Below are 57671 nucleotides of genomic sequence, written 5' to 3'. Positions count from 1 at the left end.
TGCGACTGGCCCGCCTTGGTGATCCAGACCTTCCGGCCGTGCACCACGTAGGAATCGCCGTCGCGGCGGGCGAAGGTGGAGATGCGCGTGGTGTCGGTGCCCGCGTCCGGTTCGGTCACGCCGAAGCAGACGTGCAGCGACCCGTCGACCGCGCCGGGCAGGATTTCCTGGCGCATTTCCTCGCTGCCGTGCTTGACGATCGTGTTCAGCCCGAAGATCGTCAGGTGCATCGTGCTGCACCCGTTCATCCCGGCCCCGGACGCGGCCACTTCCTCCAGCAGCAGCGCGGCTTCGAGGATGCCGAGCCCGCCGCCGCCGTACTGCTCCGGGATCGCCATGCCGAGCCAGCCCGCGGAGGCGAACGCGTCGTAGAACTCGCGCGGGAACTCGGCCCGTTCGTCGCGTTCGGCCCAGTACTCGTCGGGGAACCGGGCGGCCAGCTCGCGCACGGCGCGCCGGATGTCCTCCTGGTCTTGGCTCAGCTGGAAGTCCACAGTACTGCTCTCCATCGTGCGTATATGAGAACGCTAAGTTCGGATATACGTCCAACGTAAGGCGGCGCGCGGCTCGGGTCAAGCGCCGTTCCGGGAGGACGGCGCGATAGGGTTCGTATCTGCGAACGCAGGGGAGGCTGTCATGACCGAGTCGAGCGCCAAGGCGCACCGGACGGTCGGCCGCGTCACCAGCATCCTCGAGTGCGTCGCGCGGCAGCCCGGGATGCGGCTGCACGAGCTGTCGGTCGCTCTCGACGCGCCCAAATCCTCGGTGTTCGGCCTGGTCAAAGGCTTGGTGTCGACCGGCTACCTGGTCGAGGCCGACGGCGCCTACCGGCTCGGCCCGGCGCTGGGGAACCTGCTCACCGGCGGCCTGCCCGGCATCGCGACCGCGGCCCGGCCCGCCTTGGAGGAGCTGCGCCGCCGGTTCGGTGAGACCGTGATGCTCGGCGCCGAGGTCGGGGATTCGCTGATCTACGTGGACGCGGTCGAGTCCGAGCAGCCGATCCGCTACTCGGCACCGCTCCGCACGCGGCGACCGCTGTACCCGCCGAGCGCGGGCAAGATCGTCCTCGCGTACTGGTCAGCGCGCCGCCGCGAGGCGTACCTGAAGTCAGTGCTCCCAGATGCCGAGCGCGTGCGGGCCGCGATGGACGAACTCGACACCGTCCGCGCCGAGGGCGTCGCGCTCAACCGCGGCGAAACCCTGCCCGACGTGAGCGCGGCGGCGCGGCCGATCCTGGTCGACGGAGAGGTCGTCGCGGCGATCGCGGTCGCGGGCCCGACCACGCGGATTTCCGGCCGTCTGCCGGAGATCGGCGACGCGCTCGCCGGCATCACCGCGGCGGTCGTGAAGCGCTGGGAAGCCGCGCGCCAGGGCTGACTCACCGCGTGCGTGTTGGGCGCGGCTAGAACCGTGATCAACACGCACGACCCTCGATCCACCCCCTTGACCGCCGACCCTGCGGCCTCTTAGCATCCGGATATACGCATCATGCGTTCCCAAATACGCACGCAACGGCGCGCGCCGGCTGGCTTCCGCTCGCCTGTGCCCCAGTTCCGGAGAGCAGGACCATGCCCAGTGTTGTGGACGACAGCGTCGGAACGACCCGGAAAGCCCCGCGCGGAGTCGGGGTCGCGGTGGTCGTCGGCTCCGCGCTCGAGTGGTTCGATTTCTATCTCTACGCGTCGATGGCCGCGCTGGTGTTCGGCCACGTCTTCTTCCCGCCCGGCAACGACGCCGCCGCGACGATGGCCTCGGTCGCGACCTTCGCGGTCGGCTTCCTGGCCCGCCCGATCGGCGGCATCGTGTTCGGTGCGCTCGGCGACCGGATCGGGCGCAAGAAAGTGCTGTCGTGGACCTTCGTGCTGATGGGCGTTTCCTCGGCAGGCATTGGATTATTGCCGAGTTACGCGAGCGCCGGGCTTCTCGCGCCGGTTCTGCTCGTGGTGCTGCGGCTGCTGCAAGGACTCGGCGCCGGGGCGGAATTCGGCGGCGCGATCGCAGTCGCCTACGAGCACGCTGATCCGCGCAAACGCGGGCGGCAAGGTTCGTGGCCCGCGCTGGGCGTGAACGTCGGGTTGCTCGTCTCCTCGCTCGCCGTCGCCGGACTGACCACTTTGGACAAGGAGTTCCTGCACGGGTTCGGCTGGCGGATCCCGTTCCTGGCCAGCTTCCTGCTCGTCGGCGTCGGACTGTGGGTGCGCCGCCGGGTGCCGGAAACCCCGGAGTTCGAGAACCTGGTGCGCAGCAAGAAAAACCGGCCGCGCGGCTGGGCGAATCGGCCGCTGGTGAAGCTGTTCCGCAGCGACTGGCGCGCGCTCGCGGTGGTCATGGTGATCACCATCGGCTACAACGGCGTCAGCTACGTGTTCAAGACGTTCTCGCTCGCCTATTTGACGAATTTCCGCGGCGTACCGGCGAATATCGGCGCGCTGGGGATCAGCATCGCGAGCGCGACGGCGATCGTGACGGTGCCGATCGCCGGGTGGATCAGCGACCGGATCGGCGCGAAGAAGGTCGTGGTCGCCGGCGGGGTCGCGACGGGATTGCTGGCGTTCCCGTTCTTCTGGCTGCTCGACACCGGCACCAGCTGGTTCATCTGGCTCGGCCTCGTGCTGGCGACCGGCATCGTGGTCCCGGCGATGTTGTCGGCGCAAGGAGCGTTCCTGGCCAAGCAGTTCCCGGCCGAGGTCCGCTCGACCGGGCTGGGCACCGGCCGCGAGGTCGGGGGAGCGGTGTCCGGCGGGCTGGCACCGCTGGCCGCACTGGCGATCGTGGAAGCCTCCGCGACGCACGCGACCTGGGGTGTTTCGCTGCTGTTCATCGCGGGCGCGTTGTGCATCGGACTCGGCGCGCTCGCCGACCAGAGCCGCAGCAAACTCAACTGAGCCGCGGCCACCGGGTGCGGGTTTTGGGCAGTTCCGGACCGTAGACGGCTTCGGCGACTGAGCGTTTGAGGTTCGCGCAGTGGTGCAGCACGTGTGCCGGGAAACCGTTGCCGGAAGGGCGTTCCGGCGGTTTCTCGGCACCGGCTGCCACGAGTGTCCATCCGGAACCGAGTTCGATGAGGCTCTGGTGTTTCGTGGTGTAGTACTCCGGCGCAACGTCGACTGCCACGCCGGTCGCGCCCGCCGCGGCGGCGACCAGATGCAGATGGAAGCGGCTGGAGATCCAGGTCTGTCCGGGCGCGAGCGGGAGACCGCGATGCCACACGTCGCGGAACGGGTGGAATTCCGCACCGGGCAGTTCGTGTTCCAGCAACGCGAAAACCTCGCGGTCGACGCGAGGAATCCCTTCCATCACAGCGAGTTCGCCCGGCGGCAGCCGCCACTCGCGCACCAGGCCGAGTACCTGGGCGGCGAGCGAGGACGGTCGCTCGGTGCCGATGTCCGACTGCATGCACAGGACGAACTCGCGCGTCGTGGGCGTCGTCGGCGGTTGCGGCGCAAGGAAAGCGTCGTCGCAGGACCGCTCGACACCCGCGACGCCGTGCAGGAGTTCGGCGGACGGATCGTCGCGGACGTCCACGACGTCGAATCGCTCGGCAAGCGCGCGCAACAGTACGGCCGCGCCCGGCGGGAAGGGGACGAAACCCTGTCCGGTCATTGCCGAACGGGCTCCGGAACGCTGCGCGGCCGCGGCGGCCCCGGCGACCAGTCCCAGGTGCCGGGGCCACAGCGCGTTGACGTAACCGCCGCCGATCAGATGCACGACGTCGAGCTTGCCGAGCAGTTCGATCCCCGCGTCCCAGCGCGGCGCGCGACCGGGGTCGTGCACCGCGGACCGCACCCAGGACGCGACTTCCCACGGATCGTCCGACGGCGCTTCGCCGCACAGCCGCCACAAGGTGTCCGTGCAGCGCAAACGCGGATGCAGGTCGCCGAACAAATGCTGTGCGGGACCCGGCGAATGCGTGTCGAGCCAGACTTCGGCGTCCGGCTCGGTGCGGGCCAAGCGGCGGATCCAAGCCGCGGCGATCAGTTCGTCGCCGAAGTTCGGATAGCCGCTCGGCCCGACCAGGTAATGCCGGCGGGGGGACGGGGCAGGAGTCACGAAGCGACGCTGAGCTGCGTGTCCAACGCCTGGTCGCCCTGTGCCTTCTCGCTTCCGCTCGGCTCGGCCTGGATGCGGTCCTTGGCCACGCCGTCGCCCTCGAGCGCGGTCGAGATCGCCTGCGCGCGCTCCTCGGACAGCTTCTTGGCCTTGTCCGCGTCCGGGTAGCCGGCGTGGGTCTCGACCTTCAGTTTGACATCGTTGCCCTGCATGGCTTTCGCGATCGCGGCGAGGCCTTCCTTGGCCTTGGCGGTCAAGTCCGCCTTCTCCGGCTCGAACTTGATCGGCGAGGCCTGCGAGGCCTGCTGGATCGCGGCGGTGACCGCCTGCGCGGCCGGGCCGCCGGCGTTCTGCCCGGGGGCTCCGTTCTGGCCGGACGCGCCGTTCTGCCCGGCGTCGCCGGACTGGTTGGCTCCGCTGGGCTGTGCGGCTCCGCTGGACTGGGCGGTGTTCTGCCCGGACGCTCCGGATCCGGACGAGTCGTTCGATCCGCCCGACCCGCACGCGCTGACCAGCGCGACGACGGCTGCGGCCCCGACGACCGCCTTGACGAGTGCCCTCTGCATGAGAATTGCGCTCCTTCGGCTGGGTTCGCCGGGATCTGAACACGGGGCCAGGACAGCGGCAACCGGGACGCACCCGGCGAACGCGCCAAGCCACCGCGCGGTTTCGCCCCGTCAGCAGGGAAGGGGCGGCGGCTCGCGGCCTCGCCCGCGGAAACTGACATCCACCCGGGTGAGGGACCCGGCAAGTCCACAAAGGACAGTAAGATCGCGACGCGCGAGGCAGCTGTATAACGACCTATTCAGCGCGCCTTCGGGCGATTTGTCCGGCTGTGCCGACGGCGAACCGGAGACGCGCGTTCCGGTCCGATCAAGGGGCAAAAAGCCCCGGGGTGCGCCGCGGATTCCCGGGGTGCATCTCAGGGTGTTCCCCGATGCCGGGCAGTCACGGCCGCCAGCATGCTGATCGATGTGACCCTCATAACGCGGAAGGCCAAGGCGGCGGCGCCCGCGATCGCTGCCGGCGCGTTGGCTTTCTCGCTGGTGCCGATACTCCTGTTGCACCTGGTGGCGGCGGGCACGATCGACCCGGTCCGCGACGTCATCAGCGATTACGTCTTCCCGCCAGGGGGAGCGGTGCTGCTGGCGGCGGCCTCGCTCGGGCTGGCCGGTGCGTCGCTGCTGGTCCGGCACGCGTTGCTCAAACAGGGGTTGCCGAAGCGCAGCCCGGAATCGGTGCTGATCGCGTTGTGGGCGGCCGGATTGGTCGTCGCGACGTTCTTCCCGACCGATCCGACCGGCGTGGAGACGTCGTTTTCCGGTGCGGTGCACCGGTACGCCGGCGCGGCGATGTTCGTGTGCCTGCCGCTGGCGGGATGGTTGCTGGCACGCCGCCGGCCGGAAGCGACGGCGGTGCGCTGGCTTTCGCTGGCCTCCGGTGCTGCTTCGCTCGCCTTTCTGCTGGCCCACGCGCCATTGCTGGAGCAGTCCGTACCCGAATTTCTGGGGTTGTTCGAGCGCGTGTTGTACGCCCTGCTCTACGCGCAGCTTTTCGCGATCGCCGCGACGGCCCGGACCGAGGTGGCCTCATGACGATCCTCGCCATCGCGCTCGCCGTGCTCGGTGCGGTTTTCTTTTCCGCTGGCGCGCTTCTGCAGCACGGTGTCGTCACCGGGCTGCCCGGCCGGCCGCGGATCGGGGAGCTGGTCCGCGCGCCGCGCTGGCTCGGTGGGCTGGCCCTGCTCGGTTCGGGCGCGGGCGTGCACGCGGTCGCGCTGGGGATGGCTCCGCTGACCGTCGTGCAGCCGGTCGGGGTCATCGCCGTCGCGATCACCGCGATTCTCGACCGGCGGCGGCGGGATTTGCCCGCGGTCGCGGTCACCATGCTCGGCGTCGGGACGTTCGTGACCGTCGCCGCGGGCAGCACCACGAGCACCGAGGTCGGCGCCGACGCGCAAACGCGGGCGGCGTTGCTGGTGCTGGGGGGCGTGGCGCTGCTGACGCTGATCGGCGCGATCGTCTCGCGTCCGTCGGTCCGCGGACTGTGTTTCGGCGCGGCCGGCGGCGCCGCCTACGGCTTCGTTTCGGTGCTGATGCGCGCGGTTTCCCTCGAAATCCGCGAGGGGACCGTCGATTTCGGCACCGCGGTGTCCGTCGCCGCGATGGTGACGGCGTTGCTGGTCGGCGGCTGGCTCGTGCAGTTGTCCTACCGATGCGGTCCGCCACACCTCGCCGTCGCGTGCCTGACCGTCGTGGATCCGCTGGTCGCAGTGGGTCTCGGCGCCGGGGTGCTCGGCGAAGCCACCCACCTCGACGCCGCGGCGACCGCGGTCGCGCTCACCGCGGCGGTGCTGGCGGTCGGCGGCGTCGCCGTGCTGAGCCGCGGCAGTTCTTCTTCTGTCCATTCCACCAGATCGGAGCACCCAGTGAACGACGACCTGCCTTTGCGCATCGTGGTCGCCGCCGAGACCTATCCTCCGGACGTCAACGGCGCGGCGCAGTTCGCGTACCGGCTGTCCACCGGTCTCGCCGGCCGCGGCCACGAGGTCCACGTGATCAGCGTCGACCCGGAGGGCCCGGCGCGCACCGAAAGAGACGGCGACGTGGTGGTGCACCGGGTCCGGTCGCACCGCACCCCGTTCCACCGCACCTTCCGGATCGGCCTGCCCTGGGAGGTGAGCAAGGACGTGGCTGCGCTGCTGGAGGAGTTGCAGCCCGACCTCGTGCACGTCCAGGCGCATTTCGTGGTCGGAAGGTACGTGCTGAAGCACGCCGCCGCGATGGGCATTCCCGGGGTGGCGACGAACCACTTCATGCCGGAAAACCTGTTCGGGCACGTGCGAGTGCCGACGTGGCTGCGCGGCGCGGCTTCGCGGTGGGCGTGGCGTGACTTGACGCGCGTGTTCTCGACAGCCCGCGTGGTTACCGCGCCGACCCCGCGTGCGGTGGAACTGTTGCACGACAACGGTTTCCCGGAGCGGGCGATCCCGGTGTCGTGCGGCATCGACATCGACCGCTACCGGTTGCGCACGGTTTCGCGAACGTCCGACGATCCGACGGTGTTGTTCGTCGGACGGCTCGACGAAGAGAAGCGCGTCGACGAGCTGTTGCGCGCGGTCGCGCTCGTGCCTCGCCTGCGTGCGGAGATCATCGGCGACGGTTCTTGCCGCGCGGACTGGGAAAAGCTGGCTGGCGAACTCGGGATCGCCGACCGGGTGCGGTTCCGCGGTTTTGTGTCCGAAGAGGACTTGCTGGACGCTTACGCGGCCGCAGATCTGTTCTGCATGCCGGGCGTAGCCGAACTGCAGAGCCTGGCGACGATGGAGGCGATGGCGGCGGGGAAGCCGGTGGTGGTCGCGGACGCGATGGCGCTGCCGCACCTGTGCCGTCCGGGGTACAACGGCTGGCTGTTCGAACCGGGCAACGTGGGAGAGCTGGCCGAGCGGCTGCACGCGGTGGTCGCCGACCCGGCGACGCTGGCGCGGATGGGGGCGGCGAGCGGCAAGATGATCGCCGGGCACGCACTGGAGTCCACTTTGGATTCGTTCGAGGCGTGCTACGCGGAGGCGATGGGCCGGGTCGCGGCAGTGCCCGCGGCTGCCTGAGTCTTCTGGGGAACGGGGGGATGGCCGGGTTCGCCGGACTAAGGGGAGGGATCCGGCGAACCCGGCCGGGCTCAGGCCAGGGTGATGGCGTAGAGCTGGACGCGCGGGTCGTTCGGCAGGCTCACCGACTGGACAGTCTTGGCGCTGTCCACTGTGGAGGCGATGCCGAACAGCCGCACCGGCGGGCCGTCGACCCCGCTGCCCGCCTTGATCCGGTGCGGCATGTCGAGCACGACGGTCGTGCCGGACGGCGTCGAACCGGCCCAGTCGCCGAACGTCACCGGGAGATCCGCGCTGGATCCGTCGCTGTAGTGCACGGTCAGCGAAGTGGACACCGGACCGTTGTGCGACGAGCCGATCAGCTGCACCGCCTGGTGCTTCCCGGCGGGCAGAAGCAGCGATTGCCCGCGTGCTTCCACGAAGTTCGCCGCGGTGCCAGTGGGATCGGCCGCCGCGTAGGTGACTCCAGTGTGGACGAAGGTTCCGGCTCGCGGCATCAGGTCAGCGTCGTAACTCCAGCCGCTGCCGTCGAAGTTGCCCTCGGTGGACGCCGCGACGGTCGCGGTTCCGTCGTGATTGCGGTCGTGGCCGAGATCGACCGCGCACTGGGTCCCGGACGTCGTCGCGCACACCGTCGGTTCCCGGACCTCGATGCTCGCGGTGCGGGTGACGGTATTCGCGCCCGGCCCGGATGCCTTGAGCTGCACCGAATACGTGCCGACTGGCGTGTTCGCCGGAACGGTCACCGTGACCGGTGCGGTCTTCTGCGTCGGAAGCCGGAAGGACCACAGCAACTGCAACTGGTCGGTCTGCACTCGCCAGCCGGACGGCGCCGACGAGGTCACGAAGACCGGCTGTGCTCCGGGGTTCTGGCCGAGCACGTCCAGGTTCAAGTGGACAGTCTGCGCTGAAGATTGCTGAGGCAGCACTACCGAACTCGGCCGCAGCGTTGCGTCCACGTGCCGACGCAGATCCCCAGCGGATTTGTTGACCGACGGCGGTTCCGCGCCCGGCTGCGTGCCCCAGCGGGACGGCGTCGAGCCGACCTGATAGGCGAGGTTGCCGCCATGCGCGACCGCGGACCAGTCGAGCCAGGTCTGCCGGACGTCCCGCCCGTTGAGCGAAACGCTTTGCACGTAACGGTTCGCGTCGCTCGCGTCCGGCGCGGTGACGGTGAGCGTGCCTCCCTGCTTGCCCTCGTACTGTCCGATCCGGACGGTCGCCGATTCGAACTGCGGACTGGACACCGCGAGGAAGTTCGCGCCGCTCATCGTCGGGTAGAGGCCGAGCGAGGAGAAGACGTACCAGGCGGACATCGTGCCGAGGTCGTCGTTGCCGGTCATGCCGTCCGGTCCGGTGGTGAACAGCGTCATCGCCGCGCGGACGACGGTCGCGGTCTTCGCCGGCGCGCCGACCCAGTTGTACATGTACGGGGACAGCAGGTCAGGTTCGTTGTTGGGGTTGTAGGTGGCCTTGGCGTAGTAGTCGTACGGGCTGGCGATCCAGTCCTTGCGGGCGGTGCCCGCCGGGTCCTTGAGCAGGTTGTCGTAGGCGAAGAAGGAGTCGAGCCGCTTTTCGGTCGCCTGCTTGCCGCCCATCAGGTCGGCGAGCCCGGCCGGATCCTGCGGGACCAGCCATTGGTACTGGTAGGCGCCGCCTTCGTGGAACTGGTGGTCGGCGTCGACCGGGTTGTACGGCGTGAGCCAGGTGCCGTCGGTGGTGCGCGGCCGGAACTGCTTGTCCGCGGCGTTCCAGACGTTGCGGTACCACTGACCGCGGTCGGCGAACATGCGCGCGTCGGCCTGGTGGCCCAAACCCTTGGCCATCAACGCGAGCGCGGCGTCGGCGGCGGAGTACTCCATGGTCGCCGACGTCGGATGCTCGCAGTCGTTGTCGCCGCCCTTGGCCGCGCAGTCCTTGCCGAGGGTGAGGCCGCTCGGGATGTAGCCGCGGTCGTTGTAGTAGTTGACCCCGGAACGCCCGTTGTACGGCGAATCGGCGGGCGGCGTGGTGGTCGCGTTCTTCTTGAGCAGCGCATACGCCTCGTCCTCGTGCCCGGCCAGCAAGCCCTTCGACCAGGCTTCGACAAGGAACGGAGTCACCGGGTCGCCGGTCATGATGTTGGTTTCGCTGCCCGCCAGCGCCCATCTCGGCAGCCAGCCGCCGTCGCGGCCGATCGCCAGCACGGACAGCGCGACGTCGCGCGCCACCTGCGGCTCCAGCATTTCGAGCAGCTGGTTCTGCGGGCGATAAGTGTCCCAGAGGGAGAAGTTCTGGTACGGCGTGTAGCCGTTGGCGCGATGGACCTTGCCGTCGAAACCGGCGTAGTCGCCGCTGATGTCGCCAGCCAGGTTCGGGTGCAGTTGCGCGTGATACAGCGAGGTGTAGAACGCGGTCTGCCGTTCGGTGCTGCCGCCGCTGATCTTGATCGCGCCGAGCCGGCCCGCCCACTGCTTGCGCAATGCGGCGCGGGTGGCGTCGAAGTCGTAGCTGTCGCTGGTTTCCTTCGCGAGGTTGTCCCGCGCGCCGGCGAGACCGGTGTAGGAGAGCCCCACCTTCAGGACGACATCGTGGTCAGCGGTCGCGTCGAAGCTGACCCACGCGCCGTTGCCGCCGGTGCCCGCGGCGTCGCGGCTGCCCGCGGTGCGGGTGGTGCCGCGCCAGGTGCCGTAGGAGGCGAAAGGACGGTCGAAAGTGGCGGTGAAGTAGACGGTGTGCTCGTCGTGCCCGGCGCAGAAGCCGCCCGCGCGCACGCGACCCTCGAGGGTCCGGTCGCCGACGACGTGGATCTCGGAATCCTTCACCGACTGGTTCGCCTGGCCGGTGTTGAACAGCACGTTCGCCTGGCCGGTCGACGGGAAGGTGTAGCGCTGCCAGCCGGTGCGCGGGGTGGCGGTGAGCTCGGCGTTGACGCCGTACTTCTTCAGCCCGACGCGGTAGTAGCCGGGTTCGGCCTTCTCGTCGTCGTGGCTGTACTCGGATTTGTAGGCGTTCTTGTCCACGGAATCGACGGCGCCCGTGGTCGGCATGACCGGCAGCTCGCCCATCACGCCGCAGCCGACGCCGGAGAGGTGGGTTTGGCTGAAGCCGTAGATCGAGTTCTGCTGGTAGTCGTACCCGCCTTGGCCGCCGGTGTCGGGGCTGACCTGGACCATGCCGAAGGGCGCGCTGGCTCCGGGGAAGGTGTTGCCGAAGTTCTGCGTGCCGACGAACGGATTGACGAGCGACACCGGATCCGCCGTCGCCGCGCTGGCTGTGGCGGCCGTGCCGGACAGCAGCCCGGCGACCACGAAGCCCGCCGCCGCGACCGCGGTCACCCGTCTCTTCTGCGACCACATGGACGCGCTACCTCCAGGGCTGACAACGTTGTCATCATGCGAACCGGTGCGGAGACGACCGGCTGGTGAGCAGCTTGTCATCCCGGAGGGGGTTTGAGAAGGCCGACAACCGGACAGCTTCCGCTCCCCGCCGGAGGTCCGTGACGGCCACCCTCACGGCTTTTGCTCCCGCCGATGTTCGTGAGGGGCCCCTTCACGGCTTCCATTCCCTCCGGTGTTCGTGAGGGCCACCCTGACGGCTTTCGCTTCCGCCGGTGTTCGTGAGAGCCGCCCGGACAACTTCCGCTCCCCGCCGCCGTCCGTGAGGGGAACCCTCACGGAATCAGATTCCCGGAGGGTGGCCCTCACGGACGTTCGCCGGGCCTGGCCGCCGCGAACCCTGCCGGGCCTGCCCGCCGCGAACGCTCGCCGGTCCCGGCCGCCGCGAACCCTGCCGGGCCTGCCCGCCGCGAACGCTCGCCGGTCCCGGCTGCCGCGAACCCTGCCGGGCCTGCCCGCCGCGAACGCTCGCCGGTCCCGGCTGCCGCGAACCCTGCCGGGCCTGCCCGCCGCGAACGCTCGCCGGTCCCGGCTGCCGCGAACCCTGCCGGGCCTGCCCGCCGCGAACGCTCGCCGGTCCCGGCTGCCGCGAACCCTGCCGGGCCTGCCCGCCGCGAACGCTCGCCGGTCCCGGCTGCCGCGAACCCTGCCGGGCCTGCCCGCCGCGAACGCTCGCCGGTCCCGGCTGCCGCGAACCCTGCCGGGCCTGCCCGCCGCGAACGCTCGCCGGTCCCGGCTGCCGCGAACCCTGCCGGGCCTGCCCGCCGCGAACGCTCGCCGGTCCCGGCTGCCGCGAACCCTGCCGGGCCTGCCCGCCGCGAACGCTCGCCGGTCCCGGCTGCCGCGAACCCTGCCGGGCCTGCCCGCCGCGAACGCTCGCCGGTCCCGGCTGCCGCGAACCCTGCCGGGCCTGCCCGCCGCGAACGCTCGCCGGTCCCGGCTGCCGCGAACCCTGCCGGGCCTGCCCGCCGCGAACGTTCAGCGGGCCTGGCCGCCGCGAACCCCGCCGGGCCCAGCCGCCACGAAGGTTCCCCGGGTCGCCCGCCGCGTGAGAACTCCGTCAATCACCGCTCGATCCGGGCGACTCCGGCAGCCGCAACACCGCCCGCGCCCCGCCGCCCGGCAGGTTCCCGAACTCCAGCTCCGCCCCCAGCACCCGCGCCTGCGCGACGGCGATCGTCAACCCCAGCCCGTGCCCGCCGCCCCGGGAGTCCGCGCCGGTCCGGAACCGCGCGGGTCCCTCGCGAAGCAGCACCTCCGGATACCCGGGCCCGCGGTCGCTGACCACCACACACCGGCCCGTCACCTCGACTGTCACCGGCGGGGCCCCGTGCTTGGCCGCGTTCGACAGCAGGTTCGCCAGGATCCGCTCCAGCCGCCGGGGATCCGTCCGGACCCGGACCGCGGCCGGGGCCACCGCGTCCGGCACCCGCCGCCGGACGAACTCCGCCAGATCGAGTTCCGCCAGCTCCGCCCGCTCGGCGGCGGTGTCCAAGCGAGCCACCTCGAGCACGTCCTCCACCAGCGACCGCAGCGCGGCGACCCGGTCGCGCACCAGCTCCGCCGGACGCCCGGGCGGCAGCAGTTCGGCCGCGGTCACCAAGCCGGTCACCGGAGTCCGCAGCTCGTGCGCGATGTCCGCAGTGACCCGTTGCTCCGCGGCCAACCGTGCCTGCAACGCATCCGCCATCGCGTCCACCGCCTGCGCGAGATCGGCGGCTTCGTCGCGCGGGCGCGGGCCGATCGCGTCGCGCACCCGGGCCGGCGCGCCGTTCGCAACGTCCCGGGCAGCGTCGGCGGCTCGCCGCAGCCGACGCGCCATCCCGGCGCCGAGCACGACGCCCAGCAGCGCCCCGGCGACGGTCACCACCGCCGAACCCGCCAGCAGTTCCCGGTCCAAAGTGGCCAGTGCCTGCGTTTGCGCCGCGTAGCTGACCCGCACCGAGACGACGTGCCCGCCGGTTTCGGCGGCTGCCCACAGAACCGGTCCGTCCAAATAGGTCGCTCGGTTGCCGCCGCGCACCGCGTCGCGGAGGGGAGCGGGCAGGGTCGGATCGTCGAGCTGCCCGTCGACACCGGGATTGCGCAGCAGCAGCTGGATCCATTCGTCCTGCGCGCGCCGGGCCTGGTCGGCTTGCGTGCGCGCGAATTGCTGGTGCACCAACAAACTCAACGTCAGCGCGACGGCGGCCGACACGAGGGTCACCGCCGCGGTCAGCCGCCACCGAAGCGTGGCCGGGAAGAGTTTCACGGCTCGGAGCGGAGCTTGTATCCGAAGCCCCGCACGGTTTGCAGCCGCTCCTGGCCGATCTTCACGCGCAGCCGCTGCACGTGGACGTCGACCACGCGCGTGTCGCCGCCCCACGCGTAATCCCACACGCTCGCCAGCAGCGTGTCCCGGCTCAGCACAGTGCCGGGCGATTCGGCGAAACGCAGTAGCAGCCGCAGTTCGGTCGGGGTCAGGTCCACCGGCTGCCCGGCTCGGCGGACGTCCAGCCCGGCGCGGTCGATTTCGAGGTCGCCGAAGCGGACGAACGCGTCCTCCTCGGGCCCGGACCAGCCGCTTCGCCGCAGCACCGCCTGGATCCGCGCGATCAGCACCGAGGTGTCGAACGGTTTGGTGACGTAGTCGTCGGCACCGGCTTCGAGCCCGAGCACGACGTCGACCGAATCGTCGCGGGCGGAGACCATCAGCACCGGCACCCGGCTTTCCTCGCGGATGCGGCGGCACAGGCTGACGCCGTTGAGCCCGGGCAGCATCACGTCGAGCAACGCCACGTCCGGCGGCTGCGCGCGGAACTGTTCGAGCCCGGCGAGCCCGTCCGCGGCCGTCGACACCCGGAATCCGGCGCGTTCGAGGGCGAGCTGCGTCGCCTCCCGGATCACGTCGTCGTCCTCGACGAGCAGTACCTGCGTCATGTCCCCTCTCACTCCGGCGAGAAACGGTTGCCGGTCCAGCGGTAGCGGGCGACCCCGTTGTTCGGCCCGGTCGCCGACATGGTCGCCAGCTGTCCGTCGAGCACGGTCAGCATCGCGCCGGAGTTCTCCAGCTTGAACAGCTGTTTCCCGTTGACGGTGTAGACGTAGCCGCCGAGGTACGCGCTGACCGGCACGCCGGTCGCGCCGCTGCTGCCGGTGCCGGGAGCGCCGACCGCGCCGCACGGATACACGTTGACCACGACGTCGACCTCGCCGGTCAGCTCGTGATAGGCGGTGCTGACCGGATACGACCCGGCGATGGGTCCGTGCGGACACGGTCGCAGCGCTGCCTTCGTCCTCGCGCTGACCGTGGGGTCCGCGCGCAGCAGGGCGACCGCGTCCACGGTCGGGCCGTGCGGGTTGTTCGCCGGCGCCGGGGCGGCCGCTGCCGGCGGAGCGGGGCCGGCGACGCGCACACCGTCCACACCGGAGCAAGCGGTGAGCGACAGCACCGCAACCGCCGCGACCGCTGTCCTCCGCATGCCTTGCACAGTAGCCATTTTGCCGTCCGCGCGCCGCTCGGGAAGCGCTGTTACCAGACCGATGGGTTTCCTCCGGGCCACCGCAACGCGATTCCCGCCAGCCGGTGATCCGCCGTTCCTACCTTGGCCGGGGACTGGCACGAGAGAGGAGTCCGATGAGGACGGAAGCGGTGCGGGACCCGGCGGAGACCCGGGTGCCGAAGGGACGGCTGCTGGGCGTGGACGCGGTGCGCGCGCTGGCGATCGTCGGGGTGTTCATCGAGCATTTCTTCGCCAGCGGCTGGCTGCACGGCGGCCCGCCCGACCAGGCGCCCGGGTTCCTGACGTGGCTGAACGTGCAGACGTCGTCGCGGGCGATGAGCCTGTTCGTGCTGCTGTTCGGGCTGTCCGCGGCGTTGATGACCGGCGGCGCGGCCCCGTACGCCGGGAACGAACGGTGGCGCGCCCGCGGCAGGCTCGCGATCCGGGCGGTGGTGCTGTTCGTGCTCAGCCTGGCGATCGACGAGTACGGCATGTCGGTGATCGAGTACTACGCCGTGCTCCTGCTCCTCCTGCTGCCGCTGACCCGGCTGCGCGCGCGGACGCTGTTCGTTCTTTCCGGAATCGCCGTTCCGGCGGTGACGCTTTACGCGTTCTGGGTGTTCAATTCCCATTCCGATTGGCTGCGCTCCGGTGCCGAGACCGCGAGCGGCCTCGCGATCTTCGCCCACCCCGAGCAGTGGGGCGAGTTCTTCAAGGGAATGGTGCTGTTCGGCGGCGGTTTCCAGGTCGCGTACGGCCTGCCGCTGGCGTTGGCGGGAATGGCGATCGGCCGCCTCGACCTGCGCGCGCATCAGGTCCGGATCCGCTTGCTGTACACCGGTTTCGTGCTCGCCACCGCGTCGATCCTGGGTTCGTGGATCGCGACCAATCCGCTGGGCGGAGCCGACGCGATCGCGACGACCCCGCCGCCCGGAATGCCGTGGCAGGTGCTCCTGGCGATGCCGACCGACGGTTCGCTGTACGCCACCAGCCCGCTCGGCATCGTGCTCATGATCGGCGTCGCGATGGTGCTGTTCGGCGGCCTGCTGATCGCCTTGGACCGCCCGCTGGGCCGCCGCGCCCTGTGGCCGCTCGCCGCGGCCGGCGGGATGGCTTTCACCTGGTACGCGGCGCATTTCGCGGTGTTGAAGCTGGTGCCGAAGCCGTATTCTTTCGTGTTCCTGGCGACGGTGGTCGCGGTGATGCTAGCCGCCTCCGTGGCGTGGCGGCATTGGCGACGGCGGGGTCCGCTGGAGTGGCTGGTGCACCGGGCGACGTTGCTCGTGCCGTGAGTTTCAGCGTGCGCGGGGTCCGGCGGTTTCGCGGATCCCGCGCAGCACGGTGGCGAGGGTGATGACGGCGGCGAGCATGATGTAGAAAGCTGGGGAAAGCTTGTACCCGGTGGCGGCGACGAGCCAGGTCGCGATGTACGGCGCGGTGCCGCCGAACAGCGAAACCGCGATGTTGTACGGAATCGCGATCGCGCCGGAGCGAATGCGCGGCGGGAACAGCTCGGCCATACCCGCGCCCGCGGCTCCGTCGTAAGCCGCGATCAGCAGGCCCAGCACCACCATGCCGACGACGGCGAGCACCGGATTTCCCAGCGACATCAGCAAAAGCGCGGGCCAGGTCAGCACGACGAACCCGACGGTCAGTGAGCGGCCATCGACAGCTCCCGTCGGCGGGTCGCCAGCAAAGTGCACCCGACCGCCGCCGCATAACCGAGGGCGGCCACCGTCAGCGGGACGCTCAGTGACATCGTCGAGCCCGTCGTGAGCAGCGTGCCCAGCACCGCGGTGCCCAGCGCGCCACCGGTCTGCCGCGCCGTGTTCAACACCCCGCTCGCCAGCCCGGTGTGCTCCTCGGGCGGCGTCGACATCGCGACCGACGTCATCGCGGGCATCGCGATCGAGCAGCAGCACAGCACCACGCCGCCGATCAGCACCAGCGGCAGGGAATCGGCCGCGGCCAGCAGGATCGCGCCGAGTCCGGCGAGGCTGAACCCGGTCAGCATCGGGACGCGGGCGCCGAAGCGGGCGGTGAGCCGTCCGCTCGCGGTGGCTCCGATGCCGATCGCGACGGTGAGCGGGAGCGTCAGCATGCCGGTCGCGAACGCGGACTGGTGCAGCGGCCCCTGCAGATACAGCGACAGGCACAGCAGGGCGCCGTACAGGCAGAAATTGAAGAGCAGCCCGGCGGTGCTCGCCGCGGAGAACGGGCGGGACGAGAAGATCGCCAGCGGCAGCATCGGATCGCGACGGCGCCGCTCGGCCAGGACGAACGCGATGCCGGTCAGCACCCCGGCGGCGATCAGCGGGAGCGCCCAGCTGGAGCGGCCGACCTGGATCAGCCCGCCGGCGAGCGCGGACAGGGCGACGGTGCCGAGGACGAGGCCGTACGGATCGAGGCGGCGCTCCCTCGGCGGTGATTCGACGACATACTTGCAGGTCAGCACGATGGCGAGGGCGGCGAACGGCACGTTGACCCAGAAAATCGCCCGCCAGTCGGCCAGCGCGATCAGCACGCCGCCCGCCACCGGGCCGGTCGCGAGCCCGATGGCCGCGATGCCTCCCCACAGGCCGAGCGCGTGCGCCCGGGCCCGCGGTTCCGGGAACTGCCGCACGATCAGCGCGAGCGAACACGGCAGCAACGCGGCCGCGCCGACGCCCTGCAGCGTCCGCGCGACGATCAGCACCGGCAGGGTCGGGGCCAGCGAACACAGGGCGGACCCGACGCCGAACACGACGGTCCCCGCCACGCAGACCCGTCGCGCACCGTAACGGTCGCCGAGCGAACCCGCGGTGAGCATGCCCGCGGCCAGCGCGATGGTGTAGCTGGCGATCACCCATTGTTCACCGCCCAGCCCGCCGCCGAGATCGCGCCGGATCGCTTCGACGGCGACGTTCACCACGGTCGCGTCGAGCTGGACGATGAAAAACGGGAGGCACAGCGCGATCAGCGCCAGCCGTTGCCTGCGGGTGGAGGTCGTTGCGGTCACCGGGCAATCGTGCCGCGGGGACCGTTCGGTGCGGGCCGAAGTTTCCGCGTTCGACCGTCTACTTAGGACTCGTGCACCCGGGTGAAGTCCGGCTTGCGGCGTTCGCGGTGCGAGGCGAGGCCTTCGCGGACCTCGGGACCGGCGAAACCGTAGAACTCCAGTGCCAGCGAGGAGTCGAAGATCGCGCCCGCGAGCTGCCGGTACCAGAGGTTGAGGCTCTGCTTGGTCCAGCGGATCGCGTTCGGCGCGCCGTTGGCCAGCTCATGCGCGATCTCCCGCGCGGTCGGGAGCAGCCCGTCCTCTTCTTCGACACAGAGCGACACGAGCCCGATCCGCTCCGCCTCGGCACCGGTCATCGGACGGCAGGTCATCAGGTAGTACTTGGCCTTCGCCATCCCGCACAGCAGCGGCCAGCACACCGCCGCGTGGTCGCCCGCCGCGACGCCGAGCCGCGTGTGGCCGTCGATGATCTTGGCGTTGGCGGCGACCACCGAGATGTCCGACAGCAACCCGGCGACCAGGCCCGCGCCGACGGCCGGGCCGTGGATCGCGGAGACGGTCGGCTTGGAGCAGTCGATGACGTTGTAGACCAGGTCCCGCGCTTCGCGCATGGTGCGCGACCGGGCCTCGAAGTCGTTCGCCAGCTTCTCGACCAGGTCGAATGATCCGCCCGCGGAGAACCCCTTGCCCTCGCCGCGCAGCAGGACGGCCTTCACCGCCGGATCGCGGTCGAACTCGCGCCAGATGTCGGCGAGTTCGCCGTGCGCGGCATCGCTGACCGCGTTGAGGTGCGGCGCGTCCAGGACGAGTTCGATGACGCCGTCCTCGTCCGGCCCGTCGACCCGCAGGTTCTCGAACTGCGCATAGCGGCTCATTCAGCTTCCCTCCGTCGTCCGGAACACCTGCGCCACCATGCCATCGGTGCGGACGCCGCCGCCAGATCAGGCGCCTTCCTCGTCCAGTTCGACGGCGAGGCTGGTGCTCGGGCCGGACGGGCCGAGCAGGTCGAGCGCGACCGAACGGGTGCTGGGGCTGACCCGCAGTTGCGCGGGCTGGCCGCAGAACAGCGGCGCCTGGTTGCGGTGGCTGATCCGGCGGACCCGCGAGGCAGGGGAGTCGAGGCGCAGCACCTCGGCCAGCGCGAGCGACATCAGCGGCCCGTGCACGACCAGGCCGGGATAGCCCTCGACCCGGGTCGCGTACGGCCAGTCGTAGTGGATGCGGTGTGCGTTCGCGGTGGCCGCGGAAAACCGCATCAGCAGCGTCGGATCGGTGACGAATTCCCAGGTTTGCCCGTCGGTCCGGCGAAACGGCGACCCCGCCGGTTCCAATGCGGCGGCGGTTTCCGGCACCGAGGGCGAAGAGGACGGCCCGACTTCGCGGTGGAGCATGTCCTGGCGCTCCTCGACGTACGGCGTTCCGTCCATTCCGGACAGTTCCGTGCGCACCTGGACGATCACCAATTTCCCGGACCGGCCGGATTTTTCGGTGACAGAGTCCACAATGGAGCGTCGGCGCACTGTCTCGCCGACCTTCGGCGTCCGGTGGACGACGACCTCGCCGCCGGCGAACATGCGCCGCGGCAGGTCCACCGGCGGCAGGAAATCGTCGCGCACAGGATGACCGTCGAGGCCGATCCGCGACGACACCGGCCAGCGCGGGAGCGCGACCCAATGCCACAGCGGCGGCAGCTCGTCGCCTTCGCGCGGCGCGGGGAGTCCGTTGTCGAACAGCGCGGCCAACGCGGCGACCGGACCGGGTTCGACGACTTCTTCGGTGGTGCGGTCGTACGGTTCCCAGGCTTCCGGTTCGGACATGGGTTCCTCGGATCCTGTCTCGGGCGGGGCCGTCGGCTGAACACGTTATCAGGAATGCCGCGGGCAACCCGCTCGAACAGCAGGGACGAGGAGGCGTCGAGCAGAAGGGCTTATGTAATACTTTATCCGGAAGACGTTCGCCGGAGGGGGAGGCTGAGGCGATGCCCGACACCACGGGCGCGGGACAGCGCCGCGGCGGCCCGGCGAACCTGAAAGCGCTGGCCGCGCACGAGATCCGGCGACGCGTCTTCTCCGGGCAGCTGCGCGCCGGGGAGAAGATCGACCAGGAGGCGCTGGCGGACGAGCTCGGCATCAGCAAGCTGCCGATCCGGGAAGCGCTGATCACGCTCGACCACGAGGGCGTGGTGGAGCACATCGCCCGGCGAGGCGCGTTCGTGGCGCGGATGACGCGCGACGACATCCGCGACCATTACCGCGTGTTCGGCCTCGTGTCCGGTCTGGCCGCCGAGCGGGCGGCGAAGAACCTGTCGCCGGAAAGCTTGCAGGCCTTGCACGATCTCGCGGACCGGATGGAGTCCGGAGTGGACCGGGCCGAACAGGAACGGCTGAACTTCGAGTTCCATCGCAGGATCAACTACGCCGCCGATTCCCGCCGGCTGGTCTCGATCCTGGGCATCCTGGCGAAAACGGTGTCGCATGGGTTCTACGAGGCGCACGAGGACTGGCCCGGCAAGGCGCACGAAGACCACCGGAAGATCCTCAACGCGCTCAGCGCTCGCTCGGCATCGCGGGCACGGTCCATTGTGGAGAAGCACTTCTCGGACGGCGGCGAGCGCGCGGTCGCTTTGCTGGAACGCCAAGGATTCTGGGACAGCTGACCCCGGGTGTCAGCGTCGCTTGAGCAGCTGTGCCAAGTGGACACCACGCACGCCGGCCAGCTGATCGGCTTGGGTGCGGCAGGAGAAACCGTCGGCGAGGAACACGGCGTCCGGGTTTTCGCGAAGCGCCGGAAGCAGCGCATTCTCCGCGACGGCAACGGAAACGTCGTAGTGGCCGCGTTCCATGCCGAAGTTCCCGGCCAGACCGCAGCATCCGGCGAGAGTGCGCAGTTCCGCGCCGGTCGCCGTGAGCAGGGCTCGGTCGGCCTCGAAGCCCATCACTGAGTGGTGGTGGCAATGCGGCTGCGCGACCACTGTGACGCCGGACAGATCAGGCGCTTGCCAGCCTTCTGTCTTGGCGAGAAGTTCGGCGAGCGTCGTGACCGCGCCGGAAACCGTTGCGGCGTCCGGATCGTCGGGGAACAAGTCGAGCAGATCGGACCGCAGGACGGCGGTGCATGACGGTTCGATGCCGACGATCGGCAGCCCGGCCTGCGCGTACGGGCGCAGCGTGTGCACGAGGTCGCGGAGCTTCCGACGGGCAGTGTCGAGTTGGCCGGTGGTGATCCAGGTCAGCCCGCAACACGGACGCCGCGGCGGGACGAGCACACGGTATCCGGCATCGGCGAGCACCGCCGCGACGGATTCGGCGACCTCGGTGTCCATGCCGTCCGAGAAGGAATCCGCCCACAGCACCACTTCCGGCCCCTGCTCGCGGATCCTGCGCCGGGATCGGGTGAACGAACGACGGGCGAACCGCGGTGCGCGACGTCGCGTGTCCACTCCGGACAGTGCTAACAGGACCTTCTCGACGGGCCGGATCGACATCAGGGCGTTCACGACGAGCGGGCCGAGCACGGGGATTCGGTGCAGCAGGCGGATCCAGTCCGGCAACCGGCCCAGGGTGTAATGCGAGATTGGCCGGAGCCGGTTCCGGTATTTCCGGTGCAGGGCTTCGGATTTGTACTGCGCCAGGTCTACTCCGGCCGGGCAGTCGCTGCTGCATGCCTTGCACGACAGGCAAAGGTCGAGCGATTCGTGCACCGCGTCGTCCGACCATCCGGAGACCAGCGAACCGTTCGCGACCTCCTGCAAGACCCGGGCACGACCGCGCGTGCTGTCCTTTTCGTCGCGAGTGGCGAGATAAGACGGACACATGAAACCGCCGGCCGTCCGGTTGTCCGCACGGCATTTCCCGACTCCGACGCACCGGTGCACGGCGCGGGTGAAGTCGCCGCCGTCGTGCGCGAAGGAGAATCCGCCCGCGACGACCGGGAGCGGATGTGCTTGCGGGCGGCGGAGATCGGCGTCGAGCGGATGGGGCCGGACGACGACGCCCGGGTTGAGCAGATCGCCGGGATCGAAGAGATTCTTGACCGCGCCGAACAGTTCGATCGTTTCGGTCGAGTACATCTGCGGCAGCAGTTCGCCGCGCGCCCGGCCGTCGCCGTGTTCGCCGGAGAACGAGCCGCCGTAGCCGACGACCAGTTTCGCGGCGGCGGTCATGAACGCGCGGAACACCGACGGGTCGCGTTCGAGCGGCAGGCCGAGCCGGACGTGCACGCAGCCGTCGCCGAAGTGGCCGTAGGGGAGTCCTTCGAAGCCGAATTCGTCCAGGAGAGCGTCGAAATCCCGCAGGTACGCGCCGAGCCGTTCGGGCGGGACCGCGGCGTCCTCCCATCCGGGCCACGCCTGCTCGCCGGTCGGGGTCCGGCCAGCGAGCCCGGCTCCGTCCTCGCGGATCCGCCACATCGCGGCGGCGTCGGCACCTTGCGCCAGCACGACGTGGTCGAGCGCCTGGGAGTCTTTGACCAGACGCTCGGCGTTGTGTCGGGCCTCGGCTTCCGTCTCGCCGCCGACCTCGATCATCAGCCAGCCGGCGCCGTCCGGGAGCGCGGGCACGGCGCCGCGGTGGTTGCGCACCAGGTCGACCAGCCGCGCGTCGAGCCCTTCGACAGCCAGTGGCCGGTGCGGGAGCAGCCCGGGCACGACGTCGCCAGCGGTCGCCATGTCCGGGTAGCCGAGCACGACCAGCAACCGCGCCGGGGAGATATCGACCAGGTCGACGGTCGCTTCCAGCGTGACTGCCAGGGTGCCTTCGGTGCCGACCAGCGCGCGGGCGAGCGACCGGCCGTTCTCCGGCAGCAGGTGCTCGAGCGAGTAGCCGGACACCTGACGGCTGAACCGGCCGAACTCGGTGCGCAGCAGGCTGAGCCGGGTGTCGATCAGCTCGGTGAGGCCCGGCACCGCGTCGGAAGGGCCAGCGGTGAACTGGCGTCCGATGCCGTCGACCACGCTGAGTTCGCGAACGTTGTCCGCGGTCCGGCCGTACGCGATCGCGTGCGGACCGCAGGCGTTGTTGCCGATCATGCCGCCGAGCGTCGCGCGGGCGTGCGTGGACGGGTCGGGGCCGAAGCGCAGCCCGTGCGGGGCGGCGGCGCGCTGGAGGTCGGCGAGGATCACGCCAGGCTGGACGACCGCGGTCCGCGCCCGGGGATCCAAGTCGACAATGCGGTTGAGATGCCGCGAAAAGTCGATCACCACGCCCGGCCCGATCGCGTTGCCCGCGACCGACGTGCCCCCGCCGCGACTGGTCAGCGGAACGCCGTGGCGGCGGGCTATTTCGAGAGTCGCGAGGACGTCGCCGGTGTCCCTCGGCAGCACGACGACCTGCGGGACGACGCGGTAATTGGACGCGTCGGTGGAGTACTCGGCGCGGCGGCGGACGTCGGCGTGCGCCTCGCCGCGCACGTTCGCGCGGAGGTCGGCGAGCAGGTCAGTTTCGGTGGGCATCCCAGTGCTGAATTTAGGTGTTTGAAACAGTGTCGTCAATCCGTACGCTGGCCCGATGACCTCGGGACGGAGGGGACCGCCGCCGGAACTGGCCCGGGTGCGGCGGGTGAGCGTGGTGGACTCGCTGGTCGAGGAGATGACCCGCAAAATCCTCGGCGGCGAATGGCCTCCCGGGACCGTCCTGCCATCGCTGCGTCACTTCGCCGCCTCGGCCGGGGTGTCGATGCTGACCGTCCGCGAAGCAGTCCGGACGCTGCAGGCGCGCGGCTGGGTCGAGACGCGCCAGGGGGTCGGCACGTTCGTGCTGGAACCCGAGAGCAGCAGTTTCGTGCCGTGGCAGCTGGGTGCTTCGGACGCAGCCGAGTACCGCGAGCTGGTGGAAGCCCGGGAGTCGATCGAAGCGACCATCATCGCCCTGGCCGCCCGCCGCCGGACCGCCGCCGAGCTGGCGGTCTTGACGGATCTGGTCGACCGGATGGCGGCGGCGCTGACCGACCGTGACCGTTTCCTGGAGGCGGATGCCGAGTTCCACGTCGCGCTGGCGGAGGCCGCGCACAACCGGATCCTGCTGCGCAGCATGCTCGCAATCCGCCTCCCGCTGCGCCGCCTGATGGCCGACCGGCTCCGCGAAGAACTCGCCGAGCACGGCGATCTCACCCGGTCGTGGGAGGACCACCGGGCGATCGCGGAAGGCGTCCGGTCGGGCACGCCGGAGCCAGGACATGCCGCACTGGCACGAATCGCCGCCCGCGCACGGTCCTATGTGGACTCGACGCTGCCGGGTTTGCCCGCGCGCCGTCCGGGTAACCAGACTCGCGACGCCGGGAGGTGATCGAAATGGCCACGCACGTGGACGAAGAACTGTGGACGGAATTCCACCGGGTGGTGAACATGACCTCGCGAGAGCTGGCCGACTGGCTGCGCACCCGGGAGGCGGGCCCGGAAACCGAACCCCTGCCGGACCGGGCGGGCCCCGCGACCGGCCGGAAGGTGCTGTCGATCCTGGGCAAACGCAAGTCGGACGTGAACGACAACGACGTCGAGGTGATGCGCGACGTGGTGGACCGAGTGCACGCCTCGCGCCGCGACGACCTGGAACCCGTGGCGGGGGACGCGGGGTGGCGGCAAGGGTTGATGTCGCTGGGGCACGACCCGGTGAAGCCGGTGCGGAGCTGAGCTGGCTCCGCCGCGGACGGCTGCCGGGGTCAGGTGCCGTGACGGTTTCGCTGGCCGGGCTCCGGCGAGCCGCCCGGCGTTCGTCAGCTCAGGCGTCGGCGGCGATCGGCGTCAGGGGAGCGGTTCCCTCGAGTCGTTGCTTGGTGTGACTGCGCTGCGTCTTGAGCTGTTTGGTGTGACTGCGCTCGGTCTTGAAGCGAGCGGCTTCGGCCAGGGAGCACGTGTCTGCCCTGCCCGGCGGCCCCGGCCCGCGAAGACCGCTCCGGCATCGGGAAATCCGGCACAGCACGCGTGAGCCCCTGGCCTCGGTGCGCCCCCGGGACGCACCGAGGCCTGGGGTCCTTCCCCTCGGCCGGTGGTTCGTGGTCAGCCGCCTGCCATGGCTCCGATGATGAGGAACGGTTCGGCTCCGGAGAGGACCGGGGCGGGCAGGGCGGTGTCCGGGGCGGTGTTCGACAGGTCTTCCTCGCACGCGAAGAACCGGACGAACGCCCGGCGTTTGCCGGTGGTCGTGTCGCGGACCGTGCCGCGCAGTTGCGGGTACGCGCGTTCCAGTGCGTCCAGCAGGGCGTCTCGCGTCGGCGGGTCTTCTACCGGCAGCTGGATTTCGCCTTCGACCTTCGCCAGGCGGCGCAGGTGCGTGGGCAGCTTGACGCGCACGACGGTGGTCATCGCAGGGTTTGCACCTCGACCGAGCACACCGCGGGCAGGTCGCGCACGATCGGGGTCCAGCTGTCGCCCGCGTTGTTCGACGCGTAGACCTGTCCGCCGGTGGTGCCGAAGTAGATGCCTGCCTCGTCGCAGGTGTCGACGGCCATCGCGTCGCGCAGGATGTTCACGTAGCAGTTCTCCTGTGGCAGGCCCGCGGTGAGCGGTTCCCATTCGTTGCCGCCGGTGCGGCTGCGGTACACGCGCAGCTTGCCCTCCGGCGGGTAGTGCTCGGAATCGCTGTGGATCGGGACCACGTACACCGTTTCCGGTTCGTGCGGGTGCACGGCGATCGGGAAGCCGAAGTCGCTCGGCAGGTTGCCGCTGATCTCCCGCCAGTGTTCGCCCGCGTCGTCCGAGCGCATGACGTCCCAGTGCTTCTGCATGAACAGCACGTCCGGCCGGGACGGGTGCAGGGCGATCCGGTGCACGCAGTGCCCGACCTCGGCGTCCGGGTCCGGGATGCCGTCGGAGTGCAGGCCGCGGTTGATCGGCTGCCAGGTTTCGCCGCTGTCGTCGCTGCGGAACGCGCCCGCGGCGGAGATCGCGGCGAACATCCGCTTCGAGTTCTGCGGGTCGAGGATGATCGTGTGCAGGCACAGCCCGCCCGCGCCCGGCTGCCAGCCCGGGCCGGACGTGTGCTTGCGCAGCCCGGTGAGCTCGCGCCAGCTCTTCCCGCCGTCGGTGCTGCGGTACAGCGCCGCGTCCTGCGCTCCCGCGTACACCGTGTCCGGGTCGGTCAGCGACGGTTCCAGGTGCCAGATCCGCGTGAACTCCCACGGTTTCGGCGTTCCGTCGTACCAGAGGTGGTCGCCCGCCCCGCCCTCGTAGGCGAAGTCGTGGTCGACCTGGTTCCAGGTCTTCCCGCCGTCGTCGGAACGCTGGATCAGCTGACCGAACCACGACGTGGACTGCGACGCGTACAGCCGGTCGGGATCCGCGGGCGAGCCGGCGAGATGGTAGACCTCCCAGCCGCCGAAGTGCGGCCCGTCGACCTCCCAGCGCGTGCGGCCCTCGTCCGAGGTGAGGATGAACGCGCCCTTGCGGGTGCCGACCAATACTCGAACTCCAGGCATGCTTTCTCCCTGACAACGGCCCTGTGACCTGGTTCAACCTAATCTCGCCAGCCGCGCGCCGCCTCTCCATTCTTGCGCTCCCTCCGACGCCAGCGGGGGCAGCGCGACCAGCACCGGAGGCGACCACGAGGGCGCGACGTCGAGCCGGACGTCCTGGCGCAGCGGTACCGGCCCGGCCCGGATCCGCACCGGCCGGGCAGCCGAGCCGACCGCCTGCACGCTCGGCGCGAGCTGCGCGCGCGGATCGGCGGCTGACGGCAGCGCGCACGCCAGCAGCCGGTAGGTGCCGGCGGGTACGTCGACGAGCGTGAACTCCAGATCCGGCCCCAGGAGCGAGCCGCTGACGGGCACGCCGCGCGCGGACGACGCGGCGAACAGTCCGACATAGACCGCCGGGGCTCCGTCGAGCGCGGCGACCGCCGCCGGACTCAGCAGCGCGCGGCCGGTGACGGCTCCGCCCGCGCAATCCGGGCCCGCGACCCGCACCGGTTCCGGCGGGTGCTCGGCGAGGAGGCCGGGCAGCTGCCGGAACCGGTGCGGGCTCACGCCGACCGCCGCGGTGAACCTCGTGGTGAACGTGCCCGGCGCGGAGAACCCGACCTCGTGGCAGATGTCGACCACTTTTTCACCGGTGTCCAGCAGCAACTCCTTGGCGAGCTGGAACCGTTGCGCGGCAAGGAATTTCCCCGGCGGCAGGCCGATCTCCCGCTCGAACGCGCGCGCCAGGTGGAACGGGCTGTAGCGGACGTGGTCGGCCACGTCCTCGAGCGTGAGCTGCCGGGTGCGTCCGGCGGTCAGGAACCTCGCAGCCTCCAGCACGGCGTCCCGCATGTGCACACCTCCTCGGATGTGCCCGCCATGGTAAATCCGGGGACCGACAATTCCGGGGCGTCCGCCATCGGCGGGACCGAGGACGTGGACAGGTGACGCGGGCGAGCGCGGAACCGTGGGGAATTCGCTGCGGCGACGGGCGGCTTACAGTTCCCCGACAGTGGTCATCCGGCGAGAAAAGGGAGCCAGGTTTTCGCTGGTCACCCCTACATTGCGAGCTTTAGCTCGGATGTCCAACAGGGACCGGCCGCGCAAGCTGCTCACTTCGCCGCGGCGCGGTTCGCATTGAAGCGCGCCTTCTTCTGCCGGTTCCCGCACGTGTTCATGTCGCACCATCTGCGGGTGCGGCTCTGGCTGGTGTCGAAGAACGCGGCCTGGCAGGTCGGCGAGGCGCACAAGGCGAGTTTGCCGTCCCGTTCGCCAGAAATGATGCTGATCGCGTCGGCAGCGATCACTCCGAGGGCATCCTCCACGGCGGTGGGCGAGTTGAGCTGCCAGCGCCGTTTGCCGTCCGGCGTCAGGACCGCCGACGCCTGGCCCTGCGCGCTGCGGGCATTGATGATCTCGACCGCGGCGGCGGGGAGCGGCTCCTGGAGCGCGGCAGCAGTCGCGGCGGCGTGAATCGACTCCCGCAGTTCCCGGGCGAGCTCGAGTTGCTCGTCGGTGCAGGACTCCACGGCGAGGCCGCTCACTGCCAGCCAATCGGCGAGCCGCTGCGGGACGGGAATGCGCTCGACGGAATCGCCGCGGCGCTCGGTCAGGGTCGCCGTGAAGCTGGTCGCGAGCACGGTGCCGAGGCGGAAGTCAGGGAACGCGGCAGGCATGGAACCAGCTTAGCCGGTTGCGCTCGGACGCGGGCGGCTGCTAGAACCGTCTAAGCCGGTTCCAACGACCCGAGGAGGACCCATGACCGCTCTGACCAGCGAAGTAGCAGCATTCGAAGCCCGGGCGACCGACGCTGACCTCGACGATCTCCGGGCGCGGCTGGCCGCGGCGAGGCTTCCGGAGGCCGAGACGGTGCGCGGCCCCCGACGCTGGGACCAGGGCGTTCCGCTCGCCGACCTGGTCGACCTCGTGCACTACTGGCGCACCGAGTACGACTGGCGCGCGTTCGAGGCGCGCCTTGACCGGATCGGCCAGTTCCGGACGGTCATCGACGGGCTGGGGATCCACTTCCTGCACCGCCGGTCCCCGCGCGCGGACGCCGTCCCGCTGATCTTGACGCACGGCTGGCCGGGCAGCGTCGCGGAGTTCGTCGACATCGTGGACGACCTGGCGGATCCCGAAGACGCCAGCGCGCCGGCGTTTCACGTCGTAATCCCGTCCTTGCCCGGATACGGGTACAGCGACAAACCGGCCACGACGGGATGGGGCACGGAAAAGATCGCGGCCGCGTGGGTGGAATTGATGGACCGGCTCGGATATCGCCAGTTCCTGGCCCACGGCGGCGACTGGGGCGGCAATATCACCACGATTCTCGCCGGCCGGTTCCCGGAGCGGGTTCTCGGCGTCCACACGCTGTTCGCGGAAGCCCCGCCCGGGCTGCCGACGGACGGCCTGACCGCGGACGAGCGCCGGTGGACCGAGGAAACCCGCCAGTTCTGGCGGCGGCGCGGGGCCTACGCGAAACTCCAGGCGACCGAGCCGCAGACCATCGGGTACTCGCTCGTCGACTCGCCGGTCGGGCTGCTCGCCTGGCTCGTGGACAAATTCGCGGAATGGTCGGACACCGAGGACAGTCCGTTCGAGACGATTTCCCGGGATCGCGTTCTGGACGACGTCACGCTGTATTGGCTGACGCGCTCCGGGGCGTCGGCGGCCCGGATCTACTACGAGAGCCACAATTCGCTGGACCCCGAGCTTCGCGTGGACGTTCCGGCGGCGATCACCATGTACCCCCGCGACACGGAGAAGACCCCGCGTCCCTGGGCGCGGGAGCGGTTCCGCCAGATCGTCCGGTGGCGCGTGCCGGAACGCGGCGGGCATTTCCCGTCGCTGGAAGTGCCGGAGTACTTCGTCCGGGATCTGCGGGAGGGGCTCGCCGCCGTGCTGCGGGGGTGACAAATGGCAGGGGTCCGGCCCGGCGGCGGCTGGTGTGGTGAATCAGCGATTCCGATGCGAAGAGGAGAGCTGATGCGAAAGACCATGCCGATCGCGCTTGCCGTCGCGGTGCTGGCGGGGGTGGTTTCGGCTGCCCCCGCTTCGGCCGGGCCGCGGTGGAGCGCCTGCCCAGGACAACCCGGCCTGCAGTGTTCGACCGTGACCGTTCCGCTGGACTACCGGCATCCGGACGGGCGGACGATCGACCTCGCGGTGTCCCGGCTGCCCGCGGCGAAGCCGGAGAAGCGGCGCGGGGTGCTGCTGGTCAACCCGGGCGGGCCGGGTCTCGCCGGGTCGCGCGTCCCGGCACTGCTGCCGTTTCCGCAGGCGGTGCGGGACAGCTATGACATCGTCGGCTTCGATCCGCGCGGGATCGGCTCCAGCGCGGGGTTGACCTGCGGCCTGAACGACGCGGACAAGACGCTCGCGGCCAACCCGCCCTATCCGCACAACCCGGCGGACGTGGCGAAGTCGGCCGAGTTGGCGAAGCGGATCGCCAAGCAGTGCACGACCTCCGAGACTGCCGATCTGTTGCCGTTCATCACCACCGCGAACACGGCGCGGGACATGGACCGGATCCGGGAAGCCTTGGGGGAGGCGAAGATTTCCTATTACGGCGAGTCGTACGGCACCTACCTCGGCGCGGTGTACACGACGCTGTTCCCGGACCGCAGCGACCGGATCGTGCTGGACAGCAGCTTGCCGCCGGAGGGATACGACGTCGAGGCGTTGCGCGCGCAGGGCATGGGTTTCCAGCAGCGGTTCCCCGACTTCGCCAACTTCGCCGCGAAGCACGACCAGGACTATCACCTGGGCACCACTCCGGCGGCGGTCACGAAGAAGTACTACGAGCTGGCCGACCGGCTGGACCGCAAGCCGGAGTCCGGGTTCGACGGGACGGCGTTCCGCGGCTTCACGTCCGGGGAAATCCGGAACGACGCCAGTTTCCCTGAGCTGGCCACGTATTGGCATCTGCTCGACACGCATCAGCCGCTCCCCGGAGCCGCCGCGAAGGCGACCGGCGATCGCGGCAGCTTCCCCGTCGGGTACCTCGGGGTGATCTGCGGGGATTCGCAGTGGCCGACGTCGGTGCGGACCTATCAGCGCAACGTCGAGATCGACCGGGCGCGGTATCCGATGTACGGCGCTTACGCCGCCAACATCCGGGCGTGTGCGTACTGGCCCGCGCCGGTGGAGCAGAAGGTGCGGATCACCGGCCAAGGACCGGCCGACGTGCTGATGGTGCAGAACCTTCGCGACCCGGCGACGCCGTTGCCCGGGGCGTTGCGCACGCGCTGGGCGTTCGGCGCCCGGGCCCGGATGGTCACCGCCGACCAGGGCGGACACGTCGCTTACGGTGCGGGCGCGAACCACTGCCTCAACGACACGACGACGGCGTACCTGGTCGGCGGGAACTTCCCGGCGCGGGACCGCTTCTGTCCCGCCGAGCCTTCCCCGGCTACTCGGCGCTGAAGATCGGCGCGAAGAACGCGGCCAGCTCGGCGGTAGCGGTGAGGGGAAGGACGTTCGCGACGTACTGGTCCGGCCGGACCACCACTACCGCACCGCCGGGCGAGATGCCGCGGTCGGCGAAGATGTCTTCGGACGCATAGACCTTCTCGTAGTCGATCAGCGAGAACGGACCGGTGCGGGGCAGGAAGATCTCCGGGACCTCGCCGAGATCGACCTCCTCGTACGGCCGCGGGTAGATCACCTTCACGTCGAACCAAGCGTCGACGTCCAGGTTCTTCGGCGTGTGGGCCACGACCGGGGAGTCCGGGGAATTCCCCAGCCAGTCGGCGAAATCCGCCACCGGAGCGGCGGGTCCGAAGACGTAGACGCGCCACCGGCCGTCGGCCTGGGCGTGATGTCCTAAGTGGACCGTGTTCGCGTCGCACACTCGCGTGACGGGAGCCGATTTGAACCGTTTGCCGATCGGGAACCCGGTCGCCAATTCCTGGTGTTCCGGCGAGGCGATGAGCACCGAAGGCTGGTAGCACGTCATGAAACCGGACGGGAACTCGAAGGTCTTCACGTAGAACTCTTCCAGCTCCGCCGGATCGGCCAGGTCCTCCGGCCGGGCCGCCATGAGGGTCGACCATTCCTTGTCGAAGTCGATGAGGTTTTTCGCGATCAGCTGGCGTTCCGCGGAATAGGTGGCCAGCAGCGAAGCGGGACCGCGGCCGTCGAGCACGTGGCCCAGTTTCCAGCCGATGTTGAACCCGTCCTGCATCGAGACGTTCATGCCCTGCCCGGCTTTCGCGCTGTGCGTGTGGCAGGCGTCGCCGGTGATGAAGACGCGCGGGAGCCGGGTGTCGCCGACGGGAACGTCGTCGAATTTGTCGGTGAGACGATGGCCGACCTCGTACACGCTGTGCCAGGCCACGTTCTTGACGTCCACAGTGTACGGACTCATGATCGCGTTGGCGCGCGCGATGATCTGGTCGATCGTCGTCTTCCGCACGGCGCCGTGGTCGTCCTCGGACACCTCGCCCAGATCGACATACATCCGGAACAATGTGCCGCCCTCGCGCGGGATCAGCAGGATATTGCCGCCGTCGTGGGACTGGATGGCGCATTTCGTGCGGATGTCCGGGAAATCGGTGACGGCGAGGACGTCCATCACGCCCCACGCGTGCAAAGCCTGGTCGCCGACGAGTTGCCGGCCGATCGATTCGCGCACCGCGCTGCGGGCTCCGTCGCAGCCGACCACGTATTTGGCCCGGACTACGCGATCCTCGCCGGTGCGCGGGCCGGCGGTGTGCCGCAGCGTGACGGTAACCGGGTATTCGTCGCCCTCAGTAATGGTGAGCGACTGGAATTCCAGGCCGAAATCGGGCGTCATCCGGCTCGGCGAATGGGCCATGTACTCGGCGAAATAGTCCTGCACCCGGGCCTGGTTGACGATGAGATGCGGGAATTCGCTGATCCCGGTGGGGTCGTCGGGCACGCGCGACGAGCGGACGATGCGCTTCGGATCGGCGGGATCGGGCTTCCAGAACGACATCGTGGTGATCCGGTACGCCTCCTCGACGATCCGGTTCGCGAAACCGAAGGCCTGGAACGTCTCGACGCTGCGCGCCTGGATCCCGTCCGCCTGCCCGACCTCGAGCCGTCCGCCGCGGCGTTCGACGATGCGCGTGGTGACGTGCGGGAACCGGGACAGCTGCGCGGCGGTGATCATGCCCGCGGGGCCGGTGCCCACGATCAGCACGTCGACCTCGTCCGGCAGTTCCGCGGGCCGGTCGATTCCGGTTCCGGCGGCGGGCAGGACGCGCGGTTCGCCGGAAACGTAGCCGTGGTGGTGGAACTGCATGGATTTCCTCACCTCACTGTGAGCACCAGAGGGGACCGTGTTCGATAATAGAACTCGTTGTTCAATTATTGAGTACAACGATGCTAGGGTGGGCCGCGCCGGTGCACAAGACCCCGCGGGGAAGGACCGAGTCGTGACGGAAGCCAAGCAAGCGGCCGGGTCGCAGACGTTGTCGCGCGGGCTCACCGCGCTCGAAGTGCTCGCCGAGGCCGGCGCGCCGCTGTCGATCGGCGAGCTGGCCTCGCGGCTCGGGCTGCACCGGTCGATCACCTACCGCATCGTGCGCACGCTCGAGGACCACGGGCTGGTCGTGCGCGGCGCGAACGGCGAACTGGAACTGGGGGCGCGGCTGGCGGCGTTGGCGCGCAACGTTTCCCGCGATCTTCAGTCGACCGCGCTGCCCGAGCTGACCGTGCTCGCGAACGAACTCGGCATGACGGCGTTCCTCGCGACGCTCGACGGCGAGGATTCCGTGGTCACGCTGGCCAGCGTCGAACCGCGGCAGGCGACGGCGGCGGTGGCGCAGCGGCCGGGCAGCCGGCATCCGATCACCGACGGCGCGCCGGGTCGCGCGATCCTGCAGCAGCTGCGCGGGGGGACGGCACCGTACGAGACCAGTCATGACGAGGTGATCCCCGGGCTGTCGTCGATCGCGGTGCCGCTCGCGGTGCCCGGGCAGCATCCGGCCGCGCTCGCGGTGGTGTACCTGACCGGTCCGGCGGACATCGACGCGATCGGGGAGCGGCTGGCACGGGCGGCGCGGGTGATCCGGGCCGAACTGCATCCGTAATGGACGCGGTGGACAGCGGCCGGGCGCGGGAAGCACGATGGCGTCCGTGGTACAGACGACGCGCTTCGCCCGCTTCCCGCTCGGACATTTCCCGACCCCGCTCGAACCGCTGGACCGGCTCACCGCGCGATTGCGCGAACGCCACCGGGACGTACCGGACCTCTGGATCAAACGCGACGACTGCACGGGTTTGGCGACCGGTGGCAACAAAACGCGCAAGCTGGAATTTCTCGTCGGCGACGCGCTCGCGCAGGGTGCCGACACGCTGATCACCCAGGGCGCGACGCAGTCGAACCACGCCCGGCAGACCGCTGCGGCCGCCGCGCGCGCCGGACTGGCCTGCAAACTGCTGCTGGAACAGCGGCAGGTGCGCGACGAGGAGTACGAGAACTCCGGCAATGTGTTCCTCGACGAATTGCTCGGCGCCGACATCGTGGACCGGGTACCGGCCGGAACTGATATGTCAGCGGCGATGGAAGACGTGGCAGCGAAACTGCGCGCGGAGGGACGGCGGCCGTACGTGATCCCGGGCGGCGGGTCGAATCCGATCGGCGCCCTCGGATACGTCCAGTGCGCGCTGGAGCTGGACGCCGCGCCGGTCCCCGTCGACTGGGTAGTGCACGCGACCGGCAGCACCGGCACGCAGGCCGGGCTCGTCGCCGGATTGAGCGCGGTGCACAGCCCGGCGCGGGTGCTCGGCGTCAGCGTGCGGCAGCCGGAAGCCCGGCAGATCGACGCGGTGCACGGGCTGGCCGTCCGGACGGCGGAGCTGATCGGGACCGAGGTTTCCCGTGACGATGTGCTGGTGGACGACCGCTGGGTCGGCGAGGGCTACGGCGTGCCGACCCCGTCCATGGTCGACGCGGTGCGGCTGCTCGCCGAGACCGAAGGAATCCTGCTGGACCCGGTGTACTCGGGGAAGGGCTTCGCCGGCCTGCTCGGCGGGATCGCGGAAGGCCGGTTCGCCGCGACCGACCGCGTCGTCTTCGTGCACACCGGCGGCGTCGCCGGGCTGTTCGGCTACCGGTCCGCGTTCCAGTGATCGCGGGCGTCCTCGGCGGCATGGGTCCCGCGGCGACCGCGGAGTTCTACGCGAAGCTCATCGCGCGCACGGTCGCGGAGCGCGACCAGGACCACCTTCGAGTGGCGATCTGGGCCGACCCGACGGTGCCGGACCGGGTCGCCGCGGTGCTCGACGGGAGCACCGACCCGTATCCGGCTTTGCTTGCCGGGGCGGAAAAACTGCGCGATCTCGGCGCGTCCGTGCTCGCCGTGCCCTGCCACACCGCGCATTTCTTCCTGCCCCGGCTGGCCGCGGACAGCGGGGTGCCGTTCGTGGACATGGTCGCGGAAACGGCGGACTTCCTCGCCGGACGGACGGGTCCGGTCGGCCTGCTCGGCACTCGCGGGACGATCGCCGCCGGGCTGTACCAACGGCGAGTGCCCGAGGTCGAGTGGGTGGTGCCGTCCGAGGCGGGGCAGCGGGAAGTCGACGCAGCGGTGGCGGCGGTGAAACGCGGCGACCTCGCCGCTGGAGCGGCACATTTCGACCGGGCGCTGGCGGAGGTCGACGTGCCGTTGTCGGTGCTGGCGTGCACCGAACTCCCGCTGGTGGCGGGAAACGCGACCGGGGTGCTGGACCCGACGGACCTGCTCGCCGACGCGGTGATCCGCCGTTGCGGCGGAAAACCGGTCGACGCCCGGCCGTCCGCCTGACAGAGTCCGGCCATGACCGATCTGCTGACCGCCGCGGACGTGCTGCTCATGCAGGAACTCGCGCAGCGGATCACTGCCGTGCGCCCGGAACTCGTCAACAGCGACGCCTCCTACGGCGAGCTGGCCTGGAACTGGGGCAAAGGGCACGCCGCACAAGGCGCGAGCTGGGTCCGCCGGCTGTGGTTCGCCGGCGACGACCTCGTCGCGTGGGGCTGGGCGCAACTGCCCCGGAGCGTGCGGCTCAACGACGGCTCGGTCAAAGACGTCACCGGTGCTTACCTGGCATATCAGGTCCATCCCGACCACGCCGGGCTGGTCGACGACGTGATCGACTGGTTCGACGCCACCTCGGACGGCCTCGAACGCACCGTGCTCCCCGGCGCGGCCGACAAGTTCGGCCTGGAACGCTGGGCGGCGCACGGCTACGGGCCCGATCCGGACGGCCTCGGCGACACCGGATCCTGGACGCAGCTGAACGAACGCGACCTCGAGGTGCTCGAAACGCCCGTCCTGCCGGACGGTTTCCGCTTCCGCACCGCCGCCGAAGCCGGTCCGGAGGCGGCTGTGCGGGCGCATGTGGACGCGTGGGGCGTGACCGCGTACACGCTGGAAGGCTACGAGGGCGTCCGCGCGACCCCGGCGTATCGCGGCGACCTGCATGTCCTGGTCGAAGCGCCGGACGGAACGATGGCGGCGTCCACGATCATGTGGCTGGACGAGGCGAACAAGACCGTTGAGTTCGAGCCGGTCGGCACCCATCCGGACTACCGGCGGCGGGGACTGGGCAGAGCGATGCTGCTGCACGGGATGGACCGCGCGCGGGCAGCCGGAGCTGCCCACGCGACGGTTGCTTGTCTTGGCGCGCCTGGACATCCGTCGGCGCGGGAGTTGTATTACGGCGTCGGGTTCCGCGAAGTGTGCCGGGACGTGCCGCTGCTCAAGCCCGCGTGAGCGGGGGCTGGCCCATCCGCAGCGCACCGAACTTCGCGGACGTCCGGACCGCGTCGAAGCCGTAGCTGATCATCTCGGTCTCGTATTCCCGCAGCGCGGGGAGGAGGTCGGTCTCGGTGAGCTTCCTGGCGAGCAGCTCGGCGTCGCGCAGGGCGGTGTTCGCGCCGACGCCGACTGCCGGGCTCATCGCGTGGATCGCGTCGCCGAGCAGGGTCACCGGCGTGGTCGGCCACGGCTCGACCGGCACGCTGGTGCGCATGAAGATCGGGAACAGCGTCTCGGGATCGGCGAGGGCCAGCAGTTCGCTGGCCTTCGGATTCCACTTGTGGGCCAACGAAACCGTCATGTTCCGCAACTCGCGCCCGGTCGCGGCGCGGAGTTCGTCGTCGGAGCACGGCAGCAGTTCGGTGCGCGCGGCGAACAAGCACATCACGTAGTCGCTGGTGTCGGTGAGCCCTGGCAGCGACGGCGGACGCCGGGAGTGGACTGGGGCGATGCCGATGTGCTGGAGGTCCGGGCCGAAGAGCCCGCGGTAAATCCCGAACCACTCGTCGGGGATCAGTTCGGCGGTCTCGCGGGTGAGCGGGAAGCGGCCGTACATGATGCGCACACCGGTGTCCACGACGCGGGCGTGCGGCAGGTATTGGCGTCGGATAACCGAATTCACGCCGTCGGCGGCGACCAAGACGTCCGCTGAAGCGGTGGATCCGTCGGCGAACGTCGCGGTGACGGTGTCGTCCAGGCGGTACCCGGTGCATTCGCGGCCGAACTCGACGACGTCGTCCAGCCCGTGCAGAAGGATCTCGCGCAATGTGCGCCGGTTGATCGAGACATTGCGTTCGACCGGTTCCTCCGGCGGCGTCCCGGTGAGGTAACTGGTACGCGACGGTGTCGAACTGGCATCCCAGATCGCCCGGCTGAGATGAGCAGGAAGCAGCCGGTCCAGCGCGTCGAGGCCGTGCGGGTCGAGCCGCAGGCGATACCCCTGCAACCGGCCGGCTGCTGAGATGTCACGTTCGCGGACTGCGACGGCAACCCCGGCGCGGTGCAATCCCTGTGCGAGCGCGAGCCCGCCGATGCCGCCGCCGATGATCAGGACGCGAAGTTTCCGGGCACCGCGAATTCCCCTTCTGAGTACGGAACGAGGGGACGTGCTGGACGCACCGGAAAGGTGCGGGTACGAGCGCGGCGCGCCGCCCGGACTACCTACCGGGCTGTGGCTTTCGACGTCCTGGGCCACCCTAGCTTTTTCCGGAAGCGGATTGTCAAGGACGGATTTCCGCCTAGGCTGGGCTCATGTGCGCACCGGGGCCGGAGATCCGCGGGACGCGGGTGGAACTGCTGACCGCCCCGGACTGCCCGAACGCCGAAGCGGCCCGGTCGCTGGTGGCCGAGTGCCTCGCCGAGAGCGGCCTCGACGCGGCGGTCGTCGAACGCGTCGGCAGCTACCGTTCGCCGACGATCCTGGTCGACGGGGTCGACGTGATGGGCACGCCTGGGCCGGTGGCAGGGGACGCCTGCCGTCTTGACGTGCCGACGCGGGAGCGGATGCTCGCCGCGTTGGCGGCCGTAAAAGCCTGACCGGAAGCCGTTGCAGCTCGCTAGTTGTCTTCGGGGCACCCTTCGCTCTGGTTCACATTACAGATGTAATGTACGCTCGCCCGGACGGAGCCGAGGAGGTGCGGATGAGCCGGTCCGGAACCGCGGACGACCCGACCGGGACGAAGCTCGCCCTGCGCCGGGCGGCGGTCGGCGTGGTCGCTTCCGACGGGCTGCGCGGCCTCACCTACCGTGCGGTCGCGCGGGCGGCGGGCTGCACCACCGGCGCGGTCCAGCATCATTTCTCCTCGATCGACGACCTCCTCCAGTCCTCTTTGGACCTGGTGCTGGAGGAAAGCGCGGAGAACGGCCTGATCGGCGCCCGCACCGGCGTCTACGCGGACGGTCCCGAGGTGCGCCAGCGGTTCCGGGACAGCGCGGACCTGCAAGTGTTCCAGTACCAGCTGGTCGTGGAAGCGGCGCGGCGGCCCGAACTGCGGCCGGTCGTGCGGCGGCTCTACGACGGCTATCTCGCCGCGGTCGGCAAGGAACTGTCGGCCGACGGCGGGCTGGCCCAGCTCGTGTTCTACGCCCTCGACGGAATGTTCCTGCACCAGGCGGCGGATCCGGACGTCGATCCGGGCCCGGCGCTCGAAGCCCTGCGCGGCCTGCTCGCGGCCGCGCGTTAACCGAACCCCGACTCTCGCCCCGGCCGCGCTCGACGCCGCCGGGGTCGAAGTGTTGCCGGATACCGTTGCGCCGCAAGAACTTCCCACTGTCCTATCCGGAAATTTCGTCGTCGCTCAGGTGTTGACTTAATCAACACCTAGGGGTCAGACTCGGCGCATCCCGAAGCCGCCGAACCGAAAGGCGTACCCGATGCCCGACACCGCCGCCGCGACCTTGCTGATCGACGGCCGCTGGCATTCCGCCCCGGCGACGTTCGACGTCGTCGACCCCGCGAGCCTCGCCGTCCTCGGCCAGGCCGCCGACGCGGGGCCCGAGCAGGCGCGGGACGCACTGGCCGCGGCCGCGCGCGCCGCCCGCGGCTGGGCGGACACCGATCCGGAGACCCGCAGCGGCCATCTGCGCGCCGCGGCCGCCGGAATCCGTGCCCGGCAAGGAGAACTGGCCGCGTTGCTGAGCCGCGAGAACGGGAAACCGCTCGCCGAGGCGAACGGCGAACTGGCTGGGGCCGCCCGGATGCTGGAGTGGGCCGCGGAGGAGGGCCGCCGCGCGTACGGGCGGGTCACCCCGGCGAACGCGGCTGGTCCCGGTCTCGTGCTGCGCTCGCCGGTCGGCCCGGTGCTCGCGATCACGCCGTGGAACTTCCCGGCCAGCATGCTGATTCGCAAGGTCGGGCTCGCGCTCGCGGCGGGCTGTCCGGTGATCGCGAAGCCGGCCGAGCAGACCCCGCTGATCGCCACCGCGCTGCTGGAAATCGTGCAGGACACCGGTTTGCCCGCCGGGGTGCTGCAGTCGCTGACCACCACGCGGCCCGCGGAACTCGTCGGAGAATTGCTGGCCGACCGGCGGCTGCGCAAGGTCAGCTTCACCGGCTCCACCGAGGTCGGATTGGGCCTGCTGCGACAGACCGGCGACATCCTCCGCCGCACGTCGCTCGAAATGGGCGGGCACTCGCCGGCGATCGTGTTCGAGGACGCCGACCTCGAAGCGGCCGCGGCGGGCGTCGTCACCGGGAAGTTCTTCAACGCCGGGCAAAGCTGCACCGCAGTGAACCGGCTGTACGTCCACGAAAGCGTCCGCGACGACCTGCTTTCCTTGATCGAAAAGAAAACCAGCGCGCTGAAGGTCGGCCGGGGCGACGCCGAAGGCACCAACGTCGGTCCGCTGATCGACGAGGCCGGACTGGCGAAGGTGGAGAACCAGGTGGCGGACGCGGTCGGCAAGGGCGCGCGCGTGCTCGTCGGCGGCAACCGGTGGACGGATCCCGCGCTGCCGGGCCATTTCTTCGAGCCCACCGTGCTGGACGGCGTCACCCCGGACATGCTCATCAGCCGCGAGGAAACGTTCGGCCCGGTGCTCGCGGTGTCGGCCTTCCGCACCGACGACGAGGCCGTCGAACTCGCCAACTCCACCGATTACGGCCTCGCCTCCTACGTGTTCGGCACCGATCTGCGCCGCATCTGGCGCACGCTCGACCGGCTCGATTTCGGCGTGTTCGGCGTCAACGACCCGGCGCCGGTGCGTCCGGAACTGCCGTTCGGCGGCCAGAAGAACTCCGGCCAGGAACGCGAAGGCGGTGCCGAAGGCATCGATGCCTACACCGAGACCAAAGCAGTCGCTCTGCGGTTCTGAACCGCTCCCCGAAAGGAATCCGCGTTGACCACCGCTGAACTCGCCGCTGCCGATCAGCGCACCCTCATCCACCCGCACACCGTCATCGGCGACCCCGCCGAACCGCTCGTCCTCGACCGCGGCGAAGGCGCGCTGCTCTGGGACACCGAAGGCAACCAGTACATCGACGGCACCTGCGGCCTGTGGCAGTGCCCGGTCGGCCACGGCCGTGCCAAAATCGCCGACGTCGCCGCCGAGCAGATCCGCAAGCTGGAGTTCTACTCGTCCTTCGGCGACTACTCCAACGCCCCGTCGATCCGCCTCGCCGAACGCCTCCTGTCGCTCGCCCCGGCGGGTCTGGAACGCGTTTTCCTCACCAACGGCGGTTCGGAAGGCAACGAAACCGCGATCAAACTCGCTCGTCTCGCCTTCCACCACGCCGGTTCCCCGGAGCGCACGGTGGTGCTGGCACGACATGGCGGTTACCACGGCATGGGCGGCGCCTCGCTGGCCGCGACTGGCATTGAAGGCCTGCGCGCCGGGTACGGTCCGCTGCTGCCGGACGTCGAATGGCTCGGCAAACCGCACGGCATCGAGCACGGTCCCCACGCGACAGACATCCTCGTGGCCGAGCTGGAGAAGCGGATCGAAGAGATCGGTCCACATCGGATCGCCGCGTTCATCGGGGAACCGGTGCTCGGCGTCGGCGGGATGGTTCCGCCGCCGGAGGATTACTGGCCGCGCGTGCAGGAAGTGTTGCGGCGACACGGAATTCTGCTGATCGTGGACGAGATCGTGACTGCGTTCGGCCGCACCGGGCACTGGTTCGGCAGCGAGCACTTCGGCATCGAGCCGGACATGATCGTCACCGCGAAGGGACTCACCAGCGGGTACATTCCGATGGGTGCGGTCCTCATTGGACGGAGGGTGCTGGAGCTCGCCGAAGGCGCTGCGTTCCTGCACGGCTTCACCTACAACGGCCACCCGGTCGGCTCCGCGGTCGCGCTGGCGAACCTCGACCTGATCGAAAAGGAGAACCTGCTCGAACGCGCCACTGTCCTCGGGGCCCGGCTGCGCGAGCGGCTCGACCCGCTCGCCGAGCTGCCGCACGTGCGCGAGGTCCGCGGGGTCGGCCTGATGCTCGGCATCGAGTTCGCGGACCGGCCCACCGCACCGGTGCAGGCGGGCTGCCGCGCGGACGGCGTGGTGGTCCGCGCGTCCGGGACCAGCATCGTGCTGTCCCCGCCGCTCGTGATCACCGAGGACCAGATCGACACTTTGGCCGACGTGCTGTGCAAGCACGTCGCCGCCGCGGCGAGCTGAACGGAGGAGCCATGAGACGCCGGATACCGACGCTGTTGTCCGCCGCGCTTCTGCTCACCACCGCCGGCTGCGCGATTTCCGAAGGCGGGCCGAACTCGCTCGTGTTCGTTTCCTACGGCCAAGGCGCGTACCAGGCGGGCCAGCGCGCCGCGTGGCTCGACCCCTACGAGAAGCAGACCGGGACGACGGTCACCCTCGACGGCCCGTCGAGCAACGCCAAGCTCAAGGCGATGGTCGAGGCGGGGAAGGTGACCTGGGACGTCGTCGACACCGACGCGTCCGCTGCCGCCGCCGTGTGCGGGAGCCTGCTCGAACCCGTCGACATGGGCGCGCAGGCTTCCGGGTTCCCGGAGGGCTCGCTCACCGACTGCGGGGTGCCGGACGCGTTCTTCGGCATGATGCTGATGTACGACTCGAAGGTCTACGGCAAGCATCCGCCGACGAAACTCGCGGATTTCTTCGACCCGAAGCAGTTCCCCGGACGCCGCATCATCTACGGCGGCGACCCGAGCGTCGGCACGATCGAGGCCGCGCTGCTGGCCGACGGAGTGCCGCGGGACAAGCTGTATCCGCTCGACATGCGCCGCGCGCTGCGGATGTACGACCGGATCCGGCCGCAGCTGGCCATCAGCAGCACGTACGGCGACCAGCAGCAGCGCATGGCCGGCGGGCAGGCGGACATGGCGCTGATCGTCAGCGCGCGGGCGTTCTCGCTGCTCAAGGCCGGTGCGACGAACTGGAAAGTGGTGCCTGACATCCCAGTTCCGGTGACCTGGGATGTCCTGGTGGTGCCGAAGGGGACGGCACGCGCCGAGGAGGCGAAGAAGCTCATCCGCTTCGCCTCGCAACCGGCGCAAGCGGCGGACTTCGCCGCGCGGGCGGGCGTGGGACCGGCCAACACGGCCGCCCCCGCCGCCCGTTCGGAGATCGGCCGCCAGCTCGACATCTGGGGCGAGGGCAAGGAGGACTTGCGAGTGCTCAGCAACGTGCGCTATTGGGCGGCGAACCGGCCCGAGCTGGTGAAGGCGTGGTCGGATTGGACGACCGGATGACCGCCGTGGCGACCCGCGTCCCGGCCGCGCCGCGGGCCGGGCGCGAAAAACGGCGGACCTCGTGGCTGCTGCTCCCCGCCGCGGCGGTGGTGCTGGTGTTCTTCTTCTACCCGCTCGCCGTGATCCTGTGGCGGAGCTTCACCGAACCGTCGTTCGGGGTCGGCAATTACCTGGCGGTGCTCGGCGACGAGGTGCAGATCCGCGTGCTGCTGCGGACTTTGCGGACCGCGCTGATCATCACCGTGGCGACGCTCGTCATCGCCTATCCCTACGCGTATGCGATGACGCTCGTCGGCCGTCGCGCCCGGTCGGTGCTGACGCTGCTGGTGCTGATGCCGTTCTGGACCAGCCTGATGGCGCGCAACTTCGCCTGGTACGTGCTCGAACAGCGCGGCGGCGTCATCGACCGGGTGCTGTCGGCGATCGGCATCGACGGGGTTGTGCTGCTGGGTTCGGTGGCTGGCGTGACGGTCGCGATGGTGCAGGTGATGCTGCCGTTCATGGTGCTGCCGCTGCAAAGTTCGATGCTGAGCATCGACCGCAGCCTGCTGCACGCGGCGGGCAGCCTCGGCGCGCGGCGTCCGGTCGCGTTCCTGCGGGTGTACGTGCCGCTGTCGATGCCGGGCGTGCTGGCGGGGGTGTCGGTGGTGTTCATCATGTCGCTGGGCTTCTACATCACCCCGGCGCTGCTCGGCACGCCGCAGCAGGCGCTGGTCGCGCAGGTGATCGGCACCCAGGTCAACGACCTGCTGGACTTCGCGGGCGCCGGCGCGCTCGGGACGATCCTCCTGGTCGTCACGCTCGTGGTGCTCGCCGTGCTCAGCCGCGTGGCCGCGCCGCTGGGCACCAGTGCGGCTGGAGGTGCCGACCGTGGCTGACAATCCGTCCATCAGCAGGGCCGCCGCGGTGCGGCAGCGGAGCCTCGGCTGGGGCCTGCGCGTGTGGGTCGCGCTCGTCGCGTTCGTGCTCGTCGCACCGACGCTCGTGGTGATCCCGATGAGCTTCGGCGCGGGCTCGACGTTCGAGTTCCCGCCGAAGGACTGGTCGTGGCACTGGTACGCGGAGTTCTTCACCAGCAAGCAATGGCTGGCCGCACTGGCGAATTCGGTCCAGGTCGGGGTGCTCGCCGCGGCGCTGGCGACCGTGCTCGGCGTGGCGGCCGCGCTGGCGCTCGACCGGATGCGGCGGGGGAGGGGCATCGTCCGGCAGCTGCTGATGGCTCCGATGATCCTGCCCGGCATCGTCGTGGCGGTCGCGATTTACGGCGTCTTCCTGCGCTGGCAGCTGAACGGCACGATGCTCGGTTTCGTGCTGGCGCACGCGGTGCTGGGGCTGCCGTTCGTGCTCACCTCGGTGCAGACCAGCCTCGCCGGATACGACCCGATCATGGAGAAGGCCGCGGCGAGCCTCGGCGCGCCGCGCTGGACGACGGTGCGCAAGGTCGTGCTCCCGATCATCGCGCCCGGCGTGCTGTCCGGTTTCGTGTTCGCCTTCGCCACGTCGTTCGACGAGGTCGTGGTCGCGCTGTTCCTGCAGACGCCCGCGATCAAGACGCTGCCGGTGAAAATGTACGAATCGATCGTGCTGGAAATCGACCCGACGATCGCCGCCGCGTCGAGCCTGATCGTCGTGTTCACCACCATCCTGCTGTTCGTCCCCGCCGTTCTGCGCCGAAAAGAGCAATCATGACTGACGGAATCGCGACCGCACACGTGACGAAGGCGTACCCCGGCGTCGACCGGCCTGCAGTGGACGACGTTTCGCTGCACATCGCCGACGGCGAGTTCATGACCTTCCTCGGCCCGTCCGGTTCGGGCAAGACGACCATGCTGTCGATGATCGCCGGATTCACCCCGCTCACGTCCGGATCGATCACTGTGGACGGTCAGGAGATCTCGCGGCTCAAACCGCACCGGCGGAACCTCGGGGTGGTTTTCCAGCAATACGCGCTTTTCCCGCACATGTCGGTGGCGCGCAATGTCGCGTTTGGACTGACGCAGCGCAAGGTGCCGAAGCCGGAGATCGCACGGCGGGTGGACGACGTGCTGGACCTGGTCGGATTGTCGGCGGTGCGGGATCGGTTGCCGCGCCAGCTTTCCGGCGGCCAGCAGCAGCGCGTCGCTCTGGCGCGAGCGGTGGTATACGAACCGCGCGCGTTGCTGATGGACGAGCCTTTGGGTGCGCTGGACAAGAAGCTGCGCGATCAGTTGCAGCGGGAAATCGCGCGCATGCACCGGGAATTGGGCATGACGTTCCTCTTCGTGACGCACGACCAGCAGGAGGCGCTGACGTTGTCGGACCGGATCGCGGTGTTCAACGACGGCCGGATCGAACAGGTCGGCACCCCGGAGGAATTGTACGAGCGGCCGGAGACGTTGTTCGTCGCGCAGTTCGTCGGGGAGTCCAATGCGTTGTCGCTGACGGCGGGGGAGGTGACGATCGTGCGGCCGGAAAGGTTGACCCTGCACACTTCCTCAGATCCTGTCCCGAGTGGACACCAGCGGGCGAGCGCGCAGGTGACCGACATCGTGTACGTCGGCGACCACACGCGGATTTGGCTGCGGTATTCCGACGGTGCGCGCGGGTGTGCGGTGCTGTCGGCCGGGGTCGCGCACGATCATCGGCCCGGGGACGAGGTGATCGCGGCCTGGCATCCGGAGCACCAGGCCGTGGTGCCGAGCGCCGACGTCCCGGAATTGGCGGCGGTATGACCGAGGATGTGCTGCTGCGCGGAGGAGTGGTCCGGACGTTCGATCCGGCAGTCGGGACCGTTTCCGCGGTGCTGGTGTCGGACGGCCGGATCGCCGCGGTCGGCGACGACGAGACGGTTTCCGCCGCGGCCGCGCCGGACGCGCGGGTCGTCGAACTGGCGGGCCGGACTGTCCTTCCTGGACTGAACGACGCGCATTTGCACCTGGCTTTCCACGCCGCCGCCGGTCCGGAGTTCTGCGTGGACCTTTCGGCCGCCTCGGATCTTTCCGCGGTAGCCCGTGCGTTGGCGGGTGCGCCACCGGGGGAGTGGATCGTCGGCCGCGGCTGGCGGGAAACGACGATCGCCGAATTCGCCGATGGCCGAGCGGTGCCGACCCGTGCCTGGCTCGACGGCGCGACTGGCTCCCAACCGACGGTGCTGCATCACGCGTCGTCCCACGAGGTGTGGGCGAACAGCGCGGCGCTCGCGCGGGCCGGGATCACCGCGGCGACACCGGACCCGGAAGCCGGGGAGATCGTGCGTGACGCCGCCGGCGAGCCGACCGGGGTGCTCGTGGAAAGCGCACAGGAACTGGTCGCCTCGCTGGTGCCGAAGCCGAGCCGGTCGGTCCGGCTGGATTCGATCGTGCGCAGCATGGAACGGTTGAACGCCCTCGGGATGACGAGCGTGACCGATCCGATCGTCCCGCCGGACCTGTGGCAGGACTACCGGGACCTGCACGCCGCCGGCCGGCTGCGGATGCGGATCACCGCGCTGCTGCATTGGAACTGGCCGTCGCCGGCGACGTCCGCCGCCTCGCTGGCGGAACTGCTGGACGAGACGGATTTCTCGGTCGGCGACGACCTGCTGCGGATCGGCGGCATCAAACTGTTCGCCGACGGCGTGCCGACGCACTGCACCGCGTGGATGCACTCGGCGTACCCGTCCGGCGGGCACGGAAGCCTGGTGACCTTCGGCCCCGACGACGACGCGCGCGTGCGTGAGCTGCACGAACTGATCCTGGCCGCCCACGTCCGGCGGGTGCGCGTGCAAGTCCACGTGACCGGGGACCGGGCCGCGGACGCGGTAGTCGACGCGATCGAGGCGGCCCAGACCGTCGACCCCTGGCCGGAAGCGCGGCACGCCCTGATCCACGGCACCTTCTTGTCCACCGCCGTGCTCTCCCGCCTGGCGCGGTCCGGAATCGGGGTCATCACCAGTTCGCTGATGCGGACCTACAGCGGCCCGTCCATGGTCCGCGTGCTGGGCGAGGAGCGGTGGGCCGACGCCTTCCCCGCGCGAGCCCTGCTGGACCACGGCGTGGCGGTCGCCGACAGCTCGGACGCCCCGGTGACCGTGCCGGACTGGCGCCGAGGCGTCGCGACCTTCACCGGCCTGCCCGGCCCGAACGCCTTCTCCACGGTGGCCAACCCGCTGACCAGGGAGGAAGCGCTGCGCCTGTGGACCACCGGCCCGGCGTGGCTGGAACACGCGGAGTCCGTCAAGGGAACCCTCCGTGTCGGTTCCCTCGCCGACCTGGCGGTGTTCGCCCACGATCCGGTCACCGCTGCGGGTCCGGAGTTGCTCAGCGTACGGTCGGAACTGACCATGCTCGGGGGACGGGTAGTGACGGAGTGAGGTTTCGTGTACAGCAGCAACACCGACGCTGACCGCGGCGCTTTCGTGTGGATGGTGAAGAACGCCGTCGTCCCGCGGCCGATCGCGTGGGTGAGCACAGTGGACGGCGCGGGGGTGCGGAACCTCGCGCCGTTCAGCTACTTCGCGCCGCTGACCATGGACCCGCCGACGGTGCTGTTCTCGATTTCGGAAGCGCCGAAAGACACTTTGGCCAATATCGAGGCACAGGGCGAGTTCGCGATCACGATCGCGCTGAGCGGCCAGGAGGAATTGGTCGCGCGCACTGCGTCCACAGTGGACTCCTCTGTGGACGAGGCGGAACACGTGGGTCTGTCGTGGACGCCCGGGGTGCGGATCGCCGCGCCGCATCCCGCCGGGGCGGGCCCGAGCCTGGAATGCACGCTGGTGAAGATCGAGGAGTTCCGGGGCTCGCACCTGGTCTTCGGCGAGGTGGTCGGAGTCGCGGTGGACGACCGCCTGTTGCGCCCGGACGGCCGGCTGGACCAGGACGTGTACCACCCGGTGGGCCGCATGGGCGGCGCGACGTTCACCCGAGTGAACAACTGGGTGCGGGTGCCGATCCCCGCTCCGGAGGAGTTCCTGGCCGCGGGTCAGCATTCCGATGCGGGCAGCTGACCCTGCTGACAGGCCCATTCGCGCTGGATCTCACCGGACGTCTTCGGACGGCCGGGGCCGCCGGGGTCGAGGTAGCCCTGGTATTCCTTGCAGCGCGGGTTGAACTTGCCCGCGTTGACCGCCCGCTGGCCGCAACCTGGGCCGGTCGAGGGATCACGTCGTTTGGCTTGTGACGTGCTGGCCGTGGGCCTGCCAGTCGGCTTGGCCGAAGTCGAGGCAGCCGGTGGCGACGGGACCGGGACTGTTGTCGTGGACGGGGCTGGTTCGGGAGCGGACTGGCTCGGCAGCGGTGGGCCTGCGACGGCGTGCTGGGCAGGCGGGTTCGTAGTACACCCGGCCAGCGCGATGGCGGTGACGGCGAGGCGGGTCCGGGTCATGCCAGAAAGACGTACCCCGGTCCGTGCGCGTTACCCCCGCCCCACTTCGCGTAGCCTCGGCCCTGTCCACGTCTGAGCAGGGAGGTTCCCGTGGCCGAAGCAACCCTCGCCGGGGTCCTCGACCGGCTCGCGGAGCTGCACGACCCCAAAATCCGCGCCGTCAACGAGAACCACGGCGACGACCACAGCGTCAACCTCACCAAACTCCGCGCCCTCGCGAAGGAACTCAAAGCCCAGCCCGACCTGGCCCGCGAACTCTGGCAGACCGGCGACCCCAACGCCCGCCTGCTCGCGCTCCTCGTCGCCCGGCCGAAGCAGTTCGACCGCGACGACCTCGACAAGATGCTTCGCGAGGCGGGCACTCCCAAGGTCCACGACTGGCTTCTCGCGAACATCGTCAAGAAGAGCCGCCACGCCGAGGACCTCCGCACCGCCTGGCTCGCAGATCCCGACCCGGTGGTCGCGAGCGCGGGCTGGGCGCTCACCGTGGACCGCGTCGCCAAGAAGCCCGACGGGCTCGACCTCGAGCGGCTCCTCGACGTTATCGAAGCCGAGATGAAAACCGCCCCGGCGCGGTTGCAGTGGGCGATGAATCACTGCCTCGCCCAGATCGGCATCGAGAACCCCGGCCTGCGCGCCCGCGCGATCGGCATCGGGGAGCGGCTGGGAGTGCTCAAGGACTATCCGACCCCGCCGAACTGCACCTCGCCGTACGCGCCGGTGTGGATCGCGGAGATGGTCAAGCGGCAGGCTTGACGGCAACACCAGCTGAACCACACAAAGTCAGGCCTCGGCGAGCTCGATGAAGCTCGTCCAATCCGGATCGGACAACCCGAGCTGAGCACCGGCTTCGGCGAGGGCGGAGGCCGCGGAATCGAGGAACCACGACGCGGTCAGCACCATCTTCGCCGCAGCGGCGGGATCGCGGCGGACGCCCTCGGGAGTGAGGTCCTGCGCCTTGAGCGCGTGGACGGCGGAGTCGAGCAGCTGGGCGACGAGGCTGTACGCGTTGGCCGCCTCGGTGGTGCGAGTCAGCGCCCGGAACCGCGGGCGGGCGGCTTCGACGAGATCGGGGACCAGCAGGGAACGCAGCCGCGGCCATTCCGCTGCCATGTGCTCGCCCAGCCAGCCGGAAAGCCGCTGATAGCGCACGGCGGCCTGCTCGAAGCGGGACCGCAGGGAGGTGATTTCCGCCGGTTCGGACTCGCCTTCCATGAAGAGGATTCCGGTCGTCGCGACCACCGCCGGGTCGTTGAGATCCACGCAGCCGACGGCGCCGTGCGCGGGGTCGAGCCGGTCGGGCGCCGGACTGTCCGACCACCGGGCGGCCAGCAGTTTCAAGGCGTTGGCATCGCGCCGCCAGGCCGCCGACTCCTCGAGCTTGAGCACCGAGTGGTACCGCTCGTGCTCGCGGTGGTCGCGCGCCACCCGCACGTATCCGGCCAGTTCCGCCGGCGACGGTCCGTCGCTCATGGTCGATGCCCCTTCGCCTGGTCCACCCGAGAGCAAATGTTACACACTCTCTAGATTTAGAGTGAACCTAATTTTGCGGCGAGAGGGTCAGCGGCGACGGCTCCGCGGGCGGGCCGGTTCGGCCCGGTCGTCCGGCGAGACGGCGGGTTGGCGGAACAGGCCGCCGTACCGGTCCTCTTGCGGGCGGACGAGGGCGCCGGGGCGCGGGCTTTCGGCGACGGGATGGCTGAAAAGCGGAGAGCTGACTGGTGCGGTGATGGGTTTGCCTTTCCGGGCAAGACGGACCGTGACGGACCAAGAGAAACCGGGCGGATGGGCCACGTCGCACCACCGCCGTCCGGGAAGGGCGCCACTGGCTGATGCCGCGGGTGCGACCGAAGCGAGGGCAGCTCGGCGGCTGACAGGCCGCGAGGGTGACGGTGGTGTGCCGTGGGCCCGACGACATGACGTGCGTTCGCCCTGACCGCGATCGGCCCGGACTGTCGGCGCACAAGATGTTCTCGGACACTGCTGACGGTACACCCTCGGCGGCCCGGTGCGCGCCGCCGCGTGCCCGGAACGGGGGATTCGGCAGTGGGCGAAGTCTCCCCGGCACGTCAGAATCCCTTGGTGGGCAAGGGATTACGCGTCTCGGGATGGTCTTGCCATCCGGATAAGGGATTTCTCCGGGTGTAGGCTCGACGGCAGGACCCCGGTCGCGGGCCTCCACTTCTGTCGAACCACTGCGGTTGTCCGGCACGCCACCCGATGCGGAGCGGAAAATGGACAGACCGGCACACGGCCCGGGACACGGCAGCGAGTTCGCGGAGCTTTCGGCGCTGGTGAAAGAGGCGGGTTTGTTCCGCCGCCGCCCGGTGCACTACCTCGTCCGCGCCGCAGCGGCGTTACTGGCGTTCGGCGGGGCGTGGACGCTGCTCGCGCTCGGCCCGGCGAGCTGGTGGCAGCTCGGCACGGCGGCGCTGCTGGCCGTCGCCTACACCCAGCTCTCGTTCCTCGGCCACGACGCCGGGCACAAGCAGATCTTCCGGACCCGCCGCGCGAACGACGCCGCCGGAACGGCACTGGCCGCGCTGGTCGGGCTGAGCTACGGCTGGTGGGTCGCGAAGCACACCCGGCACCACGCGAACCCGAACCTCGAGGAATCCGATCCGGACATCGACATTCCCGCCCTGGCGTTCACCCGCCGGCAGGGCCGCGCGAAAGCGGGTTTCCTGCGCTGGATGGCGAAATACCAGGCTTTCCTCTTCTTTCCGTTGCTGCTGCTGGAAGGCATCGACCTGCACTGGTCCGGGATCAAGGCGGTGCGCCACGGCGGAACGCGGTCCCCTCGGCTCGACGCGACGCTGCTCGCCGTCCACCTCGCCGCGTACCTCGCGGCCGTGTTTCTCTTGCTGCCGCCGGGAATCGCCGCGGTCTTCGTCGTCGTGCACCACGCCGCGTGGGGTGTCTACATGGGATGCTCGTTCGCGCCGAACCACAAGGCGATGCCGCACCTGGAACCCGGGCACCGGCTGGATTTCCTCCGCCGCCAGGTGCTGACGTCGCACAACGTCCGCGGCGGCCGCTGGGCGACCTACGCGCTGGGCGGGCTGAACTACCAGATCGAGCACCATCTCTTCCCGAGCATCCCGATGGCGACCCTGCACCGGGCGCAGCCGCTGGTGCGGGACTTCTGCGCCGCCCGGGGGATCAGCTACAGCCAGGGCGGGCTGTTCCGCACCTACGCGGACGTCCTGGCGCACCTGCACCAGGTCGGGGCCCCGCTGCGAACCGCGGCGGAATCGGGTCGCTAGGAGCACAGTCTCGAACACCGGGCAGATTCCGGCGGATTTCCGCGCGAACAATCCCCGAAGGCTGCCCGGCGCGGCCGCCGGATCCGACACATTTTCGCGTCGCGGTTCCGGCTCGAATCCGGACCGGAATGGCAACACCCCCTCAGGGCGTCGCGGATAGCGTGCGGAATCGGAGGCTAGCCGGGGCTTTTTCACGTTCGCACCCCTGCTGACCTGCCCGGGTTCCCCCTATGTGGTGATTCTGGGCCCGCTGCCTCCCCGTCGCGGGGGAGAGCGCGGTACGAATTCTCCTGCCAGGTGTCGATGAACGCGGGTAAGCAGCTCGACAATTCCGTTCTTTGCCGTGGGAGCTTTCGTGATGGCCCGTCGTTCCGGATTCATGCGCTCCCGCGGGAAGCGCGCCGCCGCGGCTCTCGCTGTGGTCTTCGCCCTGAGCCTCGCGAGCGCCGCGCCCGCGATGGGCACGACCCTGCCGCCCAGCACCAGCACGGCGAGCCCGTCCGCGGCTCCGGCTTCGGCGCAGGAGAGCCCGGCGCCGTCCAGCCCGGCTGCCCCCGCGCCGACCAGCATCACCACGACTACCTCGGCGCCGCCCGCCGCACCGCAGCCGAGGGCGGTCGAGCCGAGAGGCCTGGGCACGCCGCGCAAAATCGGCCCCGACCCGGCGTTCTCGACGGTCGCCCACGGCGCGATCACCATGGCCTCGAACTCGGTCGTCAGCTGCGGCACCGTGCCCACGTCCTGCGGGGAGACCGCGAACAACTCCACCTACGGCTACTGGGTCAAAAGCGACCCGGCCGCCCCGGGCAACACCGCCTCGAGCGCGAACCTGACCATCCCGCCCGGCGCCACCGTCCTCTCGGCCCGGCTGTATTGGCAGGTCAACCCGATCTCCTCAAACGCCGACTCCGGCGACGCCTCCCGCGCGAACCAGGTCGCGTTCAAAGCCCCGGGTTCCGCGACCTACCAGCGGCTGACCGCCGACACCTACGACTGGTTCGACGCGCTCGGCAGCGGATCCCCGCAGATCACCGCGCACGCGGGCGTCAAGGACGTCACCGGGCTGGTCAAACAGGCAGGCGGCGGCTCCTATACCGTCGCCGACCTCCAAGCCTGCCGCGGCAACTCGGCCAACTCCGCGAGCAACCTCGGCTGCTGGGGCGGCTGGTCGCTGGTCGTGGCGTACGAACTGGACACCGATCCGCTGCGCTACCTGCAGATCTGGGACGGCTTCGACGTGGTCCGCGGAGGTGCCAGTCCCACCTCCACCACCATCGACCTGAACGGGATCCGGAGCCCGGGCGACCATGCCCCGTCGGCCACCATGGGCGTGGTCGTCGGCGACGGCGACGCCAACATCTCCGGCGACTACCTCGAATTCGGCCGCGACGCCGCGTCGCTGCAGCGGCTGACGCTGCCCGCGCCCGGCGGCACTAGCACGAACAACGCGTTCAGCAGCCGGATCGACCGCGTCGCCGCGAACGGCGCCGGCAGCAATGTCGCCGACCGCACGCCGAATCCGGCCAACAACTTCGGCTACGACGCGCGCACGGTCGACGTCACCGGCAAACTGCCCGCCGGCTCGGACCGGGCCCAGCTGAAGGTCGGGACCACCGGCGACGCGCTGTACCCGCAGACCGTCTGGCTGATGACCGAGGCCAACGAGCCCAACCTGCAGATCGTCAAGTCCAACGACCCCGAGGGCAACGTCCAGGAACGCCCGCCGGGCTGGGTCGGGCAGGGCGGCGAGATCTCCTACGGGCTCGACGTCGCCAACCGCAACCCGGACGGCAGCACCACGAACCTGGACACCGCGACCGGCGTGGTCGTCACCGACACCCTGCCCGCCGGAGTGTCCTATGTGGCCGGTTCGGACCCGCGATGCACGGCGTCCGGTCAGGTCGTCACCTGCCAGCTGCCCGATCTGGCCCCAGGACAGAGCACGCACCTCGGGTTCCGCGTCACCGTTTCGCCGACGGTCGCTCCCGGCACCCGCCTCGACAACACCGCGTCGGTGGCCTTCCAGGGCAAGCAGACCGGCCGCGAGCAGACGCGGACCAGCAACACCGTCCGCAACGTGGTCGCGGCGCCGGAGTACACGCTGGCGAAGGTCGTGGACAAGGCGACCGCGCTGCCCGGCGACCAGCTGACCTACACCGTCACGCTGGCCAACACCGGCCCCATCGCGGTGCCGCCCACCACTGTCACCGACACGCTCCCGCCCGGCACGACCTTCGTCAGCGCGGACACCACGAGCGGCACCGTCACCGGGACCGGTCCGTTGCAATGGCACGCCGCGGCGATCCCTCCGGGCGGCCAGGCCACGCTGACCGTGCACGTCCGGATCGACGACGCGACCATCGGCGCCACGCTGATCAACCGCGCGAAGGTGACCGAGGGCCCGCCGCCGACCGTCCCGCCGGAACGGCAGTGCAAGGACGACGCCACCGCTTCTTGTGCGGAGACGGTGGTGCCCGGCACGAAAATCGAGATCGCCAAGACCGCAGACAAGGCGTCGGCGAACCCCGGCGACACCGTGACTTATACCGTGGTCGTGCGCAACACCGGCCAGGTCTCCGCGCGCGGCGCGACGTTCACCGACGACCTGTCGAAGGTCCTCGACGACGCCGTCTACAACAACGACGCCGCTCCCGCCGCGCAAACCTCTTACACCGCACCGAAACTGACCTGGACCGGCGACCTCCCGGTAGGCGGTTCGGCGACGATCACCTACAGCGTCACCGTGAAGAATCCCGTGACCGGCGACCACAAGCTGGTCAACACGGTCACGTCGACCACACCAGGCAGCAACTGCGCGGCCGGGTCCACTGATCCTCGGTGCGGCACCACGACGCCGGTCTCCGGAATCCGGATCAGCAAGACCGCCGATCCCGCCAGCGCCAAGCCCGGCGACACCGTGAAGTACACCGTGACGGTCGCGAACACCGGCCAGACTCCGTTGTCCGGCGCGACTTTCACCGACGATCTGTCCAAAGTGCTGGATGACGCTTCGTATGCCGGTGATGCGTCGGCTTCTTCCGGTTCGGTGAGTTATGCGGCACCGCTGCTGACGTGGACCGGCGATGTGCCCGTCGGCGGGGCCGCGACGGTGACGTACTCGGTGAAGGTCAACAACCCCGACACCGGCGATCACAAGCTGGTCAACGTCGTCACGTCCACGACGCCGGGCAACAACTGCGTCGCGGGTTCGACCGATCCGGCGTGCTCGACGACGACTCCGGTGTCCGGAATGCGGATCGAGAAGAAGGCCGACAAGCAGTCCGCGAATCCCGGCGACCAGGTGACCTACACCGTCGTCGTGGCGAACACCGGCCAGACTCCGTTGCCAGGCGCGACTTTCACGGACGATCTGTCCAAAGTGCTCGATGACGCCTCTTATGCCGGCGATGCCTCGGCTTCGGTGGGTTCGGTGTCTTACGCCGCGCCTAAGCTGACCTGGACGGGCACCCTCGCGGTCGGCGCTTCGGCAACGATCACCTACAGCGTCACCGTGAAGAATCCTGTTGCAGGCGACCACAAACTGATCAACACGATCACCTCCACGACGCCAGGCAACAACTGTGTCGCGGGCTCGGCCGACCCGGCGTGTTCGACCACGACGCCGGTGTCCGGGATCGAGTTCGCCAAGACCGTCGACAAGACCAGCGCGAACCCCGGCGACAAGGTCACGTACACGGTGACCGTCCGGAACACCGGCCAAACTCCGTTGTCCGGCGCGACTTTCACCGACGACTTGTCGCAGGTGCTGGACGACGCCGACTACAACAACGACGCCGCCCCAGCCGCGCAAACCTCCTACGCCGCGCCCAGGCTGACCTGGACCGGCGACCTCCCGGTAGGCGGTTCGGCGACGGTCACCTACAGCGTCACTGTTAAGAATCCTGTTGCCGGTGACCACAAACTGATCAACACGATCACCTCCGCCACCCCGGGTAGCAACTGCGCCGCCGGTTCCGCCGATCCCCGCTGCGGCACTACGACACCGGTGTCGGGAATGCGGATCGCCAAATCCGCCGACCGCGACCAGGTCGTGCCCGGCGACAAGGTGACCTATACGATCACCGTCACCAACACCGGCCAAACCCCGTTGCCCGGCGCGACTTTCACCGACGACCTGTCCCAGGTGCTGGACGACGCCGACTACAACAACGATGCCATTCCGGCCGCGCAGGTCTCTTACGCCGCACCGAAACTGACGTGGACCGGCGACCTGCCCATCGGCGGTTCCGCGACGGTGAAGTACAGCGTCACGGTCAAGAACCCGGATCCGGGGGACAAGAAGCTGCACAACGTCGTCACGTCCTCGACCCCCGGCACCAACTGCCCGCCGGGTTCCACCGACCCGTCGTGCTCGACGACGACGCCGGGCAAGGAGCTGACGGTCGCCAAGACTGTCGACAAGCAGACCGCGAACCCGGGCGACAAGGTCACCTACACCGTGAAGGTGACCAATACCGGCCAGGTCCCGATGCCGGACGCGAGCTTCACCGACGACTTGTCGCAGGTGCTGGACGACGCCTCCTACAACGAGGACGCGTCTTCCTCAGTGGGCTCGACGGCCTACACCGCACCGCGGCTGACGTGGACGGGCAACCTGCCGGTCGGTGCCTCCGCGACAGTGACCTACAGCGTCACCGTGAAGAATCCTGTTACCGGCGACCTCCAGTTGCGCAACACAGTCAGCACGCCCGTTCCCGGCAACTGCGAGCCTGGTTCGACGGACCCGAAGTGCTCGACCCTGACGCCGCTGCCGGGGATGACGATCGAGAAGAAGGTCGACAAGCAGTCCGCGAACCCCGGGGACAAGGTCACGTACACGGTCACCGTGACGAACACCGGCAAGACTCCGCTGCCCGGCGCGACTTTCACCGACGACCTGTCGAAGGTCCTCGACGACGCCGCCTACAACGGTGACGCCGCTTCGTCCGCCGGTTCCGTGTCGTATGCCGCGCCGCGCTTGACCTGGACCGGTGACCTGCCGATCGGCGCCTCGGCGACGGTCACCTACAGCGTCACCGTGAACAACCCCGTCAAGGGTGATTTCAAGCTGGCGAACGTGGTCACGTCGGACACTCCGGGCGGGAACTGCCCGCCGGGGTCGACGGACCCGCGCTGCGGCACCGAGACGCCGGTGTCCGGCATCGCGATCAGCAAGGTCGCGGACAAGCCGTCGGCGAATCCCGGGGACAAGGTCACCTACACCGTGACTGTCACGAACACCGGCCAGACACCGTTGTCCGGCGCGACCTTCACGGACGACCTGTCGAAGGTCCTCGACGACGCTGCCTATGACGGCGACGCGGCCGCTTCTGTCGGTGTGGTCACTTATGCTGCTCCTCGATTGACATGGACTGGCGATCTTCCGGTGGGCGCTTCGGCGACGGTGACCTACAGCGTGACTGTGGCGAAGCCGGTCAAGGGCGACCACCGGCTGACGAACGTGGTCACGTCCGACACGCCGGGGTCGAACTGCCTGCCGGGCTCCACGGACCCGCGCTGCGGGACGACGACGCCGGTGTCCGGGTTGGACATTTCGAAGGTCGTGGACAAGAAGGAGGTGAAGCCAGGGGACAAGGTCACTTATACGGTCACGGTGAAGAACACGGGCCAGACGCCCTTGCCCGGCGCGACTTTCACGGATGACCTGTCGAAGGTGCTGGACGATGCGACCTACGGGGACGATGCTGCGGCTTCGATCGGCTCGGTGAGCTATGCGGCACCACGGTTGACGTGGACCGGCGACCTCCCGGTGGGTGGTTCGGCGACGGTCACCTACAGCGTCACCGTGAACAATCCCGTCAAGGGTGATTTCAAGCTGGCGAACGTGGTCACGTCGGACACTCCCGGCGGGAACTGCCCGCCTGGATCCACCGATCCGCGTTGCGGCACCACGACTCCCGTCGCGGGCTTGGACATCACGAAGGTCGCGGACAAGAAGGACGTCAAGCCAGGGGACAAAGTCACTTACACGGTCACGGTGAAGAACACCGGCCAGACGCCCTTGCCCGGCGCGACTTTCACGGACGACCTGTCGAATGTCCTCGACGATGCGACCTACGGCAATGATGCCGCGGCTTCGATCGGCTCGGTGACCTACACGGCGCCACGGTTGACGTGGAGTGGCGACCTCCCGGTGGGCGGTTCGGCGACGGTCACCTACAGCGTCACCGTGAACAACCCGGTCAAGGGCGATCATCGGTTGGCGAATGTGGTCACGTCGGACACCCCGGGCACGAACTGCCCGCCGGAGTCGAAGGACCCGCGCTGCGGGACCACGACGTCGGTCGCAGGACTGATCCTGGAGAAGAAGGCGAGCGTCACCGAGGCGAAGGCGGGAGATCAGGTCACCTACACCGTCACCGCGCGGAACACCGGCCAGACCGACCTGAAGGACGCCACCTTCACCGACGACCTGACCAATGTCCTCACCAACGCGACGTACAACAACGACGCGACCGCCTCGACCGGCTCGACGACCTACGCCGCACCCCGCCTGACCTGGACCGGAGACCTGCCGCTCGGTGCGATCGCGACGGTCACCTACAGCGTGAAGGTCAAGACCCCCGTCGGTGACGGGCAGAGCCTGCGCAACGTCATTACGTCGACCACGCCAGGCACCAACTGCCCCGACCCCTCGACCGACGAGCGATGCAAGACGACCACGCCGCTCACGAAGACGCCGCCCACGCCACCGACCCCGCCGACAGTCCCGCCGACGCCGCCGGTCCAGCCACCACCGCCGACGCCACCGCTGGCATCGACCGGCGTGGTACTGATCCCAGTGGGCATCGCAGCGCTCGCCCTGCTCGCCGGAGGCGGAGCACTGCTGCTGCTCTCGCGCCGCCGCCGCTCCCGGCCCTGACCGGGTGACGGACGGCTGGGCCTGTCGCGGTGGGCAGGCCCAACCACCGTCGGTGCACGCTGCTCCGGGGCACGGTGCCACCGTGCGCCCCGTCGCGAGCGAGGCTGGGTCGACCCCGGGATGGGGCCCGCCGCGTCGCTGCGAGCCCTTCCTGGCGGCGGTTGGGTTCTCGGCCGGGTTGGCAACAGGACCGTCTGATCGTTCCTGCGCACTGACTGCCTCGGCCGCAAACCTCACGGGTGAACGTCGGGGCGGCGGCACTGGACCGCGCCCCCGCCTGGACTTCACCCCGGCGACGTGAACGTCCGTGAAGACATCCCTGGGTTTTGTTTGTCAAGCG

47 protein-coding genes (1 of these 47 running past the window's edge) are annotated in these 57671 nt (G+C 69.8%); 27 read left to right on the top strand and 20 right to left on the bottom strand.

The genetic code is table 11. The features are described 5' to 3' along the window. Nucleotides 1–509 carry the start of an acyl-CoA dehydrogenase family protein gene (locus tag EIZ45_RS33165; RefSeq protein ID WP_235146768.1) on the bottom strand. Its footprint begins 673 nt before the window's first position, so only the first 509 of its 1182 coding nucleotides appear in the window; its start codon is at nt 507–509; the stop codon falls past the left edge of the window. Nucleotides 510–636: 127 nt separating this feature from the next. On the opposite strand from EIZ45_RS33165, the gene EIZ45_RS33160 reads away from it, so the two are divergent. Continuing rightward, nucleotides 637–1377 carry an IclR family transcriptional regulator gene (locus tag EIZ45_RS33160; protein ID WP_037819757.1) on the top strand — a complete coding sequence of 247 codons (741 nt, stop codon included), beginning with the start codon at nt 637–639 and terminating at the stop codon, nt 1375–1377. 191 nt (nt 1378–1568) lie between these two features. Beyond that, nucleotides 1569–2885 (top strand): MFS transporter, encoded by a 1317-nt coding sequence (locus EIZ45_RS33155; protein ID WP_051729770.1) that lies wholly within the window; start codon nt 1569–1571, stop codon nt 2883–2885. Here EIZ45_RS33155 and EIZ45_RS33150 read toward each other — a convergent pair. Then, nucleotides 2878–4050 (bottom strand): polysaccharide pyruvyl transferase family protein, encoded by a 1173-nt coding sequence (locus tag EIZ45_RS33150; protein ID WP_134666612.1) that lies wholly within the window; start codon nt 4048–4050, stop codon nt 2878–2880. The genes EIZ45_RS33155 and EIZ45_RS33150 overlap by 8 nt on opposite strands. Then, a complete protein-coding gene (locus EIZ45_RS33145; protein ID WP_134666614.1) occupies nt 4047–4616 on the bottom strand; it encodes an OmpA family protein in 570 nt (189 codons plus the stop codon). Before EIZ45_RS33145 ends, EIZ45_RS33150 begins: the two co-directional genes overlap by 4 nt. A gap of 408 nt (nt 4617–5024) precedes the next feature. Between EIZ45_RS33145 and EIZ45_RS33140 the strand changes: the two genes are divergently transcribed. Both EIZ45_RS33140 and EIZ45_RS33135 read left to right on the top strand, forming a co-directional pair. Further along, on the top strand, nt 5025–5645 hold the full coding sequence (locus tag EIZ45_RS33140) for a DUF998 domain-containing protein (RefSeq protein ID WP_240690781.1): 621 nt from the start codon (nt 5025–5027) through the stop codon (nt 5643–5645). Next, nucleotides 5642–7657 (top strand): glycosyltransferase, encoded by a 2016-nt coding sequence (locus EIZ45_RS33135; RefSeq protein WP_134666618.1) that lies wholly within the window; start codon nt 5642–5644, stop codon nt 7655–7657. Before EIZ45_RS33140 ends, EIZ45_RS33135 begins: the two co-directional genes overlap by 4 nt. 71 nt (nt 7658–7728) lie before the next feature. Here EIZ45_RS33135 and EIZ45_RS33130 read toward each other — a convergent pair whose 3' ends face one another. The 4 genes from EIZ45_RS33130 to EIZ45_RS33115 all read right to left on the bottom strand — a co-directional run bounded on the left by EIZ45_RS33130 (nt 7729) and on the right by EIZ45_RS33115 (nt 14495). After that, the gene (locus EIZ45_RS33130; protein ID WP_134666620.1) at nt 7729–10995 is read right to left on the bottom strand and encodes a GH92 family glycosyl hydrolase; all 3267 of its coding nucleotides are present in this window, start codon (nt 10993–10995) and stop codon (nt 7729–7731) included. Nucleotides 10996–12094: 1099 nt separating this feature from the next. Beyond that, nucleotides 12095–13285 carry a sensor histidine kinase KdpD gene (locus tag EIZ45_RS33125; RefSeq protein ID WP_134666623.1) on the bottom strand — a complete coding sequence of 397 codons (1191 nt, stop codon included), beginning with the start codon at nt 13283–13285 and terminating at the stop codon, nt 12095–12097. Continuing rightward, complete coding sequence (gene cseB, locus EIZ45_RS33120) at nt 13282–13953, bottom strand: two-component system response regulator CseB (protein WP_037819745.1); 672 nt, start codon at nt 13951–13953, stop codon at nt 13282–13284. Before cseB ends, EIZ45_RS33125 begins: the two co-directional genes overlap by 4 nt. Before the next feature lie 8 nt (nt 13954–13961). Next, nucleotides 13962–14495, bottom strand: a complete 534-nt coding sequence (locus EIZ45_RS33115; RefSeq protein WP_134666625.1) for a hypothetical protein — start codon at nt 14493–14495, stop codon at nt 13962–13964. A gap of 155 nt (nt 14496–14650) precedes the next feature. Here EIZ45_RS33115 and EIZ45_RS33110 point away from each other — a divergent pair, with 155 nt between their 5' ends. Next, nucleotides 14651–15808: a DUF418 domain-containing protein gene (locus EIZ45_RS33110; protein ID WP_134666627.1), complete on the top strand. Its 1158-nt coding sequence runs from the start codon at nt 14651–14653 to the stop codon at nt 15806–15808. A gap of 3 nt (nt 15809–15811) precedes the next feature. Here EIZ45_RS33110 and EIZ45_RS33105 read toward each other — a convergent pair whose 3' ends face one another. From EIZ45_RS33105 to EIZ45_RS33090, 4 genes are all read right to left on the bottom strand, one after another. Then, nucleotides 15812–16153: a hypothetical protein gene (locus tag EIZ45_RS33105; RefSeq protein WP_205670124.1), complete on the bottom strand. Its 342-nt coding sequence runs from the start codon at nt 16151–16153 to the stop codon at nt 15812–15814. A 14-nt stretch (nt 16154–16167) separates the two neighbouring features. Next, nucleotides 16168–17514 carry an MFS transporter gene (locus tag EIZ45_RS33100; RefSeq protein ID WP_134666629.1) on the bottom strand — a complete coding sequence of 449 codons (1347 nt, stop codon included), beginning with the start codon at nt 17512–17514 and terminating at the stop codon, nt 16168–16170. A gap of 62 nt (nt 17515–17576) precedes the next feature. After that, nucleotides 17577–18389, bottom strand: coding sequence for an enoyl-CoA hydratase/isomerase family protein (locus EIZ45_RS33095; RefSeq protein ID WP_134666631.1), 813 nt, complete (start codon nt 18387–18389; stop codon nt 17577–17579). Nucleotides 18390–18455: 66 nt separating this feature from the next. Continuing rightward, nucleotides 18456–19331 (bottom strand): MaoC family dehydratase N-terminal domain-containing protein, encoded by an 876-nt coding sequence (locus tag EIZ45_RS33090; RefSeq protein ID WP_134666633.1) that lies wholly within the window; start codon nt 19329–19331, stop codon nt 18456–18458. A 161-nt stretch (nt 19332–19492) separates the two neighbouring features. On the opposite strand from EIZ45_RS33090, the gene EIZ45_RS33085 reads away from it, so the two are divergent. Beyond that, entirely contained in the window at nt 19493–20170 is a 678-nt protein-coding gene (locus tag EIZ45_RS33085) for a GntR family transcriptional regulator (RefSeq protein WP_037819734.1), read from the top strand. A gap of 9 nt (nt 20171–20179) precedes the next feature. Here the strand turns inward: EIZ45_RS33085 and EIZ45_RS33080 are convergent, their stop codons facing one another. Next, nucleotides 20180–22963 carry an FAD-binding and (Fe-S)-binding domain-containing protein gene (locus tag EIZ45_RS33080; protein ID WP_134666635.1) on the bottom strand — a complete coding sequence of 928 codons (2784 nt, stop codon included), beginning with the start codon at nt 22961–22963 and terminating at the stop codon, nt 20180–20182. A gap of 55 nt (nt 22964–23018) precedes the next feature. On the opposite strand from EIZ45_RS33080, the gene EIZ45_RS33075 reads away from it, so the two are divergent. Then, nucleotides 23019–23795 (top strand): FadR/GntR family transcriptional regulator, encoded by a 777-nt coding sequence (locus tag EIZ45_RS33075; protein WP_134666637.1) that lies wholly within the window; start codon nt 23019–23021, stop codon nt 23793–23795. Between the two features lie 5 nt (nt 23796–23800). Next, nucleotides 23801–24139, top strand: coding sequence for a DUF3140 domain-containing protein (locus EIZ45_RS33070; protein ID WP_037819851.1), 339 nt, complete (start codon nt 23801–23803; stop codon nt 24137–24139). A 366-nt stretch (nt 24140–24505) separates the two neighbouring features. Here the strand turns inward: EIZ45_RS33070 and EIZ45_RS33065 are convergent, their stop codons facing one another. From EIZ45_RS33065 to EIZ45_RS33050, 4 genes are all read right to left on the bottom strand, one after another. After that, a complete protein-coding gene (locus EIZ45_RS33065) occupies nt 24506–24811 on the bottom strand; it encodes a MoaD/ThiS family protein (RefSeq protein WP_037819729.1) in 306 nt (101 codons plus the stop codon). Then, nucleotides 24808–25923 (bottom strand): sialidase family protein, encoded by a 1116-nt coding sequence (locus tag EIZ45_RS33060; protein WP_037819727.1) that lies wholly within the window; start codon nt 25921–25923, stop codon nt 24808–24810. Before EIZ45_RS33060 ends, EIZ45_RS33065 begins: the two co-directional genes overlap by 4 nt. Nucleotides 25924–25956: 33 nt before the next feature. After that, the gene (locus tag EIZ45_RS33055; RefSeq protein ID WP_037819720.1) at nt 25957–26754 is read right to left on the bottom strand and encodes a helix-turn-helix transcriptional regulator; all 798 of its coding nucleotides are present in this window, start codon (nt 26752–26754) and stop codon (nt 25957–25959) included. 260 nt (nt 26755–27014) lie between these two features. Then, nucleotides 27015–27578: an ABATE domain-containing protein gene (locus EIZ45_RS33050; RefSeq protein WP_037819717.1), complete on the bottom strand. Its 564-nt coding sequence runs from the start codon at nt 27576–27578 to the stop codon at nt 27015–27017. Nucleotides 27579–27660: 82 nt separating this feature from the next. Here EIZ45_RS33050 and EIZ45_RS33045 point away from each other — a divergent pair, with 82 nt between their 5' ends. Together EIZ45_RS33045 and EIZ45_RS33040 are read left to right on the top strand one after the other, a co-directional pair. Next, complete coding sequence (locus EIZ45_RS33045) at nt 27661–28815, top strand: epoxide hydrolase family protein (RefSeq protein ID WP_134666639.1); 1155 nt, start codon at nt 27661–27663, stop codon at nt 28813–28815. Between the two features lie 72 nt (nt 28816–28887). Continuing rightward, nucleotides 28888–30327, top strand: coding sequence for an alpha/beta hydrolase (locus tag EIZ45_RS33040; RefSeq protein WP_134666641.1), 1440 nt, complete (start codon nt 28888–28890; stop codon nt 30325–30327). Here the strand turns inward: EIZ45_RS33040 and EIZ45_RS33035 are convergent. Next, nucleotides 30314–32170, bottom strand: a complete 1857-nt coding sequence (locus EIZ45_RS33035) for an FAD-binding monooxygenase (protein WP_134666643.1) — start codon at nt 32168–32170, stop codon at nt 30314–30316. The genes EIZ45_RS33040 and EIZ45_RS33035 overlap by 14 nt on opposite strands. Nucleotides 32171–32303: 133 nt before the next feature. Here EIZ45_RS33035 and EIZ45_RS33030 point away from each other — a divergent pair, with 133 nt between their 5' ends. Genes EIZ45_RS33030 through EIZ45_RS33015 form a run of 4 tightly spaced genes read left to right on the top strand, consistent with a single transcriptional unit; the run spans nt 32304 to nt 35627 of the window. After that, a complete protein-coding gene (locus EIZ45_RS33030) occupies nt 32304–32960 on the top strand; it encodes an IclR family transcriptional regulator (RefSeq protein WP_134666645.1) in 657 nt (218 codons plus the stop codon). 37 nt (nt 32961–32997) lie between these two features. After that, a complete protein-coding gene (locus EIZ45_RS33025) occupies nt 32998–34002 on the top strand; it encodes a D-cysteine desulfhydrase (protein WP_134666647.1) in 1005 nt (334 codons plus the stop codon). Further along, nucleotides 33999–34676: an aspartate/glutamate racemase family protein gene (locus EIZ45_RS33020; RefSeq protein ID WP_134666649.1), complete on the top strand. Its 678-nt coding sequence runs from the start codon at nt 33999–34001 to the stop codon at nt 34674–34676. Before EIZ45_RS33025 ends, EIZ45_RS33020 begins: the two co-directional genes overlap by 4 nt. A 12-nt stretch (nt 34677–34688) precedes the next feature. After that, nucleotides 34689–35627 (top strand): GNAT family N-acetyltransferase, encoded by a 939-nt coding sequence (locus EIZ45_RS33015; protein WP_134666651.1) that lies wholly within the window; start codon nt 34689–34691, stop codon nt 35625–35627. On the opposite strand, the gene EIZ45_RS33010 is transcribed toward EIZ45_RS33015, so the two are convergent. Beyond that, the gene (locus tag EIZ45_RS33010; protein ID WP_240690783.1) at nt 35614–36867 is read right to left on the bottom strand and encodes an NAD(P)/FAD-dependent oxidoreductase; all 1254 of its coding nucleotides are present in this window, start codon (nt 36865–36867) and stop codon (nt 35614–35616) included. The genes EIZ45_RS33015 and EIZ45_RS33010 overlap by 14 nt on opposite strands. 56 nt (nt 36868–36923) lie before the next feature. Between EIZ45_RS33010 and EIZ45_RS33005 the strand changes: the two genes are divergently transcribed. The 10 genes from EIZ45_RS33005 (at nt 36924) to EIZ45_RS32960 (ending at nt 46805) form a co-directional block, all read left to right on the top strand. After that, on the top strand, nt 36924–37208 hold the full coding sequence (locus tag EIZ45_RS33005; RefSeq protein WP_134666653.1) for an alkylmercury lyase: 285 nt from the start codon (nt 36924–36926) through the stop codon (nt 37206–37208). Between the two features lie 104 nt (nt 37209–37312). After that, on the top strand, nt 37313–37855 hold the full coding sequence (locus EIZ45_RS33000) for a TetR/AcrR family transcriptional regulator (protein ID WP_051729766.1): 543 nt from the start codon (nt 37313–37315) through the stop codon (nt 37853–37855). A 190-nt stretch (nt 37856–38045) separates the two neighbouring features. Further along, nucleotides 38046–39485: an aldehyde dehydrogenase family protein gene (locus tag EIZ45_RS32995; RefSeq protein WP_134666656.1), complete on the top strand. Its 1440-nt coding sequence runs from the start codon at nt 38046–38048 to the stop codon at nt 39483–39485. Nucleotides 39486–39509: 24 nt separating this feature from the next. Next, entirely contained in the window at nt 39510–40787 is a 1278-nt protein-coding gene (locus tag EIZ45_RS32990; protein WP_134666658.1) for an aspartate aminotransferase family protein, read from the top strand. 11 nt (nt 40788–40798) lie between these two features. Next, nucleotides 40799–41839 carry an extracellular solute-binding protein gene (locus EIZ45_RS32985; RefSeq protein WP_134666660.1) on the top strand — a complete coding sequence of 347 codons (1041 nt, stop codon included), beginning with the start codon at nt 40799–40801 and terminating at the stop codon, nt 41837–41839. Then, nucleotides 41815–42717 (top strand): ABC transporter permease, encoded by a 903-nt coding sequence (locus EIZ45_RS32980; protein WP_240690784.1) that lies wholly within the window; start codon nt 41815–41817, stop codon nt 42715–42717. The genes EIZ45_RS32985 and EIZ45_RS32980 overlap by 25 nt, the downstream gene beginning before the upstream one ends. After that, nucleotides 42710–43528, top strand: coding sequence for an ABC transporter permease (locus tag EIZ45_RS32975; protein ID WP_134666662.1), 819 nt, complete (start codon nt 42710–42712; stop codon nt 43526–43528). The genes EIZ45_RS32980 and EIZ45_RS32975 overlap by 8 nt, the downstream gene beginning before the upstream one ends. After that, complete coding sequence (locus EIZ45_RS32970; protein ID WP_134666664.1) at nt 43525–44550, top strand: ABC transporter ATP-binding protein; 1026 nt, start codon at nt 43525–43527, stop codon at nt 44548–44550. The genes EIZ45_RS32975 and EIZ45_RS32970 overlap by 4 nt, the downstream gene beginning before the upstream one ends. Beyond that, on the top strand, nt 44547–46169 hold the full coding sequence (locus tag EIZ45_RS32965) for an amidohydrolase (protein WP_134666666.1): 1623 nt from the start codon (nt 44547–44549) through the stop codon (nt 46167–46169). The genes EIZ45_RS32970 and EIZ45_RS32965 overlap by 4 nt, the downstream gene beginning before the upstream one ends. Nucleotides 46170–46175: 6 nt before the next feature. Next, nucleotides 46176–46805 (top strand): flavin reductase family protein, encoded by a 630-nt coding sequence (locus EIZ45_RS32960; protein ID WP_051729765.1) that lies wholly within the window; start codon nt 46176–46178, stop codon nt 46803–46805. Here EIZ45_RS32960 and EIZ45_RS32955 read toward each other — a convergent pair. Continuing rightward, nucleotides 46781–47182 (bottom strand): hypothetical protein, encoded by a 402-nt coding sequence (locus EIZ45_RS32955; RefSeq protein WP_134666669.1) that lies wholly within the window; start codon nt 47180–47182, stop codon nt 46781–46783. The genes EIZ45_RS32960 and EIZ45_RS32955 overlap by 25 nt on opposite strands. Nucleotides 47183–47272: 90 nt before the next feature. On the opposite strand from EIZ45_RS32955, the gene EIZ45_RS32950 reads away from it, so the two are divergent. Further along, entirely contained in the window at nt 47273–47938 is a 666-nt protein-coding gene (locus EIZ45_RS32950) for a DNA alkylation repair protein (protein ID WP_043827990.1), read from the top strand. A 27-nt stretch (nt 47939–47965) separates the two neighbouring features. Here the strand turns inward: EIZ45_RS32950 and EIZ45_RS32945 are convergent, their stop codons facing one another. Then, on the bottom strand, nt 47966–48655 hold the full coding sequence (locus EIZ45_RS32945; RefSeq protein WP_134666671.1) for a hypothetical protein: 690 nt from the start codon (nt 48653–48655) through the stop codon (nt 47966–47968). A gap of 761 nt (nt 48656–49416) precedes the next feature. On the opposite strand from EIZ45_RS32945, the gene EIZ45_RS32940 reads away from it, so the two are divergent. Further along, nucleotides 49417–50448, top strand: a complete 1032-nt coding sequence (locus EIZ45_RS32940; protein WP_134666673.1) for an acyl-CoA desaturase — start codon at nt 49417–49419, stop codon at nt 50446–50448. Between the two features lie 358 nt (nt 50449–50806). Next, the gene (locus EIZ45_RS32935) at nt 50807–57331 is read left to right on the top strand and encodes a DUF11 domain-containing protein (protein ID WP_240692042.1); all 6525 of its coding nucleotides are present in this window, start codon (nt 50807–50809) and stop codon (nt 57329–57331) included. Nucleotides 57332–57671: the final 340 nt, after the last annotated feature.

Source organism: Amycolatopsis sp. CFH S0740 (genome assembly GCF_004522315.1).
Lineage (GTDB): Bacteria > Actinomycetota > Actinomycetes > Mycobacteriales > Pseudonocardiaceae > Amycolatopsis > Amycolatopsis nivea.
Note: the sequence above shows the minus strand (reverse complement) of the source record. Positions and strands in the feature narration are given on the sequence as shown.

Bases quoted from the DNA above. Each gene is read 5' to 3' on its own strand.
- EIZ45_RS33160 (WP_037819757.1), top strand. From the start codon at position 637: ATGACCGAGTCGAGCGCCAAGGCGCACCGGACGGTCGGCCGCGTCACC.
- EIZ45_RS33155 (WP_051729770.1), top strand. From the start codon at position 1,569: ATGCCCAGTGTTGTGGACGACAGCGTCGGAACGACCCGGAAAGCCCCG.
- EIZ45_RS33145 (WP_134666614.1), bottom strand. From the start codon at position 4,616: ATGCAGAGGGCACTCGTCAAGGCGGTCGTCGGGGCCGCAGCCGTCGTC.
- EIZ45_RS33135 (WP_134666618.1), top strand. From the start codon at position 5,642: ATGACGATCCTCGCCATCGCGCTCGCCGTGCTCGGTGCGGTTTTCTTT.
- EIZ45_RS33130 (WP_134666620.1), bottom strand. From the start codon at position 10,995: ATGTGGTCGCAGAAGAGACGGGTGACCGCGGTCGCGGCGGCGGGCTTC.
- cseB (WP_037819745.1), bottom strand. From the start codon at position 13,953: ATGACGCAGGTACTGCTCGTCGAGGACGACGACGTGATCCGGGAGGCG.
- EIZ45_RS33115 (WP_134666625.1), bottom strand. From the start codon at position 14,495: ATGCGGAGGACAGCGGTCGCGGCGGTTGCGGTGCTGTCGCTCACCGCT.
- EIZ45_RS33110 (WP_134666627.1), top strand. From the start codon at position 14,651: ATGAGGACGGAAGCGGTGCGGGACCCGGCGGAGACCCGGGTGCCGAAG.
- EIZ45_RS33095 (WP_134666631.1), bottom strand. From the start codon at position 18,389: ATGAGCCGCTATGCGCAGTTCGAGAACCTGCGGGTCGACGGGCCGGAC.
- EIZ45_RS33090 (WP_134666633.1), bottom strand. From the start codon at position 19,331: ATGTCCGAACCGGAAGCCTGGGAACCGTACGACCGCACCACCGAAGAA.
- EIZ45_RS33085 (WP_037819734.1), top strand. From the start codon at position 19,493: ATGCCCGACACCACGGGCGCGGGACAGCGCCGCGGCGGCCCGGCGAAC.
- EIZ45_RS33080 (WP_134666635.1), bottom strand. From the start codon at position 22,963: ATGCCCACCGAAACTGACCTGCTCGCCGACCTCCGCGCGAACGTGCGC.
- EIZ45_RS33075 (WP_134666637.1), top strand. From the start codon at position 23,019: ATGACCTCGGGACGGAGGGGACCGCCGCCGGAACTGGCCCGGGTGCGG.
- EIZ45_RS33070 (WP_037819851.1), top strand. From the start codon at position 23,801: ATGGCCACGCACGTGGACGAAGAACTGTGGACGGAATTCCACCGGGTG.
- EIZ45_RS33065 (WP_037819729.1), bottom strand. From the start codon at position 24,811: ATGACCACCGTCGTGCGCGTCAAGCTGCCCACGCACCTGCGCCGCCTG.
- EIZ45_RS33060 (WP_037819727.1), bottom strand. From the start codon at position 25,923: ATGCCTGGAGTTCGAGTATTGGTCGGCACCCGCAAGGGCGCGTTCATC.
- EIZ45_RS33055 (WP_037819720.1), bottom strand. From the start codon at position 26,754: ATGCGGGACGCCGTGCTGGAGGCTGCGAGGTTCCTGACCGCCGGACGC.
- EIZ45_RS33050 (WP_037819717.1), bottom strand. From the start codon at position 27,578: ATGCCTGCCGCGTTCCCTGACTTCCGCCTCGGCACCGTGCTCGCGACC.
- EIZ45_RS33045 (WP_134666639.1), top strand. From the start codon at position 27,661: ATGACCGCTCTGACCAGCGAAGTAGCAGCATTCGAAGCCCGGGCGACC.
- EIZ45_RS33040 (WP_134666641.1), top strand. From the start codon at position 28,888: ATGCGAAAGACCATGCCGATCGCGCTTGCCGTCGCGGTGCTGGCGGGG.
- EIZ45_RS33035 (WP_134666643.1), bottom strand. From the start codon at position 32,170: ATGCAGTTCCACCACCACGGCTACGTTTCCGGCGAACCGCGCGTCCTG.
- EIZ45_RS33025 (WP_134666647.1), top strand. From the start codon at position 32,998: ATGGCGTCCGTGGTACAGACGACGCGCTTCGCCCGCTTCCCGCTCGGA.
- EIZ45_RS33015 (WP_134666651.1), top strand. From the start codon at position 34,689: ATGACCGATCTGCTGACCGCCGCGGACGTGCTGCTCATGCAGGAACTC.
- EIZ45_RS33005 (WP_134666653.1), top strand. From the start codon at position 36,924: ATGTGCGCACCGGGGCCGGAGATCCGCGGGACGCGGGTGGAACTGCTG.
- EIZ45_RS33000 (WP_051729766.1), top strand. From the start codon at position 37,313: ATGAGCCGGTCCGGAACCGCGGACGACCCGACCGGGACGAAGCTCGCC.
- EIZ45_RS32995 (WP_134666656.1), top strand. From the start codon at position 38,046: ATGCCCGACACCGCCGCCGCGACCTTGCTGATCGACGGCCGCTGGCAT.
- EIZ45_RS32985 (WP_134666660.1), top strand. From the start codon at position 40,799: ATGAGACGCCGGATACCGACGCTGTTGTCCGCCGCGCTTCTGCTCACC.
- EIZ45_RS32970 (WP_134666664.1), top strand. From the start codon at position 43,525: ATGACTGACGGAATCGCGACCGCACACGTGACGAAGGCGTACCCCGGC.
- EIZ45_RS32965 (WP_134666666.1), top strand. From the start codon at position 44,547: ATGACCGAGGATGTGCTGCTGCGCGGAGGAGTGGTCCGGACGTTCGAT.
- EIZ45_RS32955 (WP_134666669.1), bottom strand. From the start codon at position 47,182: ATGACCCGGACCCGCCTCGCCGTCACCGCCATCGCGCTGGCCGGGTGT.
- EIZ45_RS32945 (WP_134666671.1), bottom strand. From the start codon at position 48,655: ATGAGCGACGGACCGTCGCCGGCGGAACTGGCCGGATACGTGCGGGTG.
- EIZ45_RS32940 (WP_134666673.1), top strand. From the start codon at position 49,417: ATGGACAGACCGGCACACGGCCCGGGACACGGCAGCGAGTTCGCGGAG.
- EIZ45_RS32935 (WP_240692042.1), top strand. From the start codon at position 50,807: ATGGCCCGTCGTTCCGGATTCATGCGCTCCCGCGGGAAGCGCGCCGCC.